Raw genomic sequence first — 57671 nt, forward strand, 5'->3', positions numbered from 1 at the left:
ACGGTCGGCATCGGCAACCGCGACGAATGGAAGCACGACCCTTACAAAGGCAAAGTCGCCGACGGCAAAGTCTGGGGCCGTGGCGCGGGAGACCAAGAGGGTGCCGTGCCGGCGATGGTTTACGCCGCCAAAATTCTTCGCGATCTTAAGGTCGACATGTCGGAGTTCTATTTGCTCCTGACGTTCACCGTGATGGAAGAAGATTGCGACGGCCTCTGTTGGCAGTACATCGTCAAAGAAGACAAGATTAAGCCCGACGTGGTGGTCGTCACCGATTCCACGAACTGCACGATCTTGCGCGGTCAGCGCGGGCGGATGGAAATCGGCGTCACGTGTGACGGCAAGTCGTGCCACGGTTCGATGCCGGAAAAAGGTGACAACGCGGTTTACAAGATTGCTAAAGTCGTTCGCGAGATCGAAGCACTCAACGAGCGACTCCCCAAAGATGATTTCCTTGGCAAGGGAACTATCACGGTCAGCTACATCGACTGCAAGACTCCCAGCCTCTGTGCAGTGCCAGGACAGGCTTATATACACCTCGACCGCCGACTAACGGTGGGCGACACCAAGCAATTGGCCGTCGCGCAAGTAAAAGACGCCGTGAAGCGTGCCGGGGTAAAAGCCAAGGTGGAAGTGTTGCGATATTCGCGGCCCAGCTATACCGGTTTGGAATACGAGACCGAGAAGTACTTTCCGACATGGTGCTTCCCCGAAGAGTCGCTTCAAATCCAAGCAGCGATCAAAGCGCATCAAGATGTGTTGGGCCGCGCACCGGTTGTGCACCGCTGGACATTCAGCACAAACGCCGTGTCGATTGCGGGGATGTACGACATCCCCTGTGTTGGCTTTGGTCCGGCACCGGAAAGCGTGGCTCACACGGTCAACGATTCTGTGCCGATCCAACACCTGATCGACTGTGCGGCATTCTATGCGGGCTTCGGCCAGGCTTATTGCGACCTGGCTGTCGGTCGTCCGAACGAAACTTCGATGACGTTTAAGCGTAAACCAGCTTAGTAAAAATATATTTGCCACAGAGGTCACAGAGGCCGCAGAGAATATGTTTCAATCATTTCTCTGTGTCCTTTGTGTTCTCTGTGGCTAATCCTACAAAGTGAACTGACAGTAAAGGATTGGAAATGGCGAATCTTAAAGGCCGCGACTATATCGAAACTCAGGACCTAACTCGCGAAGAGTTGGATCTGCTGCTGGATACCACCACGGAACTCAAAGCGAAGTTCCACCGAGGCGAACCAACCCAACTCTTGCCGCATCAAACGGCTTTCTTGCTGTTCTTTGATAAGTCCACACGCACTCGCAATGCCTTTGAAGCGGGGATGACCCAGCTTGGTGGGCACGCCCACTTCCTTGATGCCGATGTCACGCAAATCAGCCACGGCGAAACTCCGGCCGACACCGGCAAAATTCTGGCTTCAATGGGTCATGGCATTTGCATCCGCCACGACTTGGTGCTCGATCAGGGCAACAAGTACATGCGCGAAATGGCTGAAGCCTCGAACGTACCGATCATCAACATGCAATGCGACGTTGATCATCCGACGCAAACACTGGCCGACTTGCAAACGATGCGTGAATTGTTTGGCAACGATCTGAGCGGGAAGAAGATCGCCGTCAGCTGGGCGTTTGCTCCCTCCTATGCTAAGCCTTTGAGCGTGCCGCAGGGCTTGATCACCTTGATGACTCGCTTCGGTATGCACGTGACGCTTGCGCATCCGCCGGGATACAATCTGGTCGGTCGGACGCTGGAAGCCGCTAAGAAGAACGCAGCCGAATCGGGCGGCAAATTCGAGATCGTCGACGACATGGATGCCGCGTTTGAAGGGGCTGACATTGTTTATCCCAAGAGTTGGGGCGTTTATGATCTGATGCTTGAGCGGCAGAACGCCACGACGAAGGATGAAATCGCCGACAACCAAAAGGCATGCCTCGCGATGAACGCGAAGTACAAGAATTGGATCTGCGACGAAAACCGTATGAAACTCGCCAAAAAGACGGCCGTTTACATGCACTGCCTGCCGGCCGATCGCGGCTCGGAAGTCACGGATGCCGTGATCGATGGCCCACAATCGGTGGTGTTCCCCGAGGCGGAGAATCGTTTACACACGGCTAAGGCGATCATGTCGTGCACGATGCGCGAGCGGCCGTTCTAGTGCGGAAAGGTAAAACTCATGTCATTCCGAAGGAGCCTAAGCGACTGAGGAATCTGGTTTCTACCTGAGTAAGTATAGGATCCGTGTGACGACTGAAGCCAGATCCCACGGGTCGCAGAACTCACCTCGGGATGACAAGGTTGCAAAGGACTTGCATGAGTATCGCGCCGCAGAAGTTGGTGATTGCGCTGGGTGGAAATGCCATCAGCGTGCCTGGTGAGCAAGGGACCATCGAAGAGCAGTTCGAGCACACCCGGCAGACGGCTGTTTTCCTCGCCGATGCGATTCTTACTGGCTACCAACCGATCATCACGCACGGCAACGGCCCCCAAGTCGGCAATATCCTGCGGCGGGTGGAACTCGCTAAGCATGAGCTTTACACGATACCGCTCGAGGTTTGCGTGGCCGACACACAGGCCGGCATGGGCTATATGATTGGCCAGTGCTTGATGAACGAACTTGCCGGGCGCGGTCAACAAAGTCACGTGACCACAATTGTCACCAACGTGCGAGTGGATAAGGACGACCCAGCATTCCTAAAACCGAGCAAGCCCATCGGGCCGAAGCTCGAAAAAAGTGTCGCAGAAAAACAGCGCGACGCCGAAGGCTGGAAGATCAAAGAGATGCCAGACGGCAGTTATCGGCGAATCGTTTCTTCGCCGCGTCCCATGGAAATCATGGAGCTTTCGACCATCAGAAATCTGGCCGATGATGGCGAGCTGGTCATTTGCTGCGGGGGCGGGGGCATTCCCGTTTGCCGTGATGACCAAGGCAAATTCAGCGGCAGCGCGGCGGTCATCGACAAAGATTTGACGACTGCATTGTTGGCTCGTGAGCTCGGCGTCTCGACAATGATCATCCTCACGGGCGTTGAGCAAGTGTGCCTCAACTTCGGCAAGCCGGAAGAAAAGCAACTTTCAGAGATTTCCCTTGCAGAAGCTCAAGAATATCTCGCCGCCGGGCACTTTGGCTCGGGGTCAATGGGGCCCAAGGTGGAAGCCGCGGTCGATTTCGTGACTAACTCTCAAGCGCCCAACGCCGTGGCTTATATCGGGCATCTGGAAAAGCTCGGTGAAGTCTTAGCTGGTACAAGTGGAACGAAGTTTGTGAAGTAGCACTACGACTAGCTGGAGGACCACGTCCTCCGGGCTGGGTTAACCACTCTGACCCGGACCGCGTGGCGGTCCGGCTAGGGTGGTAGGCAGACTGGAAACGCAACTACATCCGCCCCCAGAGTTCGCGGGTCGTGGCCACCGCGGCGGCACGCAGCGATGTTTCATCGCACGACACGACTTGGCCATTGCGCAGACACCACCGGCCGTCGATCATCACGCTGTCGACGAATTCCGGCCCAAGCGTAAACAAGAAATGCCCGGCAAGGTTATCGCTCGTAAGCGGCGTCGCCGGTCGGTAGCTGGTAAGCACTAAATCCGCCGCGGCACCCACTTCCAATTTGCCCAGCGTCACGCCCAGACTTTTTGAAGCGAGCCGAGCTGATTCAGCGAGCAGGACCAGTGAACCACCAAAGGGCAGGGGAGCGTGAGCATCGTGACTTTTGAATTCCGCAAGCCGAGCTTCACGCCACATGTCGGCACCTATGCCGTCGGTGCCGAGCGTCACTGGCAAAGTGGCATTCGCTACTTTGGTGTAGCCGACGCCATTGTTCATATTGGAACTTGGGTTGTGCGCTAAGTGCAGCAACTCTTTGTACTCGGCGAGCCGCGCGTGATCTTCGGGCGATAGATGCGTGCCGTGACCAAGAATTGTGCCTGGAACCTCGAGCAATCCGACCCGCTCGAAACGGTCGATCAAACCACAGCCGAATTGCTCGCGCGTTATTTTCTCGTCGACGGGATCCTCGGCCACGTGGATATGCACGCCGACCTCCAATTCGCTGGCCATCTCGACGCAATTCGCTAGCGACAGCTCGTTGAGCGTAAAGCTGGCATGGGCTCCCACCAATGCGGCGAAATGTCCGTTGTTGCGTGACTGACACTGGCGAATGTAGCGTTCGCTTTCGACGAGTCCTTCGCTCCCTTCGGTGGGCCGATTGCGGTCGGTCACTTCGTAGCAAAGCACGCCCCGGCATCCAACGTCGGCGATGCCTTGCTCCAACGCGGTAAGGCTTCCTTCGATGCAATTGGGAGAAGCATGATGATCGATCAGCGTCGTCGTACCACATCGCAACGCCGTGAGCGCACCAACTTGGCCGCTCGCTTTGACACTTTCCAAATTGTGAGCGCGGTCGAGCCGCCACCAGATGAGTTCCAATATTTCGTGAAAATTCTGAGGCTGACGGGGTGGGGCAGGCATCCCCGCGGCAAGCGCCGAATACAAATGGGTGTGACCACAAACGAGGCCCGGCAGGAGGACGGCACCAGTGCAATCGACGATGTCGTCGCCAGGTTGCAGCGTAAGATTGGTGCCCACCGAAACAATGCGGCCATCGGCCTCACGCAGATCGCCCCGCTCGACCCGCGGGGGGTCTAACTGGACTAGTAGGCAATCACGAAATAAGGTCGGCATCGTCTTGACCAAGATTGAGTCTGAATTCCACGCGGATGGTGTGCCTATCCGTGAGTCTAAGACACTGCTGGGCAAGCCAGCAGTGGCACCCGGATTAGATCACAGTAACTCTAATACGCCTGTTTGCTTGTTGAACGCTTCAATCTGTCTGTCCCACTCGCCTGCGTGAGCAAAAGTCTGATCCCAGAAATCGGGGTTCCACAACTCACGAAGTTCGTCGGCTGTGCGGCCTTGCTGCTCGACCCAGGTGAAATACTTGAAGTTGTGCAGTGCCTTGCGGTCGGCGTAGGTGAGTTCACGCAGATAGTCGAGCGAAATACCGTCGAGGTAACGAGCCCGATCGTTGGACGCGAGTTCTGCGGAATAAGCACCGCGTTCCGAGGACAATTCTTCCAACCGGCTGGAATACAGTTCTGCAGCGTCGGTGAGACAGAGGAAGATGACGTCGCGGTTGGTCATGTCGTAGTACTTAGCTGCTTTGATCGCGGCGACCAGATTGCAGATGCCCGAGATGCCCACATTAGGAAGCTGCGCGAGAAATTCAGGGGGCAAGTCATCGCTCAGCACTTCGTGACCGTCGCGTTCGTTGAACAATCGGAAGAGCGACATGCATTGCTCGTCATCGATTGCAGCCACCATGTCGGTGTTGCGGACATTATGAATCCAAGGAACGTGCTTGTCGCCGATGCCTTCGATGCGATGTCCCCCGAAGCCAAATTGATAGAGCGTCGGGCATTGCTGGGCTTCGGTGGCAACCACGCGAATATCGGGATGCGTCTTACGCAGGCGATCACCGGCAGCAATAGTACCCGCGCTGCCCGTGGCTGAAACATAACCGGCGAGTCGATGGCCTGGCGCGACTTGCTGGAAGACGTCGAGAATTGCGGAGGCCGTGACATGATAGTGCCAACAGGCGTTGCCGAATTCTTCAAATTGATTGAAGATCACGCACTCGGGACGTGTTTTACGAATCTCCCAGCATTTGTCGTAAATCTCTTTGACGTTGGATTCGCAACCGGGGGTGGCAATTACTTCAGCGCCAATTTCTTTAAGCCATTCAAATCGTTCGCGGCTCATCTCTTCGGGTAGAATCGCCACGGCCGTGCAGCCCAGGAGTGCCGAGTCAAAGGCTCCGCCGCGGCAATAATTCCCCGTGCTGGGCCACACCGCTTTCTGCGACGTGGGATCAAATTGCCCGCTGACGAGTTTAGGGATCAAGCAACCATAGGCAGCGCCGACTTTATGCGCGCCCGTAGGAAAATATTTGCCCATCAGGCCGATGATGCGAGTTTCGACGCCGGTGAGTTCCGAGGGAAATTCGATCCAATTACCTTCGTTGAATAATCCACCTCGTTCGACCGGTTCGTTCTTCCAAGTGATACGAAACAAATTCACAGGATCGATATCCCACAAGCCAACTTGGCGGAGCCGATTTTTGATCTTGTCAGGAATCGAATCGGGGTTGCGCATCTGCGCGAACGTTGGGAGCAAAATTTTCCGCTCGCGAAAGCGCTCTATCGTGCGGGATAAGACTTGTTCGTTGATTTGCATTCACCTACTCCGAAGATAAACTCACCACAACGACAAGGACTAAGAGTTAACCACGAATCTAATGAATAGCACGAATAATTTTCTATTCGTATTATTCGTGGTTTCCTCTGCGTTACTCTGTGGCAAACTAATAAATTACTATTTTTCTATAACTTCCGCGATGGCTGCGAGGTTGGGTTGCACGCGAATTGGTTGCCCTCCCGCGCGGATTGAGCTGCGAATATCTTTGAGTCCGCTGCCGGTGACCATCGCCAGGACGGATTCGCCAGGCTTGATTGTTTTATCATTGAGCGCAGCCATCACGCCAGCTAGTGCTGCTGCGGCGGCGGGCTCGGCAAACACACCATGCTTGCCGCCCAAGCGAATCGCCTCGAGAATTTGCTCGTCGCTGACACATTTCACAACGCCATTACCATCCCGTAACGCGTTGACAGCTTTTTTCCAATTGCGGGGAACTTGCACGTCGATGCTGTCGGCCATCGTGGTGCCTTCTCCGGGAGCGGGGAGTTTGTCGTGGTCCATGGCGTAAGGAATGGGTGCCACACCGGCGGCTTGAACGCCCAGCAGGCGAGGCAAGCGGTCGATCACGCCCAAGGCATGCATTTCGGCGAAGCCTTTCCAAATACCAGCAATCGTGCAACCATCACCGATGCTCACGGCGACCCAATGGGGAACTTCGCCTAGCAGCGAAACCTGCTCGGCCGCTTCGAGGCCACCCGTTTTTTTACCTTCGACCAACACCGGATTGATCGCACAGTTGCGATTGTACCAACCAAATTTATCGCACGCCGCCGAGCAGAGTTGATAGGCTTCGTCGTAGGTTCCTTCCACAGCAAAGACGCGAGCCCCAAAAACCAAGAGCTGGGCGAGCTTGGGCTCGGGGGCCGTCGCGGGGACAAAGATATTGACTTGCATTCCGGCCAGGGCTGCGTGGCAAGCGAGACTCGTCGCGGCGTTGCCTGTCGAGGCACAGGCGATCGTGTTGGCGCCAACTTCCAAGGCATGGGCGACCCCCACGGAACTCGCACGATCTTTGAACGAAGCAGACGGATTGCGGCCTTCGTCCTTAAATAGCATTCGCTTGAGACCGAATTGTTTTGCCAAACGCTCAGCCGCGATCAGCGGAGTCCAGCCAACTTGCCACTCGTGTTTGATTGAAGTGGGCTTGAGCGGCAGCAGCTCGGCGTAACGCCAATGGTTGTGTGCTCGCGAAGCGAGTGGCTTGGCATACCAAGCTTTGCGAACCGCGTCGAGATCGAAGCGAAAATCAAGAATACCTTCAGCGGGCCCACACTTGCCGCACGTCATCCAAACTTGCGGCGCATCCGACGATGCCGTGCTGTAGGTCGTGCCACAGTTGACACAAACGAGTTCTTTGATCATCCCAATGTCCTTCTCTACTTATGCAAGTTTGCACTCTAACCCACTCGCCGTGGTGAAGCTAGTGGAACAACGTCAGCCAAGCTAGAATCATAAGGAGAGGCAGAACAATTGGTTGCGGAAATCACCTAGTACCCAGCGAGCGACGTGATATGGTCGATCTGTTTTGCACTCCCTTTGTCGAACTTGTGGATCGCATGCGTCTGGAGTTCGCGCAGCAGCAGGCCATGTTCGATCTGCCACGCCGCAAGTGGTATGTGCCGGCACCGGAAGATCCGCTCGATTTGTCGGTGAAGTTTCACGGGCAAACCGCGGGGAATCCCGTCGGCCCCGCTTCTGGCCCACAAACCCAAATGGCACAAAATCTCGTGCTGTCCTGGCTCGCGGGTTCGAGGATCCTTGAGCTTAAAACGGTGCAAGTGAACGATGCACTGCAAATCTCGCGGCCCTGCATCGATGCCGCCAATGTTGGTTACAACATCGAGTGGTCGCAAGAACTCAAGGTGCATGAATCACTCGACCAATACGTGCAAGGGGCCATGTTGATTCACATGCTTCGGCATGCGCCGCAGGAGTTTGGCAGTCCGTTCGGTGAAACCGATATGGCGGGAACTAGTGGTGAAACGGTGTTTGATTTGTCCGTGGGCTATGACCTCGCGGGGATCCAAACCGAAAAAGTCGTGGGCTTTATTCGCGGCATGATGGACGCGACAGAAAGCGTCGAACGACTTCGCGATCAACTGCCGCATCGTTTGCGAGCCTTCCGCGAGCTTGATTATCCCACGAAGCTCAGCCGCAGCATTACGCTGTCAACCTTCCACGGTTGCCCGGCGGATGAGATTGAGCGCATCTGCGAATTCTTGCTCACGGAAATCGGCGTCGACGTGATCGTGAAAATGAATCCGCCGATGCTGGGCAAGGAGCGGCTTGAACATTTGCTCTACGACGTGATGGGCTACACGGAACTTACCGTGAATCCTCACGCCTACACCAGCGGGCTGTTGTTCGATCAGTCGATCGCGATGTGCGAGCGATTGAGCCAACTGGCTGCTTCGCGGGGACTGGGGTTGGGGGCGAAGTTCTCCAATACGCTCGAAGTCACGAACCATCGCGACGTGTTTTCGCCCAGCGAAAAGGTGATGTATCTCTCGGGATTGCCTTTGCATGTGATCACGCTGACGCTGGCCAATGAGTTCCGCCAGCACATTGGCGCGGCGATGCCGATTTCCTTCTCGGCGGGGATCGACCGCAAGAACGTCGCTTCGACCGTCGCCTGTGGCTGTGTGCCGGTGACGACCTGCACGGACCTCTTGAAAACGGGTGGGTACGGGCGGCTGCCGCCGTATTTTGATGAACTCGGCAAAGCGATGAATGCCGTCGGCGCGAAGACGATTGATGATTACTTGCTCGATTGCCGAGGACAGCGCGTGGCGGCGGCTGGCGATCCTGTTCGTGCCGGCTTTCTCAACAATGCGATCATCGTCGAGGAAATCCAAAGCGACACTCGCTACTACGCCGCGCAGAATCGGGCCGTGCCGAAGAAAATTAATTCGCATCTCACGACGTTCGATTGCATCACCTGTGACAAATGCATTCCCGTTTGCCCCAACGATGCCAACTTTGCGTATCCCGTCGCAGCGGTGGATATCCTGTACCACGACGTGGAAGTACAGCCCGATGGCAGAGTTGTTGAAATCGGCGAACCCAAGCCGTTTCGCGTGGAGAAGACCGAGCAGATTGCCAACTTCGCCGACTACTGCAATCACTGCGGCAACTGCGACACGTTTTGCCCGGAGTACGACGGGCCGTATTTAATGAAGCCCAGCTTCTTCGGCAGCCGCGAGGCGTTTGAGGCGGGCGTACCTCATGACGGGTTCTTTTTGTCGGGCATGTCGGGATCGCTGAAGCTGGAGGCACGGATTGCCGGGATGCCGTTGAGTATTGCCGAAACCGCTGATGGGTATCTTTTTTCAGACGGCACGGTCACGCTAACAATAAACTCCAACGGCAGTGTGGAATCAACGCACCCGAAATCGCCGCATGTGGTCGACATGGGACGCTATCACGCCTTGGCAACGCTGCTGCGTGGCATCAGCGCGGCGGGGCGCATTCACGCGGTGAATACGCGGTTGTTGGCCGAAGCTTAATTGGCGGCCAGTGTGTTGCGGGCGTTGGCGGCGGCCATGTCGACGCGGCGGATGTTGGCCCAATCGTCTTTGTAGGTGATGGGCACAAACTTGCTCGTGCCATCGGCACCAAATTCCTTGGCGACCTTCGTACCGTCCCACTTGAATTCCAGCAGGGCGGTCTTGATCGCTTCTTGGATTTCCGGGGTCAAGTTATAGGCAAACCCGAACGCCGCGGGAGGAAATTGCTCCGATTCGTAGATCGTGCGGATGTCTTCTTTTTTGACGTCGCCCTTGGCGATCATGCGGGCGAGCACGTCGCTGGCGATGGGAGCAGCGTCGACATCTTCCTTGAGGACCGCATCGATCGAGCCCGCGTGGCCGTAGGTGTAACGCCATTCGTAGTCGCGTTCGGGTTCGAGCTTGAACTCTTCGCTCATGAGCAGCATCGCCGCCGCTTTGCAGCCGGAATTCGAACGTGGACGGGTGAAAGCGATCTTCTTGCCGCGCAAATCACTGAGCTTCTTAATCGGGCTGTCGGCTTTGACGACGAACTCCATCTTGTAACCGCTCGAGCCATCTTCCTTGCCGAACATGCATACGGGAATAAACCCGGCCGTGTTCACAGCCACCGGGACTTCACCGGTGCTGAGGGCGGTGATGTGCAGCCGACCATTGCGGAGCGCTTCGTTTTGCTCGCGGGCATCGGTGAGACGGAGATATGTCACAGGGATGCCGGTCTTCTCTTTGATGGCATCCATGACTTCCTGCCATTGCGCGGGCTCGTTGGTGGAGTCTTCGGACGTGATGAACGAAAAGACCAGTTCGGTTGGCTTGGCTTGCAAGGCCGCATTCTCGGGGGCATCAGCAAGGAGGTCGTTGTTCGAGTCTTTGTAGACGGGGTCCAACACGACGGTAGGACTCAGACTTGCAAAGAAATTGCTCATCGTGCGGTTGACGTATTGCTCTTGGGCTTGCTTTTCCCAAGTCGAGGCAACGTATGTGATCCAGCCGGCAGCCACTGCCACAATAGCCAAAAGCGCAATCACTGGCAGGCTTAATAGGCCTAGTTTTTTCCCCACGATAATCCCTCTTGCTATTTGCTTACTATCTACCAATTGATTCACCACTTGTTTTCAAAGGGAGAATTGGATCAGTCGTTTTGCAGATCGAAATCTACCCAGACCAACCGGTGATCGGAACTGGGAAAAGGGAACTCCCCTACGAGCTTGAACGTCGTGTCTGTATTTTGCGGCCAAAAGACACCGGAAGCAACTACTTTTAAATCTTTTGAAGGCAAAACGTAGTCAAGCCTCAGGTTTCCTGGTCCCTCCTTGTCCGCAGCATCCAAGGTATCGTGCCGCGGATCACCAACATGGGAAGCATTAACGCCACCCTGCAGCTTTGCCTGTTCTACGGCACCCTGACTCTCCGGTGGCGGGCCGGAAGCCAGCGCGGGGGAAGCCAATAATTTAGAAATCCCAGCCGTACCTTGCCCATCATTCGGATCACCATTGAGATCCCCCATAATGACAAAGCTCGCATCCGACTTAATGCCGCCATTTTGCCCAGCATCGTCATAGATGTAGCCTGCAGCACTTTTCCCGATGGAGTCGTCCCCGATGTAGTCGGCCCAAAAACGAATCTCATCGTGGTTGCGACAGCCATTGCGATCCTCTGGGCCATCAAAGGTGGGTGGCGTTGGATGACTCACCAGTATGTGTATCGTTCGCTCGCCGATAGCTATTGGCAGGTCCCAATGACTTTTTGAGGAAAGCGGGAATTGGCGCAACGTCTCCGGATTGTACCAATCTTGGGCTTCACGGGTTTCCAAGTCATCCGGTAGCAGCGCGCCGGGCATATCTTGCCAACGAAAATTCTGGAACGTGCGAATGTCATCGGTCTGAATCGGATACTTCGACAAAACCACCATGCCGTATTGACCCGGATATTGGCCGAAGCCCCAGCAGTCGCCGCCGTATTCCACCGAGCCAGCCTCAGTCCTGACTTGGCCATTGCGATCCAAGTCGTGTCCCGAGGCAACGCCGGTGTTGCATGGCGCAAAGTAGCGATAGCTGTATTCGATGGGCTCAGCCGGACCATCGGGAGACTGCGAAAAATTCTGTCCGACCGCAAGATATTTCTTTTGAAACGTTTCGATCAGCTTTCCAGCCTCATCGAAATCGACTTCATTGAGAAGCAATACGTCGGGGCGAACCCGCTGGATGATCTCGGCCTCGGTTCGAGCTTGGGTGTCGTCGCCTGCCGCCAATCTCTGGGCGACCTCGTCGGCACGTTGTCCGTAAAGCGAAGCATTGAAAGTTGCGAATCGGACGAATTTTTGCTCAGATTCCTGGCCCCAAGCGCCTTGCACGGCGGAGAAGCATAAGACTCCAATCATGCATTCCAAGCTCACGATCGCGTTTAAAATTCCCATTTTCATAGAATGTCCATTTCAAAAAAAATGCCGACCTTGCAGTTTGCAAGGTCGGCATCAATTCTACTGAGTTTTGCTTGAAAATAAATTTCAAACACGCACGCGACGGCTGCAAGGCACGAGGCCCAAAGCCATGGCAATCAGGAAAACCGAGGATGGCTCGGGAACGGAGCTAACAGCCGACAACAGGCCGCCATTGTAAGCGGTTTGCCAAGTGGCGAGATCAGCCGGGCTAAAGGGCGAGGGAGATGCCCCCCGCTGCCAAGCCAGAAAATCACGGCCATCAACATCGCCATCGCCATCGAAATCGCCTTCCACCCCTTCGGAGATGGTGAAGAAATCGACAGAATCGCCGAAGGCAGCTGTTAGAAACATGGTGACGCTTTCGTCGAGATCAAGAAACGATTGGACGACGCCTGTGTCGACGTTAATGGACCAAATATCCATGCCAAACTGAGGATCTTCATCGACATCTCCACCGCCACTACTAACTTCGGTGGAGCCAGGGTTGACGATATAGACATTGTTAGTAATTGGATCAAACGTGCTCCAGATTCCACGTTCTAGAAAAGAATTGTCACCGGTGGATCGCTGGAATCCAGCATCGCCATCCAACAAAAATTTGGGGCCAGGTGTGCCTAATACGATTTCGCCGCTGCCATTATCGTAAGTATCGATGGGAATACGGAAGACGCCCGGCTGCTGCTCTACGCCGATCGCAGGAATCGCGGAATCGCCGAATCCGGATTCGACAATGATCAAATCGCCGTTGGAATCGACGAAAATGTTATCGGCACGGCCATCATTGGAGGAAGTGCTGACTGATGGATCATTATCAAGAGCAAATGAACTGGCACCAAAGCCGGAAATAGGACGATAAACAGCAAGACCCAAGTCGCCCGCCGTATGATTGCTGGGTGTGCTGGCGTTCAGGTCAAGGAACATAATGTCGTCGCCACCGGTCGTGGGTGTGGAGTCGCTTTCGGTAACCCAAACACCACGCACCGTGCCGTTGGTGTAGTAGGCCGAGGATTCAGGCTCACTGTGCCCAATTGGCAGACCAGCGGCAAAGTCGGAGTTAACGAGACCGAGGCGAGTTGATTCCCAGGATTCCGTAGTTCCTAGATTATATCCGCCATCGTAGTAGTCATTACCCGTGTAATTACTTGCCAGACCGGGACTGGTGGAGACACGATTCAACAACCGGTAGGTGTGATCGGTTACTGCAGTATCCGTTGCGGTAGTCGCAATCGATTCGTCCATAAAGAAAAGTGTATCTTCATCTACGAAGTCGAGAGAAAACTCATAAAAGTTTCCACCATTGTTGCGCTTTACTTCGCCGATCTTTTCAATAGAACCTGCCAAGCCGAATGTATTAGCATGAAATGGCGAAAAAATTGTACTTGGCGCTGGGTTACCGATATCATTGAGACGGCCGTAAGTGACGTAGTCAAGATTGGAGCCATTAGCATACGGAGCTCCACCGCCACCACCAATACCAGAATCATCAACAGTCGGTGCTGAACCACCAACTGCTAATGGACCGCTAAGTGTACGAACATTCTTTCCTTGGAAGTTTGTTTGCCAATGTGTGAAAACTGTATTGAAGGGGATCTTATAAATATCTATGACGCCATTGGTGTCAGTTGTGCCCGTGCCGACATCGCCACTATCAAATGCCGTCACGTATACGTCACCCGTCGCAGGATCCACAGCAAGAGTGTCCGGATCTTCAAAATTGCCTGGAAAATCAAAACCTAAGAAAACACTGAAGAGCGGACCGGAATCGAAATCGTCGGCATCAAAATAGGTGACAGAACGCCGAGAATCGCTGGCGTTTTGGTTCTCATTTAATAAGACGAGAAAGCGGGATTGAGCATTTGCTGACACTGCTGCGATGCAGGTCAACAAGAATGTCAGGGTTGCTAAACTTAGGGGTCGTTTCATGTGCTTTGGTCTCCTCGAGAATTCTGAACGAAAATCTTATTGGATTGGTCGATCAACAATAGGTGCATCCGTGCTCCGCAGGGATAAGCGCGCACAGCTGAGAGATACAAAAATGCTAAAGGCGGGAAAACGATGAAAAGGCATCGTTTAAGCAGTAGTATATTATGGTATGCACGAATTGTATAAGATAATTGTTAATATTTTCTGAAGAACTAGGGAGTAGCCGCAATGTTTTTGCTTTCTGCCTCCCTATAAATTACACCAAGGCTTCATCTTTCCTGAGCAGCACAGGAGCATAAGTTCTTGCGGAATATAGTTTAAGACCGGCTTAATTCTGCTTTCACTTTGTGAAATTCGTGGTAAAAATGGTTTTGGGCGGAGGCCATAGTAGCTGCGACAGCGGTCGTGGTGAGTTATCTGTTAGACACACTGGAACCAACCCATGCGGAAACGAAACCTTTTATCTGGCTTCACCTTAGTCGAACTTTTGGTGGTCATCGCCATCATTGGCGTCTTGGTCGCCTTGCTCTTGCCAGCCATTCAGGCCGCCCGCGAAGCTGCTCGCCGCACCCAGTGTGTGAATAACGTCAAACAAATGGCCCTGGCAGCGGCCAACTATGAGAGTGCCAACGGCGTCTTCCCTCCTGGCCGTATCAAACCCGATTTCTTATTCCGGAGTGGCGGTGCTGACCAAGACATGTCCAACCAGGGTTCGAGTTATTCCAACGACGCGAATCCTAACACAATCTTTGGCAATTTTTCTGTACATATTTGGCTGCTTCCCTACATGGAGCAGCAGAATATCTACAACATGATCGATATTAGCCAAGGACAATTTAAACAGCTCACTGCTGCCAACCCTCACCGAGAAGCTTATCGAACTGCCAGTGGAATCTTTCTCTGCCCCAGTGATGGGATCTTCGAGGCTATTGTTTCTGAAAATAGCTACCGATCCAATTTTGGTGGGTCCTCGCAATATGGTGGCTTCTTCCAAAGTGATGTCAACATGGATCCATCGACTCTCTCTACGAAGGCTGATGCCGACGGAAGAACTTATCCAGGTGGCGGCAATGGAGCGTTTACCTACGGCGACAAAGGGCTGGGAGGTAAGGCCTATACGGACGGACTGTCTAAGACTGCTTTTTTCTCTGAACGATTGGGAGGCAGTGGAGACGATTCGCTACGATCAGAGCATCGTAATATTTACGGTGCAGGACGAGGGAATGATGGGAATATGTCTCCTGATGAGTTGATGGCCTTCTGCGAAAATTCAAGCTCGTTCAGTGGGAGTGTTTTGGCGATGGGTGGTCGTCTCGACCCCAATACCCAATGGTCGAACGGTTGGCCCTTTGCGGGCTACGATGCGAGCCAATACAACCATGTCGCCCCTCCGAATTGGAAGGGATTTGATTGCGGCCAGAACAGTTTTGTTCCCGATATGGCTTTCGAGCATGCGATCATATCGGCACGTAGCAATCATGCAGGTACCGTCGTGGTCGGCTTCGGAGATGGTCATACGGCGCTTGTCAATGACGATGTCGATTTGCGAGTATGGAGAGCCATCGGTTCGCGGGATGGTCAAGAAACATCGGACAGTGACTTTTAACGCATGATGCGAAATAGCAAGCTTGATATTACCTTGTGGCAGTTGGTCATTTTGGTGTTGTGTGGCTGTAGCAACTCGCCACCACAAAACACGGGAGACGTAAGTTCCCCTGCTGCGGCCTATGGTGAAGGGCTCGATCTTTTTGGCAAGAAGAATTACTCCCTTGCTAAAGATAAGCTCTTGGAAGCCACTAACGCGAAAACGCTTCGTAGCGATTTGCAAGAAGAAGCATTGGTGAAACTGGCGCTTAGCCAAGCGATGACAGGCGAAGCCAATACTGGTGTTGTGGTACTTGCTGAAGTCGAAAAACAGCCGTTTATTGAAAATCCTGGTCAGTTTTATATTGCTAAGTCATTCGTACTCGGGAAATCGGGAGATCGTGCTGGTGCGACTACAGCCATGGGCCAAGCGCGGCGCGTCAATCCTCGAATCCGCCCTTTTGTCCCCTGATTTTCTCAGTTTAAGGTGATACTTATTTGCTAACATAAATTTTGGTTCCAGTTGTGAACCCAAATTGTCTAAATATCATGTAATCAAACGGCCATGCCCGCGAAAGTGGGCATGGCCGTTTCTGCATACTGATTTTTGCTTACAGAACAGTAAGGTTGGTGCGATGACGAGAAGAGTTTTTGTGCGACTGGTGTGTATCGTGGTGTTTCTGATCGCGCTGAGCCGGCAAGCGACTTTCGCCCAGTACGAAGCGCCGACGACTTACTACAACTCCGCTACAGGGGCGGGCGCGACGCTCAAAACCCAGCTGCGCACGATCGTCACCACCATGACCGGGGTCAACTACGGCGATGCCCGATTTTCAGCACCCTATACCGACGCCGATCCGAATATCTCTGGGAATATCTTGTTGATTTACAATCGGGCTTCGATCGATGGGACTTGGAATAGCACCACGCTTCCGTGGAACCGAGAACACATTTGGCCTGAGTCGCGACTGGGTGCAAGTGCCAGCAACGGCACGGCCAACATCGCGTCGGATCAATTCAATTTGCGTCCTGCTAACGTCGCAATCAATTCGAATCGTGGCAATTCCCCATTTGGCAACGACACCGCAACGGGCGAATACGGCTATCGTGGATCACAGTGGTATCCGGGCGATGCAGATGCGGGAGACGTAGCCCGAGCACAATTTTACATGGCCACGCGGTACAGTCAGCTTTCGTTGGTGGATACTAGCCCGAGCGGTCTGCAAATGGGGGATCTTTCGGCGCTTGTTAATTTTCATTATCGCGACGTGCCCGACACGTTCGAGCAGCGACGCAATCATACGATTTATGGACTGGCAGGAGCATCTGGCTCGCCAGCGATTACGAATCCCTACCGGCAGCAGAATCGCAATCCGTATGTCGATCACCCGGAATTTGTATGGTCGGTGTTTGTCGATCAGCAGAATGATTCGCAACTGTACGTTGGCGGAGCGCCCAGTGCCGATGGAAGTTCAACGCACAGTTTGAATTTGGGAAGCGTGCTGGTCGGTGCCGCCGTCCCCGCCGCGCAGAATGTTTCGCTCAGTAAGAACGGTTTGGATGGCACCTATTTTGAAGTGACCACCAGCGGCGCGGCAACTTCTTCGATCTCAGGACGGTACAACGCCTTCCAAGTTTTGACCTCGGGAACTGATACCCGTGCGTTGACGGTTGGCCTCAACACTAACACGGCAACCGCGGGACTAAGGTCGGGGGCGGTCACGATCAACAATTTGGATATCACGACCGACGGCGGCGCCGGGCGGGGCAATAACGATGGGAATGACACGATTGATGTGTCGCTCAACGTGCTGTCGCATGCGAATCCTTCGTTTACGCTGGCGAACGATGAAAACTCTTTGAATCTCGACTTTGGCACGGTCACAATGGGCAGCGTGGTGCCTGCCTTTGAGTTTGAGATTGGCAATCTCATCGAGACCGCTGGTTTCACCGCGGGACTGGATTTAGATTCGATTGTTTCCGCTGGTGATGTCTCGGCACTGACGACGAGCCTCACGGCATTCAGTTCACTCGATGCGGGAAGCACGAATTCGTTCTTAGCCTCGATCGACACCTCGGCGGAAGGAACTTTCAGCGCGAGTTACACCTTGAATTTCTCGGACGAGGATTTGCCTGGTGCAGCTGGCCTGGGGGCGATGACGCTCACCTTGTCGGGCATCGTCGAAGCAGCCGCCGTGGAAACGGGCGATTTCGATGGCGACGGCGACATCGATGGCCGTGATTTTCTTGCCTGGCAGCGGGGCGAATCCTTCGATCCTTTCAGCAGCAGCGATCTGGAATTGTGGCAGGGGGAATATAATGCCCCACCCGTTGTTGCGTCCGTTGCCGTTCCAGAGCCAAGCAGCGTGCTGTGCCTGCTCGTTTTGGCGGGCCTCTCGGGAAGCTTGCGTCGTCGTTTGTCCTTGGCTCTTTAGGACTTAGAACGACGGGAAAATTTTGTTGTGACGCCCACGACCCGCCATTATTATTGGGGAGGTTTTTAGCCGTAGAGTTTTTCATCCATGATCGGGAGGTGGCTAGTGACTTCCAGGTTTCGACCTATCACTCTTCAGGGTTTTGCCACTTTCGCTTTTGCTGCATTTAGCGTTCTCTTTACGCATGAAGCCTTTGCCCAGCTTCGCATCACCGAGGTGATGTACAACCCCATTGACGACAGCGTTTGGGAATGGATTGAAGTTCGCAACTTCGGCAGCCAGGCGGTGAATCTCAACGGCATGCTTGCTCGCCGGTTAGGGGACCCCGATGTGGCGACCCCTTCACCCACAATCAGCGCCACGCTCGATCCCGACACGATTATCAATCCGGGAGAAACGGCGGTTATCTACGATGGTGAATTTTCGGACGACAACTCGGTCAATTTTAACGATGCCTATTTTCGGCAAGCTTGGGGCCTGGCGCCTGCGGTGAAACTCATCGGCGCGGATTCGCTCCCGTCTCTCACGAACACAGTAGATAGCCCTGGCCGTTCGATTGGTTTTTGGGCCACGGCATCGGAATGGCGTGCAGATCAAACCGACGACGAAACGGCTCGTTTTGACCATGCCGCATTCAGCTTGGATTTTTCATCGGCTAATTTTCCGCAAGCCGATGGGCAATCGATCGCCTGGTCGGGTAGTGGCAGCCATGGTGCGGGTTCGAACTGGTATTTGAGCAACTCAGGCATCAACGGCGCCGTGACGAGCAGCGCTGTTTCAATTCCGGGCGCGATCAATAGCGATGACGATATCGGCAACCCGGGAATCAAACCACCCGGCATATCAACTGTTTCGGGGCTGCAAGTGACGGAAGTGATGTTCGACCCGGCCAGCCCCGATGACGATTGGGAATGGATCGAGCTTTATAACAACAGTGGATCCGCAATTTCGTTGGCAGGCTACACGCTCGATGACGTTGCCAATCCGGTCGTCACTTCGGCCAACATCGCGGGTGGAAATGTTGCCGCGGGAGGGACCGCCATTTTGTTTAATGCCGACGATGTGACGGTAGTGGAATTCGCCGGAGCCTGGGGATCGGGGCTTAACTTGGTCCCCGTCACAAATTGGAGTCGGCTGACGCTGAACAACACGGGTGACACAATTACGTTAAAAAACTCATTTGGCGCAACAGTAATCACGCAAAACTTCATGCAGACGAGCGGTTTCCCGAACCCACCGGAAGGAGCCTCATTAAGCTTAAAAAATCTCAGTCTGAATGCGGCAACTGGTTCCAACTGGGCCGTGAGTACCGATGACGATTCGCTGGGCTCGTTCGCGGCGACTCTTGTCTCCGGCGGGGAGGGAGGTATTCCCTTACATCTGGGCGGGGATGTCGGTAGCCCGGGGAGTTTTCTTTCGGCAGGTGAGCCTTCAAATACCGGGGATTTCGACGGCGATGGGGATATCGATGGGCGCGACTTTTTGAGATGGCAGCGTGGCGGTTCTCCAAATCCCCACAGCAGCCAGGATTTGAACGATTGGCGTTCCCGTTTCGGGGTTGGACTTGTGGCGATCAAGGCAATTCCCGAGCCCGCGGGAATTACATGGGTTTTATTTGCCATTGTGGGCTTAACGCTTGCAAGATTTGCGTTTGGCAACCAACATAGAGGGAACCGCGTGCCATGAGTTTCAACCGGAGCTAGCCTAATGAAGATGACGACAAGTTGGTTCGGCCGTTTGTTGACGGTCGCATTCTTATGCTGCATTGCCATGGAGTGCGCGCGGGCCCAGTACAATGCCCCCGCTACGTACTACAATTCCGCGACTGGCACGGGTGCAACCCTTAAGACCCAATTGCAATCGATTGTCAGCAGCATGACGGGCATCAATTATGGCGATGCCCGTTACTCTGCAGCGATTACGGATCAGGATCCGAATAACTTGTCGAACATCCTCTTGATCTATAACCGAGCCTCGGTCTCGAATGTCTGGGACGGCGGCGCGACCTTCAATCGCGAGCATATTTGGCCTGTGTCCAGATTGGGCGTAAGTGCTCCTGGCAATAGCACGACAAATATCGCCACTGATCAATTCAATCTTCGACCAGCTAACCCAAGCATCAACTCTTCACGTAGCAATGATCCCTTCGGCATGGATACGACGACAGGCAATCATGGAGCCGTCGGTTCCTATTACTATCCCGGGGATGCCGATGCCGGTGACGTCGCCCGCGCACAGTTCTACATGGCTACGCGTTACAGCAACTTATCCTTAACCGATTCGTTCCCAGCTGGCACTCAAATGGGGGACTTATCATCGCTGGTGAACTACCATTTCCGCGACGTGCCGGATGATTTCGAGCGACGCCGCAATCATGCGATTTACGGCTTAGCCGGCGAAAACAGCCCGGCAATTGCCAATGCATATCGCCAACAAAACCGCAATCCTTACGTCGATCACCCTGAGTACGTTTGGTCGATTTTTGTCGATCAACAGAATGATTCGCAGGTCTATCTTGGCGGGTCGCCCAGCAGCGATGGCAGTTCGACGCTCGATCTGAATTTGGGATCGGTGCTGGTGGGTGCAGCGGTCCCTGCGGCTCAAAACGTAACGCTGAATAAGTCTGGTCTCGACGGTACTTATTATGAAGTCACGGCTTCAGGCACTGCCACTTCCTCGGTGAGCGGTCGCTACAACGCTTTTCCCGTGCTCACCTCGGGCACAAGCAGTAAAAACCTTTCCGTTGGTTTGAACACTAACACGGTGGCCGCTGGTCTGCGTTCAGGATCAGTAAGCATTAACAATCTCGACATCACGACCGAAGGTGGTGCCGGGCGCGGTGCGAACGACGGCAACGACACCATCAATGTTTCTTTGAACGTGTTGGATCACGCGAATCCCTCGTTCTCGCTGGCTGGCGACATCAATACTCTCAGCATCGATTTGGGAACAGTCTTTGTCGGCAGTTCGATGCCCAGCTTCCAATTCGATGTTGCCAACCTTGCTAACACATTAGGTTTTACGGCCGACTTGGAACTCGACGGCATTTTTGCCAGCGGTGACTCATCGGTTTTGATGACCGATCTGACGACCTTTGCGGGTGTCGCGGCGCTCGAAGCCGGTCTGAGCAACGTCTACACCGCGACCATGTCGACTGCGAGTATCGGGAGTTTTTCCGCTACTTATACCCTGGAATTCTCAGACGAGGATTTGGCGGGAGCTATCGGTCTGGGCGATCTGACTTTGAATCTTTTCGGCTCGGTGGTGATTCCTGAACCGACGGGTTTGCTTTTGATCAGTTTCGCATGCTCGATCGGCCTCGTAGCACGGCCACGCAAGGCTTCAATCCCAGGCTGTTAATACTAGGATTGAGATGGATGATCTTACGGATTTACGAGGACAAGATGTGGCTGTTTTAAAGCCATTTCCGGTCTACTTGCGTCTTCTACCTATAGTAGATGAAGAATCAGCAAATCTTCGGAAAAAACAGCAGACAACACTTGTCAGGGCTGATAGGATGGAAGAACTTAGATGCGACAAGGGAGGCCGTCGTGCTGTCTGCTTAAGTTTTTAATTTCAGGGGTCAGGCAGCCGCGGCGTTGGGCATTTTTCACGAAATTGTGACCCCGACTTTCAACAGGAGACGAGCTAATGAGTATCCGAAAATTTTCCTTCATCTTTAGCGCGGTAGCGCTCTGCGCGCTGACTGCCTCGATTGCTAACGCGGCAATCATTGCTGGTTGGGATCAAAACAGTAACGCCAACCCTCTTGCCCCTACGGGCTTCGGCTTTGAAGCTGCCGACTTTCCTCAAGCCAATGATCATGGCCCTGCAGCAGGTGGTTACACTCTTGCTGATTTTGATAGCACCGTCGATGGAAATGGCATTTACACCTTAGTTCAATCATTTGCTGGTTCGACCGTCAATGATCTTGCAGGCGCTGGTTCCGGTGGTTCTTTTTCGTTCGTTGGCCCGACAAATAATGGTGCCAAGTCTGTGTTCGCCGTACCAACCACTGGTTTCTATGACATCACTGTCTCATGGGCACAACGTGGCACTTCGACCGGTTACAATAGCCGAGTGTTTGAATACTCGACCGATGGTGGTTCAAGCTGGACTGACGTCGGTGCCTACGCTGGTTCCGCAGGAGCACTTGGATCGTCGTTTACGACCGTATCAATCGATCTGAGCAGTGTGCTTGATCTTCGCAATAACCCGGATGCGATGTTTCGTATTACTTACAGTGGAGCTTCGAGCAGCAGCGGCAACAATCGCTGGGACAACTTCTATGTCCAAGGCACCGAAATCCCCGAACCAGCTACACTTGGTTTGGCCTTCGTTTGCTTGGGTGGTTTGTTGATTCGTCGCAAGTAATCTTGCTTGCTTGAAAATTTGAAAACGACTAACGCCCAGGGATTGCCATCCCTGGGCGTTATTTTTTTATGCTCGTGAATCCCGCCAAGCATCGCGTTTTTGAATGAGTTGAGCCACCACGCTCACGGCGATCTCGCCCGGCTGATTCGTGCCCAGCGGCAAGCCGATCGGGCAATGAAACGCTTCGGCCTGCTCGGCTGAGAACCCCTCGGCGCGAAGCTCGCGCACTAGCACGCCGCGTTTTGCCTTGCTGCCGATCACACCCAGATAGGGAAACCTGCGGCCTTGGCGGAAAATTTCGGCCAGCACGGGGCGATCCGTCGCGTGGCCCATGGTCATGCAGAGCACAAAAGCATCGCTCGGTAGTGCTGCCACTTGAGCGGGCAGGTCCGCCGTGCAAATCTTGGTGAGCCGTTCGCGATCGGGAATTTTGGCAAGCCACTCCTCACGGGAATCGATGCACGTGGATTGGCAATCAAGCTGCCCCAGGCATTGCACAACGGCGTGAGCGACGTGCCCCGCACCGAAGATCACGACCCGCCAATCGCAATGGTTGTAGGCCTCAAAAAAGAGCTTCACAACGCCACCGCAGGTCATGCCGACGTCACGCTGCAAATTCCATTCGACCAATTGATGGGGCACGATTTCAATGACCGGTTGTGTAAGCATGCTTTGAGCGTGCTGAATGGCCTTGAATTCAACTTTGCCGCCGCCGACGGTCCCCGAATGCAATCCCGCCGCCGTCACCAACATCTTGCTGCCGGTGTCCTGCGGGGTACTGCCCACGGCATCGACCATGGTGACGCTCACGAACGGCGTACCGCTGGCTGCGAGTTCGGCGAGACGTTCGACGTAACCGTGAGGGGAAGACATGGAAGAATTACGGAATTCGGATTGCAGATTTCGGAATAAAACTGGCACAAAGCGAGTTGAATCAACTCAACCAACATTCGCGGGTTCGGTTTTTGACGTGAGTGTCGTCATCACTCGCAGGAGTTCCTCGCCCGTGGCCGGCAGCATCAAATCATTTTCGGCTTTGCCATTAATATAAGATAGGGCATTCTTTGCCGCGGCCCACACAGCCAAGGCCATCATCAATGGCGGCTCGCCCACGGCTTTGCTGCTCGCAACATTGTGTGTGTTATCGGCGTTGGGAAATAAATCAAGATTGAACACAGCTGGAATGTCAGTAATGGCCGGAATCTTGTACGTCGTTGGCGAATGTGAGAGCAGTTCCCCACGATCGTTGTAAACAAGGCACTCGTTCGTAACCCAACCCATGCCTTGGATATAACCACCGATGATTTGACCGCGATCGATGCCGGGATTAATGGATTCGCCGATGTCGATCAGCAGGTCCGACCGCAGCACACGCATCTCACCGGTCAAGCGGTCGATGACCACCTCGGCCACTGCCGCTCCTTGGGTGAAATAGAAAAAAGGCGTCCCGCGGCCCGTTTCGCGATTGAAGTCGATGCCGGGTGTAGCGAAAAATCCGCGTGCCCCCAGATCAACCCGGTCACGACGCGCATCATCACAAAGCTGCCCAAAGGGGACACGCACGCGCGACTGGCGGTCGTCGTAAACGTGCCCGTCTTCAAAGCAAATATGCTCCGGCGAAGCGACCAACCCCGATTCGCTATCTGCCAAATGTTCGGCGGCGAAGTTTCGTAAGCGTGCTTTGATTTCCTGACAGGCAATCACCGCCGCGGCACCGTTGAGATCGGTGCTGGCCGAGGCGGCGGTTGGCGACGTGTTGATGTTCTTCTCGGTGCTGGTCGCCATCACGATCACGCAGCTCGGGTCGATGGCAAATTCATCGGCGACGAGTTGTTTGATTTTGACGTTAACCCCTTGGCCCATTTCCGTGGCACCCGTGGAAACTTGCACGGTTCCATCGGTATAGATATTCACGAGGGCATTCCCCTGGTTAAGGAACTTCGTCGTGAACGAAATGCCAAATTTGATTCCCGTGAGGGCCAGGCCGCGAACTTGAAGTCGTGACTTCAAGTTGAATTCTTCGATTTCCGTCCGACGAGCTTTGTATGCTGATGTTTCCGCGAGCTTGGTGAAAATCTCGGGAAGATGATTTTTGTCGACGACTTGCCCATAAGGCGTGACGTTACGACTTTCCACGCCATAAACATTGGCCTGCCGCACTTCGAGGGAATCCATCCCCAAGTATTGGGCGATCGATTCGAGCACATTCTCTGTGACGGCCATCCCTTGAGGCCCACCAAAACCACGAAAAGCCGTATTGGAAGGCAAGTTTGTAAAGCAAATCTTGCCGGTGAACTCCGCATTTGGAAAATAATAACAGTTATCGGCGTGTAAGAGTGATCGTTCCATCACCGAAGGGGAGAGGTCGGTGGTTGCTCCGCCATTGGAGAAGAACTCATACCGCACGGCCAGCACTTGGCCCGCGTCGTTGAAACCAACTTCCCAGCGGGTGAGATATTCGTGCCGTTTACCCGTGACGCACATGTCGTCATCTTTGTTGTAGATGACTCGTGCCGAGCGGCCGGTCTTCTGCGCGACAAGCGCAGCCATAATCGCAGGGATCGATGCTTGAGATTCCTTGCCCCCGAAGGCTCCTCCCATGCGTTTACAGATACAAACCACTTGGTGTTGCCCCAATCCAAGAACCTCGGCGACAACGGCCTGAATCTCAGTGGGATTCTGTGTCGAGGAGTGAACGACAATCTGTCCCTGTTCACCGGGATAAGCAACCGCCGCTTGTGATTCGAGATAAAACTGTTCCTGGCCGCCGCTAGTGAACGTGCCGGACAAGCGATGCTGTGCGGCTGCAAGATTCTCATCAACTTTGCCTCGCGCGATGCGGCGAATAGGACCGAGGAAGCGGTTTTCGCGAATCGCTTGCTCGATGGTAAGAATGGCTGGCTTCGCTTCGCATTCAATTTTTATGGCGCGACGAGCCTGTGCGAGTGCCTCGGGAGTTTCCGCGGCCACCACAACCACCGGCTGGCCGACATACAAAACTTCGCCTTCAGCCAAAAACGGGTCGTCGGCAACGATCAGTCCAAAAATATTGTGCCCACCCACATCCGCGGCCGTGTAGCAACCAACCACCCCGGGAATTGCAAGTGCCTGTTTATAATCGACGCTCAGTAGTTTACCGCTGGCAATGGGACTGCCCACAAAGCCGACGTGCAGCTCCCCCGCGACTTGGGGTAAGTCGTCGATAAAGAGCGCACGTCCCGTGACATGGCTCGGTGCCGCGTCATGAGGCAATGATCGTCCAACGGATGGGGGCATGGCAGCTTCGATCCTCTAAACCAACACGGCGTCTGGTTGATTCTCTAAAAAGAATTTTACCAAAATGTTGCGCGTCAGTTGCCAGCGGTAATCGGCCGAACCTCGGACATCGCCGATTGGCGTGACCTCACCGACGGCAATTTCACCGGCTTCACGCATGGTGTCCTCAGTAAATTCTCGACCTACGAGAAATGTTTCGGTGGCTCGCGCGCGGAGGACAATTGGGCCGACAGCACCAAAAGCGATTGCGGCCTGCGCGATCTTGCTGCCTTCTATTCGCAATTTGATCGCCGCGGTAAACGAAGAGATATCCAAATCTTTGCGCCGCGAAATCTTATAAAGTCCGAGCAAATCAGTAGCCTCGGGTAGGGGCACGGTGATCTTGGTCAGCAGTTCTCCCGGTTGAAGATCGAACTTTTTATAGCCCTGATAAAAATTGTTGATATTCACCGTTCGCTTACCGGTAGTGGATGACAGCTCAAGCTCGGCCTCCATCACGTGCAAAAATGGCAACGAATCGGCAATCGGCGAAGCGTTGATGAGATTTCCACCCATCGTGCCGACGTTACGAATCTGAGGCGCACCAAATACGTTAAGCACACGATGAAACTCGGGCACAAGATCGCGATAAGCAGCTTCGACGGCAGTCCACGACGCGCGGGCACCGATCACTAACTTGCCATCAACAAGTTCGACATGAGCGAGCTCATCCAGGCGATTCAGATCGATCAATTGATCTGGCAGTTGCAGACCTTTATTCACACGAACACCAATATCGGTGGCGCCGGAAACGATCATCGCTTGAGGATTGTCAGCCAAACATTGAAGTGCCATCGCCAGCTGTTGGGGACAACGAATCGAGCGGTGCTGACCATCGCTGAGCACAAGATCATCGTGTTCGTGTTTCGCAAAATCGGCCAGCAGTGGGGCAGGGGGGTAGAGTTCCGCCAAGCGGTCTTGCTGTTCGTTGCCGACGGATAAACCGGCTTCAATAATCGCCGTGTAACCCGTGCAGCGGCAGAGATTACCCGTCAGCCCATACTTCAAACTTTCGGTGTGCATTCCGCAATCATTTTCGCTCATGCCGGTCATGGTCATGACAAAGCCGGGCGTGCAAAACCCGCACTGCGAACCATTGCAGTCGATCATCGCCTGCTGAATGCTGCTTAACTCACCTGACTTGGCCACGCCTTCGATTGTCACAATATGCGTGCAATCGAGTTGGAACAAAAACTGAATGCAGGAATCCACGGCGAGATATCGAAGGCCTTGCTCGGTCGGTCGGCCGACCAGCACCGTGCATGCTCCGCAATCCCCTTCGCTGCAGACGATTTTTGTGCCGATAAGTGCTAGCCGGCGGCGGAGAAAATCGGAGAGCGACAGTCTCGCCTCACTGCCGCGAATCTCACGTCGGATACCGTTGATATAGATTAACGCATAATCCCGCATGGGCTCGCTTTGTTTCGCAAGAGAGATCGTTTGACCTGCCGTTGGCGGAACGGCCGAGAAACTGCGTTTCTTCACAGTTTGTTAATCTCTAACTTAATTTCGGTGCGAATTCTAAGCCAGACCGTCTCGCCCGAATTATTGAGGCCAGACTGCGTAATTGCCGAAATCAGCGAAATTCCGGAGCGTGCGGGTTGGGCAGCACTCAACGCTCGGCAGGCTTGCGAGCCGTTTTGATTTCCTCGGCCGGGGAAATGGGTGAAAAGCGAATCGCTTGTCCGCCTCCGGCTGCCAGGTTGAGGGGCATAACCGTTTGCGCGTCGACTTCGCGTTGCTCGATCACATACTTGCTGGGCTCGGTCTTCCAATCAGCATCGTCGGCATCGCGATAGATCGTCGCCAGATACTTTTGATTGGGTTTCAAAAATGTGAGCCGGGCTTCTAAGGTGCGCGGTTCTTCGTCGGTGATGCTGCCCAAATACCAATCCTGGCCATCACGTTCTTTGCGAACGATCGTCACATAGTCACCGATCTTGCCATGCAACACTCGGGTCTCATCCCAATCGCAAGGGACATCGCGAACAAATTCAAACGCATCGGAGTGAGCGGCGTAATTCTCCGGCAGATCGGGAACCATTTGCAGCGGACTGTAGATCACCACGTAGAGAGCCAATTCTTTGGCCAGCGTTGAGTTCACCCGATTGGTGGGGCGGAACTCAGGATACTCAAGGTCGAAAATTCCCGGCGTGAAATCCATGGGCCCCGCCAACAAGCGCGTGAACGGCAATATCGTCGTATGGTCGGGGGGGTTACCACCGTCAGCGCTCCAGGCGTTGTATTCCTGACCGCGGGCTCCTTCGCCGGTCATCAGATTCGGGTAGGTGCGCTGCAATCCCGTCGGTTTGATCGGCTCATGAACATCGAGCATGATATGTCGCTTGGCGGCTTCGTCGACCACTTTCTGATAGTGACGAACCATGTGCTGGCCGTGATGGTATTCCATCGTCTCGCCATCTTTTTGATCAACACGCTTGATGAGCTTTTCGAGTTTGACGTAGCCGGTTTTGAGTGTGTTGATTCCGAGGCTTTCATAAAGCTTAAAGGCATCGGCCAGTTGATCCTCGTAATTAATGATGGAACCAGCTGTCTCATTGTGCCCGACCAGTGCGACACCCTTTTCCTTGGCATAGCGAGCAAGCTCATTCAACTCGAAGTCGGCGTAAGGCTTGGTGAAGCTAAACTTATCGCCGTTGGCAGTCCAATCGCCGTCCCAACCTTCGTTCCACCCTTCGGCGAGCACACCTGCAAAGCCATTTTCCGCCGCGAAGTCGATATAGCGTTTCACGTTCTCGGTGTTGGCACCGTGCTGAGGCCCAGAACCCCAAGTCGATTTGTTGAGGTGCATCTCCCACCAAACACCGGCGAACTTGCCGGGCTTGATCCAGCTCGTATCCTCAAGCTTGTTGGGCTCGTTGAGGTTGAGAATCATATAGGACGTGACGAGCTCGCCGGGATTGGCACCAACTTGGATCGTCCGCCAGGGCGAATGAAACGGCGTGGCCGCTTTCACTTTTGTGCCATCGGCCCAGGGAACCAAATTGGCTTTCAACTTAGCGCCGTCCGTTTGCTCCAAAGTCATGCTGGCAAAATTCACGAGCGCCGCTTCGTGAACGCTCAAGCAAACGCCGTCTTCACGCACGAATGTAACCGGTGTGTGCGCGGTGCCCATTTCGCTCACTTTGGTTTCATCATACAGATACTCGTACCGTTCAGGTTCGTAGGCAGGGATCCACCACGCGGCACTGTCTTCCGCCAGGTTGAACTCGGTGAGTTCATCGCTGATCACCAAATTTTTGAGATTGCGCTGCTGGGGCCATTCGTAACGAAAGCCAATACCATCATTAAATACGCGGAAGACGACAATCATCTCGCGTGCGAGGTTATCTTGTTGCCGTAGCTTGAGCCACAACTGGCAGTAGTTGTTACGAACCTTTTTGCGTTCGCCCCAAGGTTGCGTCCACGTATCGTCGTAGCAGGTGCAACGCGAAGCTACGACGCGAAAATTGCCGTCAAGCGCGGGTGCATCGGCTAACGTCACGCCCAGTCGTGAGGTGTTGACCAGCGTTGCCCCGTTTCGCGTAAGCGAATATGTCGGCATGCCATCTTCGAGCTTAAAATCGAGCTGCAATTGCCCATCGGGTGAAACGGCTTGATAGTCCCGGGCAAGCAGCCGCTGGGGAGCAAACAACAAACCAAGCAAACAAACGACAAGTGAAATTCGGGACATGGGGTGTCGATTCAATGGCGAAAGGTCGTTGTGCGCCAAGGCGTGCTGCCTCATTCACGCTAGCGCACAAGAAAAGTTATTAGATAGGCGAGATAAGATGTGTCAGTTGAACTAGTATTTCTGGCTGGCTTTGCCGGTGGATTCTCCTTCAAATAGCGAAGTTTCCTGGGGCTCCAGCAACAATTGTCCTGCGTATTGCTCTGCTCCAAAAATCCAGTCAAAGCAGTTCTCAAGCACGCCCGCGATGCTCGGCATGTTGAGTCCCGTGATCGAAGGGCAGAAAAACTCCGCGGGGGGTTCGATGTTAATCGAGCAAATGGAAATATCTTTGCCGACGCGGATGCTTCGTTCCCAGCAGGCGCGCATCATGCCGATCGCGGCGGGGCAAGTCGTGCCCACCATGGCCGTCGCGCGAGTTTCGTTCTCATCAAGCAAACGGGCCATCAAGTTGTACGAGACAATCGTCGGATCGGTGAACATCGGCGCCGGCTGATCCCACAATTGGCCTTGGACCTTTTTGCGTTTCGTCCATCGCTGCCAAATGTCGATGCGGCGTTCGATTTCTTCGTTTTGATTCTGGGTATTCACACAATCGATATGGCGATGGCCCAGTTCGTAGAGATGCTCGAGAACCATCTCGATGTTTTCTTCCGAAAACAAACGGATCGAGGGCAAACCCGTGCCAGCGTAATCACCGTCGAGAATGACGACTTTGTTCGTTTTGAAAATCTCGATCAAACGCGGGGGGATCTCGGCTCCCGATGGAATCACAAAGGCTCCGCGGGCTTGTTCCGCGGCTTCGACCACTGTGCTCTCATCCCAGTGAACGTACTGGGCAGGCCGCAAACGGACGCCACGTTTCTCGGCAAAGTCGGACACCAATCCGCGCAGTTGCGTTAAGTAATTCGAAGGGTACGCCGGATACAGCAGCACAACCTCGGCTGGCCGCGCTTGCATGGCATACGAAGGATGGATATCGAGAGCGCCCGACGGTTGGCGTATCAAGACTTTTTGATCGAGAAGCTTAAGCACAGCACGGCGAGCCGTCATATAACTGACGCCAGTTTCCTCGGCGATCTTTCGTTCGCCGGGAATGCTCGACAATAAGTAGTCGCCTTCACGGATGCGGCGTTCAATAACGGACATCACTTCCGTGTATTTGGCTTGAGACGGCATACTGCGGTTACCTGGTCCTGGTAAGCGGACACACCTCGACCGGGCGGAGCCTATGGCTACGTCATTTGGACCGATATGTACGCAATTCAATTCGTGTGGGGGACAAAATCCCTTTTCAGAAAAAATCAAGAACAATTGTGTTGACAGTCAATACCTATCAATATAGCATGAACGCTACAAGGTGCAACAACGCTATAACTTGTTTTTTCCTTTTCTGCTTGTTTCAGTCTTCTATTCTCGTTTCCGGCACCGCTTAGACATTAGCTATGAAGTTCGGCGCACTACATCCCTTATCGTGGATCTGGGTTTGCCTGATACTCCCCTGTATTGGGGCAGCTTCTGGCTCTGCGCAGGTTTCTGAAGAAAACATTGCCGGTAAGGAATTGGCGGAGCAATCGAGAAAGACTCTGCTCGTTCACTATATGCCCTGGTTCGAGAGCAAGGCGGTTCGTGGTGCCTGGGGCAAGCATTGGACAGGCAATCGAGGGCAATTCAGCCCTGATAAGCTCGACAAAGATGGCCTGCCCGAGCTGGCTTCGCACTATCATCCACTGCTTGGGCCCTATGATTCTTCTGACCCCGATCTCATCGAGTGCCATCTTCTTCAAATGAAACTTGCCGGCATCAACGGCGTCATTGTCGATTGGTACGGAATTTCGCAAGGTTCTGACTATCCCGCGATTCATCTGGCCACTTCAGCAGTCTTCGCAGGTGCCGCTAAGTATGGAATGCAGTTCGCCGTGTGCTATGAAGATCGCACGATCAAGCATTTGGTCGACAGCGGCGAACTAAAACAAGATCAGGTCGATGACCAACTGACAAAAACTTTCAAATGGCTGGATGATCATTGGTTCGCCGCACCTAATTATTTTCGTGTTGCGGATCAACCGTTGCTCTTGAACTTTGGGCCGATTTTCGTCACCTCGCCCGGTGATTGGCAGACAACATTCGCTTCACTCAAGAATCGACCACGCTTTTTTGCACTCAATCACCTGTGGAAAGATGTCCAAGCCGATGGCGGGTTCACTTGGGTCTATCCTCAAGTTTGGGCTGACACTCCTGCAGCACAGATTGCTGAACAACGCTTGGCCGCGGAGTACAACCGCGTCACACCGGTTGCCAATGAAACAATCGTTTCAGCGTTCCCCGGTTTCAACGATCGATATGACAAGGGCTATCCAGACATTGATCACCGAAACGGTGAAACTCTCCGAGAAACCTTGGCTGTTTGCATGGCGGGAGAATGGCCCGTCGTTCAACTCGTAACTTGGAACGATTTCGGCGAGGGGACAATGATCGAACCAAGCCATGAATTTGGTTATGAGTTCTTAGAAATCGTGCAATCTGTGCGTCGTAATGAACTTGGGCGACAGTTTCAGCAAACGGCTTCTGCGCTACGGCTTCCCGAAAAGCTGTACCGTTTGAGAAAGTCGGCGAACGCACGAGTAAAATCGATGGATGAGGCGGCTGAATTATTAGCCGACGGCGAAACGGACGCCGCGCGGCACCTTATCGAGCATATTTCGGCGACATCTTCTGCGAGCGACAAAGCGTCGTTTGAGAATGGTCACCGTTCATTCGTGCGACCTTCCTTCGAGGGCTCGCATTCTATTCAGTTGGCCTCTAACGCTGTTGGGGAGGGCAATCGTTATTAGAGGAAATCTTGGCACGCGTGTGCCAAGGCGCTTTTGATCACCATTTTTTCAGGGTACTTTTCTGGCTAATGAAGATTTTAAGGGAGAAACTTTCGATGAGACTGACACTGAATCGTTGCGGTTTGGCCGCCGCACTGAGCATGATGTTGCTCACGGCCACGGCACAGGCGGATGCCTTGATCACCGACTTCAATAACTTTGTTTCCGACGCACTGTATCCATCGTGGGCGTTGCCATCGAGCACCGTTGTATCGGGACCGAATGCTTACTCGATTACCGCCACGGGCTACGGCAGCAACTACAAGTACATTGGTTTTCCAGAAATCCACGGCGCTGGCAACAAATACATCGAGCTCACCGCCACATTAAGCGGCCCAGCAGCGGCTGATGGCCACTTGGGTCCAATCGTTGGCTTGATCGATGGCGACGGTACGCATGTCAACTTTGCTTGGTATGGCCAACTTTTGGGCAGCCACGTGTTGACCATGCCCGTTGATTCGCCGACCTGGGTCGCTGCCGCTGGTGGAACTCCTGGTCTTGATTTGAACACTTTGACCCACATGCACATGCAGCTTGATCCAGGTGGATTCGGCACACAAGGTCAATACACGATTGCCTGGGAGAACCTGCGTCTGTTCGTTCCCGAGCCGAGTTCGTTTGCTTTAATGGGTGGTTGCGCGATGCTATTGGGCTTGCGTCGCCGTAAGTAAGAGACGAATTGACTATGATCCAGATCGTGCACTGCCGGGGCAGTCGGCAGTGCACGATGTTACAAAACACATAACACCACGGGCGGGCAGGCCTATTTGCGGCCGGTTTTCGAATAGCTTTGCATCCCCGACTCGGACGTCATGGCTCTTCAAAACACAAAAGAGGGAAAGCGACTACGATGAAAAAGATATTCAATTTATTTGCGGCGGCCCTGGCGCTGAGTGCCGTGGTTGCCTGGAGCGGCAGTTCGCGGGCAGATGTTGTCATCACAACATTTGATGACACTTACTTTGAAGATGCGCTATACTCATCATGGATCTCCAGCTCGATCGAGTATGGCCCAGATAGCTATAGCGTCACAGCAACCGGATATGGGAGCAACTGGACGTACATCGGCGGGTACGGGATTGACGGCACGGGAAACACCCATGTGAAACTCGACGTGACGCTGGAAGGCCCGCCTGCTGCGGAAGCTCATTTAGGCCCAATCATTACCTTGGTCGATGCCGACGGCACACGAAACAATTATGCCTGGTTTGGTCAACTTCTAGGAAACAACATCCTAACCCTGCCCGTCACTTCACCGTCATGGGTTGAAGCTCCCGGTTCGACTCCCGGTTTAGACCTCGCCGCCATCGATCACATGCATTTGCAGATTGATCCAGGTGGATACGGCCAACAGGGCCCCTACACCGTGCATTGGAATGAGTTGAGCCTCGTGACTCTTAACACAACACCTGGCGATTTTGACGAAGACGGTGACGTCGACGGCCGAGATTTTCTAGCCTGGCAAGCCAATTCCAGCCTTGGTCTTTTGTCCGATTGGCAAACTGCCTACGGAGCAGCTTTGACTGGGTTCACATCGGTGCCTGAACCCGGCACATTCGGAATGATGATTCTCGCGAGTATCAGCGCCATTGGCCTGCGAAGAAATCGCGGCCTGAGTGCCTGATGGGGCAGCGTCGCACGCCGCCTTCCCCTCCCGGCGGCGTGCGGCACTCGTCGAGCAAGAAGTTAAAGAGCGAACAGATGATTTCAATTCAATTATTACGCGAACTGCGGAGCAGATTGACCGCGAAAATGGCGTGGCAGACGCCAAGGAGTCGATTCATGTCCTACTTCAACAACAAAATGGTGCCTTGTCGGCAAATCGTTAACAGCAACAAGTCGAGCCATCGGCAAGGCTTTACTCTCGTCGAGCTGTTGGTGGTGATCGCCATTATCGGTGTGTTGGTGGCATTGCTGCTACCGGCGATTCAAGCCGCTCGCGAAGCCGCTCGACGCAGTCAATGCTCGAACAATCTCAAGAATCTTGGCTTGGCCTGTTTGAATTTTCACGATGCCCACAAGTGCTTCCCACAAAGCATTCCTCAGTGGGATCAAGACAATTGGATCGCTGAGTGCGCCCCCGGGGCGACTGTGATCGCTGAGGCAAATGAACCTGTACCCTCGACTGGCTACAACGGCAAGGGATGGATCGTCGATATTTTGCCCCAGCTCGAACAGCAGGCGGCTCACGATCAAATCGTTAAGAATTATAAAATTACGAATCCTAACATAGCTTTCCGTGCCCGACAGACCACCGGATTTGGCATGGGAGTTTTGGCTATTCGCGATATCGTGGCCACGCAACTTCCGATCTTGAGCTGCCCGTCGGATGAATCGGCGAAGCCATCGGATGGAGAGCAATGGTATTGGAACTTTCCCGGCACGATCACTGCGACTACCAGCTACAAAGGCTGTGTAGGAGATACACTGCTATCGAATCAACCCGGAATGCGATGCAGCACCGACGTTGATGCACCTGCGAGTCCAACCAGTGGCTCGCCTGATACTCACAACACGCTTTCCAACAACGGGATATTCCAGCGCACGAGCATCTGGCGGCCACTCAATATGAAGTCCGTCAGCGATGGAACCAGCAACACGTTTATGATCGGCGAAAACGTCGTATTCATGGACTATCATTCGGCGGCCTATTTCTCTGACGGTGATTGGGCAACCGCGAGCATTCCAATCAACTATATGCCAATGAATATGCGTCCTGAAAACTTTAAAGATCTGGAAGCACCGGCGATCTCGAAAGCGGTGCGAGGATTCAAGAGTATGCATGCCGGTGGTGCTCAGTTCGTCATGGCGGATGGGTCGGTTCACTTTGTGCAAGAAACGATTGAAACGATCGCCTATCGCGGGTTGGCAACTCGCGAAGGTGGCGAAATTGCCGTATTGCACTAGGAACTGATTTTTGAAATTAGGAGGATGAGGCGTGAATAGGATTTATCGTTCAACACAGCTCGTAGGACTCTTGAGCTGTGCGACATTACTGCTTTGTGCGTTGGGGTGCGGTAATACCGGCGAAGCGACCGTCAGTGGATTGGTCACGCTCGATGGCAGTATTGTCCCAAATGCAAACATCTCGTTCATACCCTCAGGGGGTGGCACGCAAGCCTATGCGGTGAGCGATTCATCGGGCAACTATGAAGCTTATACCGGTCAACAGCCCGGACTTAAGCCCGGCGAATATCGAATCTCCTTAATAGCACGTGAAAAGCCTGCGATAGAAAAAACAGAATCTGGCGGGGCGCCTCCCCCTGGCCGTGCCCTTACGCCGAAGTGGTACGGGGCCCCCGATACCTCAGGGCTTTCCTTTCAAATACAGCCGGGGGCAAACGAAATCAACCTCGAACTCACTTCCCAGGCCCCTGCGGGCTGGCGCGAGCCGGGTCGAAAATAGATGGCTTGTTGATCCGACCAAAACTACGTGACAAGATCATCCGCGGATATAATGTATCAAGCGGACTCTTCTCTTTACTTTCTTTTGACCTGCCCTTGTTGGCTTCTTCTGAACGAATCATATCCATGAGCCAACGCTTCTCATTTCTGTCGTACTTACTTGGGATCGCCTTCACAACGTGTCTGGCAACCTGCTCTTTTGCTGCCACCGACGTTGTGAAGACCAACCCAATGAAGGTCTACATGCACTACATGCCGTGGTTTGAAACTCCGGCGACGATGGGTGGCAGTAACTGGGGCTGGCATTGGACGATGAACAACAAGAATCCCAACATCGTGGATTCCCAAGGCCGCCGCCAGATTGCCTCGCACTATTATCCACAAATTGGCACTTACGCTTCGCGCGATGCCGACGTGATTGAGTATCACACGCTGTTGATGAAATACAGCGGCGTGGATGGCTTAATGATCAATTGGTATGGCGTGCAGGGAACCAATGGCGATCTCAACGATTTGTTGACCAGTTCGAACGCCATCATCAATCAAACGCAAGATTTTGGCATGGACTACAACGTCGTGCTTGAAGATCGCTTTTCTGCCAACATCAATCAGGCCAAAGCCAACGTCGCGTATCTGCGTGACAATTATTTCAATGACCCAAATTACATTCGCATCAACGCCGACAACGATCCGCTGTTGATGGTGTTTGGCCCAATTACGTTTCAACAACCGGCGCAATGGACGGAAATCCTCGGCCAAGCCGGCGAGCCCGTCGATTTTCTCACGCTCTGGTACGAGCGTAACGACGCGGGCACCAACGCCGATGGCGAATACGCTTGGATCTACGAGGACGAACCTCTTGATAATTATCAAAGCCACATCAGCAACTTTTACAACTCCCGAACCCCCCTTCTCAATACTGCCGGTGGCGTGGCATTCCCTGGCTTTGATGATTACTACGACGAAGGGGGCGTGGGCGACATCATTCCGTTTGATATTCCGCACGACAATGGCCAAGTCCTGGCCAATACGCTGAATCTCGCGAATCAAAACGCCAACAAGATCGAGTTTCTTCAACTCGCCACGTGGAACGACATTGGCGAAGGAACAATGTTCGAGCCGACTGTCGAAACTGGCTACAGTTATTTATTGCAACTGCAAGAATTTACGGGCGTTATCTACGGTGAGTCGGAATTGGACTTGATCTTCCAACTCTACCGCGCTCGCAAAGAGTTTACGGGCAATAGCACGAAGCAAGCTCTGCTCGAACAAGCGTCACAACTGCTGAGTAATTTGGAAGTCGACGAAGCCCGTTCGATTATTGATTCCGTGTTGACACCAGGGGATTTCAACGGCGATGGCAACGTCGATGGCCGTGACTTTTTAGTCTGGCAACGGCAAGTCGGCCAAACAGGCTATTATCCGCTGCAACAAAAAGATGCTGATACCAACGCCGACGGCATTGTCGATTCAGCCGATCTAGCTTTGTGGCATGAGTATTACGGATATGCAAACCCGCTAAGCGGTCTAACCGCTGGCCTTGCCATCCCCGAACCGGTAAGCCTGACATATCTTTTGCTTGGTATGACTCTCTTGAGCCAAATCCGCTCACCGAAAGCCCGATGAGTGACTTCTCGGTTAACGAACGATCTAATCTAGGATTGATTCGCTACATTGCGTTGTACACAGCCGAGGCAATGAGACCACCGAGGATGGGTCCAATGACTGGAATCCAAGCGTAGGACCAATCGCTGTCGCGCTTGCGGGGGATCGGCAACAGAAAGTGCATGATGCGCGGGCACAAATCGCGGGCCGGGTTGATCGCATAGCCCGTGGTGCCACCTAGCGACAAACCAATGCCGAGCACTAACATGCCGACGGGCAGCGCGCCGAGGGCACCTAAACCAAGTATGGTTTTCTCTTCGCCCACCGAGGGTGGCTCGGCCATCAAGACGGCAAAGACCAAGACAAACGTGCCGATCATTTCGCTAAACAGATTCGCCCAGGTGCTGCGTATGGCGGGACCGGTGCAGAACGTCGCCAATTTCGCGTCAGCATCGTTGCTTGCTGCGTAGTGTGAAATGTAAGTCAGATAAACCAAAAAAGCGCCCAATAAGGCACCCGCCATTTGGGCAGTGATGTACCCACCAACGGAACCATCAAATTTCTCCGCTGCGGCCAGGGCAATCGTCACTGCGGGATTGAGATGGCCACCACTCGCCGCGGTAACACAAGACACCGCGACAAACACAGCCATCCCCCAGCCAAATGTGATAACAATCCAGCCGCTGCCGTGGCCTTTGGTTTCGCTCAGCACCACATTGGCAACAACTCCATTGCCCAGGAGAACGAGCAACATGGTACCGATAAATTCACCGACGAATGGCGACATACATGAACCTCTCACGTTTTACTACAAAAGATTAGTTCGACGCCCAACCTTTGGCCCGTTCCACGGCACGCCGCCACATCGCACGGCGTTCGGCAGCTTCATCGACAGTGATCTGGGGCTCAAAACTGCGATCGACGGCCCAATATTGTGCGATCGCCTCGCGCGACTGCCAAACTCCTGCTCCCATGCCTGCGAGATAGGCTGCCCCTAGCGCCGTGGTTTCCGTCACTTTGGGTCTAACAACCGATATCTGTCCAAGGTCGGCTTGAATCTGAAGCAATGTGTCGTTCACGCTCGCCCCGCCATCGACGCGCAGTTCGGCAAGTTTGTAACCGGCATCGTTCTGCATTCCTTGCAACAAATCAGCCACTTGAAATGCTATGCCTTCGAGCGCGGCGCGGGCAATGTGCCCCGCGGTTGTTCCACCGGTAATGCCAATGATTGTGCCTCGGGCATAAGGATCCCAATCGGGCGCACCCAATCCGGCAAACGCGGGCACAAAATATACTCCTCCACTGTCACTCACCGAATTGGCCAAAGGCCCCACGTCGCTCGACGATTTAATAATGCCCAACCCATCACGCAGCCAACCGACGGTGGCTCCGCCAATGAAAACTGAACCTTCTAGCGCGTATTCCGTTGTTTCACCCACCTTGCACGCAACAGTGGTCAGCAATTTGTGCTGTGATTTCACAAACTCTGTGCCGGTGTTCATGAGCATGAAGCAACCAGTTCCATACGTGTTCTTCGCCAAGCCGCGTTCAAAGCAACCTTGGCCGAACAATGCTGACTGCTGATCGCCAGCCATGCCCGTCAGCTTGATTCCCGCCAAAGGCAAGTGCGTGGCTACGCTGCCGTAATCTTCACTACTGGAACATATTTCCGGCAAAATTTCGCGAGGCACGCGGAAGAGTCGAAGCAGTTCGTCATCCCAGTCGCCTTTGTTGATGTTCATCAGCAAAGTACGCGAGGCATTCGATGCATCGGTAATGTGTCTCTCACCGCCCAGCAGATTCCAGGCCAGCCAAGAATCGATCGTACCGCAGGCCAGCTTGCCATCCTCAGCTGCCGCACGGGCACCCGGCACATGATCAAGCAGCCAGGCAATTTTGGTTCCGCTGAAATAGGGGTCGAGTAACAACCCCGTCTTATCGCGAATCGTGGGTTCGTGCCCAGCGGCGCGTAACTCGGCACAAACATCCGATGTCCGCCGATCCTGCCAGACGATGGCCTTATGCAAAGGATCACCCGTTTCGCGATCCCACAGCACCACGGTCTCGCGTTGATTGGTGATTCCAATCGCGGCTACATCGCTGGGCTTGAGCTTCAAAGCCGCTAAGGCTTCAATCGCTACGCCCAATTGCGTGGTCCAAATTTCCTCGGGATCGTGTTCGACCCAGCTGGGCTGGGGATAATACTGTTTGAACTCGCGTTGCCGAATCGCAAGGACATCGCCTTGTTCGTCAAACACGATTGCCCGCGACGAAGTGGTGCCCTGATCGAGGGCCAGCAAATAAGTCATGCGAAAACTCTGTCGAAAAGTCAAAACAAGAAGAGCGGATTGCTGCCCCCATAACGTAACGCATCGGCTACAATCACGCTAGCTATCGCTGTATGCTAGTAGCGAACGGCGTGCATCTTATCGCAAAGGACGACTTCGCATGAACCGCTCGGATACGATTGCCAAGCTCCAACAAAGCACCTTCGACATACTCGTAATCGGGGGTGGTATCGTGGGGGCGGGAATCGCGCGCGACGCGGCGCTGCGCGGCTTGCGGATCGCGCTCGTGGAACAAGCTGACTTCGCCGCGGGAACGAGCAGCCGCTCCAGCCGATTGCTGCACGGTGGTATCCGCTATCTGGCTCAAGGTCGTATTGGACTCGTGCGCGAAGCGAGCAAAGAAAAAACCATCATTGGCCACATTGCTCCGCATTTAGCTCAACCGTTGCCGTTTATCTTTCCCACTTGGCGGGGAACACCCTGGTCGTATTGGAAGCTATCTGTCGGTGTAAGGCTCTACGACTTGCTGTGTGGAATGAAAAACTTTGGGCGGTCAAGTTCACTGAACATCGCCGCGACGAAAAAACTTCTACCGGGACTTACAACCAGAAATCTTACCGGAGCGGTCCGCTACTTCGATGCACTCACCAATGACGCTCGTTTAGTGATCGATACCCTACGATCCGCTGAGAGGCATGATGCCCAGTTGATTAATCACGTGAAGTTTCTTGATGCCAAACCAGAAAACAATGGCTGGTTATGCACGGTTCGTGATCAATTGACCGCTCACGAATTCACTATTTGCGCGCGGGCCGTTGTGAATGCCGCCGGGCCGTGGTCGGACAAGCTGCCACACTCCAAGACCAAGTTGCGCCTCACCAAAGGAGTGCACTTGGTTGTCGATCATCAGCGGCTGCCGGTTCCCGAAGCCGTGGTCATGACCGAGGGCAATCGCGTGTTGTTTGCCATTCCCTGGGGCGAGCGAGTGATTCTCGGCACGACCGACACCGATTACGACGGCGATTTGCCGAACCCGCCGTGCGATGCTCGCGACATTGCCGAAGTCTTGGGAGTGGTTAACACAACTTTTCCCGAAGCAAACATCGCCCCCTCGGACGTGATCAGCACGTGGTCGGGGCTGCGGCCGTTGGTGGCCGATCCGAATGGTGATCCCTCGGACATCTCGCGCCGCCACAACATCGACATGAGCAATCCTGGCTGGTGGGACGTCACCGGTGGCAAACTGACAACCTATCGCTTAATGGCCGAAGAAACAGTCGACAAGATTGTCCGCCATTTCGGTCTTAAGTCTGGGCCGTGCTCAACGGCAGAGCTTTCCATTCAAGAGGGGAACAAAAGATTGAATGTCAGCGGCATTTTGCCCCCACCGATCAGTCAAGATGTGGTGCAAGAAATTTGCCGTACAGAATGGCCATACCATCTCGATGACGTAATGATCCGGCGCACGAGTTGGCATTATTACCACCGCGATCGCACGGCCATCGCCGAGAAAGTTGCCGATTGGATGGCCGGAGAACTTGGTTGGAGCGATGCCGAACGATCCGCGCAGCTGGAGCGTTACCGAAAGCACGCTTAATCGCTTAAAGCATGCCGAAGACGTCTTCGTTCCAACGGACAAAGCCTTCGATCGCTTCGTACTCAGCCAAGCCGAGCTCGTCGTAAACGCGAGCCGTTGCGCGATTGCGATCTTCTGCCCGTTGCCAGAACTCGCGTGGATCTGGGCCGGGGAATAAAGCACGGTCTTTTTGCGATTCGTGCTTGAAGATGGCGTTCCGTTTCCGCAACAACTCTTGCGGGCTGAGCGGCACGGCCATTTCGATTTGATGTGGATTCCATTCCTGCCAAGCACCGCGGTAGAGCCACACTTCACAGACCTTATACCATGGCTCATTTTCCACACGCTTACAGGCCTGCAACACCGCGCTCAAGCATGTGCGGTGCGTGCCGTGCGGGTCGGACAGGTCGCCCGCCGCATAGATTTGATGGGGCTGCAGCTTCTGCAACAAATCAACCGTGATTGCGATGTCTTCCTCACCGAGCGGCTTCTTGCGAACGCGTCCTGTTTCGTAGAACGGCATATCCATGAAATGGCATTGCTCGGCTGGCACACCGAAGACACGGGCGCCGGCTTTGGCTTCACCGCGACGAATCATCGACTTGATCGCTTGTACCGACGGGTTGTCGACTTGCCCCGGCTGCTTGTGTTTGAGCGACTGCTCCATTTCGGAGATGATCTTATCGGTCTGTTCGGATGGCAGGCCAAAGTATTTTGTGAATTCTTCGATGAAGTCGGCAAAGCAAATCACGTCGTCGTCAAACACGGCGATGTTGCCGGACGTTTGATAGGCGACGTGAACCTCGTGGCCTTGATCGACCAAGCGATTGAATGTGCCCCCCATCGAGATGACATCGTCATCGGGGTGGGGTGAGAACAACAGTACTCGCTTAGGGAAAATATCGTTGTGACGCTGGGGGCGATCACCCGGCAAGCGTGCGTGGGCTGGCTTGCCACCAGGCCAACCCGTGATCGTTCCCTGCAGGTAACGGAACACGGAGAGATTGATGTCGTAAGCCGAACCGTGGTTGGCCAGCAAATCTTGCATACCCTCTTCGTTGTAGTCCTCGGCAGTCAATTTCAGGATCGGCTTCTTCAATTTCTGCGCCAACCAAATTACGGCCTTGCGGGTTTGCTTTTCAGTCCAATTGCAATTCCCTAGCACCCATGGCGATTGATACCGCGTGAGCTTTTCCGCAGCCGCTTCGTCCATCACGATCTTGGCGTTGGGATGCTCCTGCAAGAAGCTCGCTGCGATTGACTTGGAAACTTCACCTTCAATCGCCTGAGCGATAATCGACGCCTTGCCTTCGCCGAAGGCCATCAGATAAATCTGTCGAGCTTCGAGAATCGTGCCGACACCCATGGTGATCGCACGTAGTGGAACGTGCTCCTCGCCGAAGAAATCGCTCGCGGCATCGCGACGGGTCACTTTGTCGAGCGTGATCAAACGCGTGCGGCTTTCGCGGCCGGAACCTGGTTCGTTGAAGCCGATATGGCCCGTGCGACCGACACCCAACAATTGAATGTCAATCCCGCCAACATCAACAATCGCTTGCTCATAGTTACGACAGTATTCCGCAACATTCTCCTGAGGTTGCACACCGTTAGGAATATGAACATTTTCGGGCAAGACATCGACGTGATCGAACAAATGCTCGCGCATGAAACGGACATAACTCTGCAGAGCTTCAGGCTGCATCGGGAAATATTCGTCGAGGTTGAACGTCACGACGTTGCGAAAACTGAGGCCCTCTGCGCGATGCAAACGCACAAGTTCTTCATAAACCGAAGTGGGCGTGCTGCCGGTGGCCAATCCCAAGACGCACATCTTGCCGGCCTCTGTCCGCTGACGAATCAAATCGGCGATTTGATGAGCTACGTAATGACTGGCGTCCTTCGCATTGCGAAACACGTTGCAGGAGATTTTTTCCGGGTGCGATTCGGAATGAAAGGGAGCGGCGTGCATGGCGTTTTGGGAGTTGTTTTCGTGAGTCTTCATGGCATCTAGGTCCCATCTCGGGAAGATAATCGAATACTCCTACTATCCACGGAATTGAGCTCAAAAGCTAGTGCAAGATCGTCTTGAGTTCCCAGATAGACACCAAAACAAATTGGGTATGGTGCAGCGCAGTGAACTGTCTACAATTGGCGCACCACTAGCTTGCGATTGCGCACGAAAATCTCATTTTCGACGCAAATGTGCTCATGGAACGTTTGCGGCACTTCCACTAAAATGCGGCTGAATTTGAAAACTCTTTCCAGTCGGAGGCATGCATGTTTCGTTGGCCCTTGGGCGTGTTTACGAGTCTCGATACGGGGCTAGGAATTCATTTCGATGTGTTGGATAAGCTCGCCATCCCCACCATCCATTTGCACGCCCCCAGCGAGGAAAAGCGCACCCCCGCCGAAGCCGCGCGTATGGCCGACGAACTGCGCCGATTGAATGTGGAAGTCACCTGTGTCTTTGCTGGCTTCGACGGCGAGAGTTACGCTGATATTCCCACGGTCGAACGCACGGTTGGGATTGTTCCCCTGGAAACCCGCCGCGATCGCTTGGCCGAGCTCAAAGAAATCGCCGATTTCACCGCCCAGATGGGCGTCAAATCCGTGGGCCTGCATCTAGGTTTCGTGCCTCACGAGACAGAGTCGCCGGAATACCTGGAGTTGCTCAATGTCACCCGCGATATCTGTGACTACTGTGCAGCGAAGGAGCTGGCCGTTCATTTGGAAACGGGGCAGGAATCGGCTGAACTGCTGGAAGAATTTTTGACCGATGTCGACCGGCCGAACTTGTTTGTGAATTTCGACCCCGCAAACATGATTCTGTACGGCTGCGGCGAGCCGATTCCAGCCCTCAAACGGTTAAGCCGCTTTGTCCGCAGTGTTCATTGCAAGGATGCCAAGTGGTCTGACCAGCCGGGCAAAACCTGGGGCCGGGAAATGCCCCTGGGCGAAGGGGATGTCAACTTTGCGGATTTCTTGGCAACGCTGTCCGAGATTCGCTACGCGGGGCCACTCACGATCGAACGCGAAATCCCTCAAGAACCAGAACGCCAAGAACAAGAAATTCGCCACGCGGTCGACTTATTAAATCGTCTGATGCAAGCCTAACGCTTTTCGAGGTTTTCATGTCTGTTGCAGCACGCCTGTCGGTGATGATGTTCCTCCAATTTTTTACGTGGGGGGCTTGGTTCGCCACACTTGGCCAATGCTTGGGCGAGAACGAACTGAAAGACTTTATCGGTGGAGCGTACGGCAGCGCGCCGATCGCCGCGATTATCTCACCATTGTTTTTAGGTTTGATCGCCGACCGCTTTTTTCCTTCGCAGGCGGTGATGGGCATGCTGATGTTGATCGGCGGCGTACTGTTATGGATGGCCCCCGGCTTTGCCGAAGCCGGCAATGGCGGGGCGTTGGTCTGGGTTATTCTGGGCCACCTGCTTTGCTATATGCCGACACTGGGCTTGGGCAACTCCATCGTCTTTTCCAATGTCGATGATCCCAACAAATTCCCACGGATTCGCGTCTGGGGAACCATCGGCTGGATCGTCGCCGGACTGTTTGTCGGCTTTCAAGGCTGGTCGAGCAGCTTCAATATCTTCCGTTTGGGAGCCATTTGCTCGGTCGCACTCGGGTTTTACTCCTTCACGCTCCCGCACACGCCGCCGCCAGCTAAAGACAAGCCGCTTAACATGCGCACGCTGTTGATGATGGATGCCTTCAAGCTGCTGGGGAATATGCCGTTCTTCATCTTCATTGTCTGTTCGACGCTGATCTGCATCCCGCTGGCCTATTACTATGGTTTCACCTCGAATCTGTTGGGGCAGATTGGTTTCGAACAACCGGCTGCCACGATGACTCTCGGTCAGATGAGCGAGATCTTCTTCATGATCTTGATCCCATTCTTCTTCCGTCGACTGGGCGTGAAAAACATGATCCTGGTAGGCATGGCTGCCTGGTCAGCGCGATATTTGCTGTTTGCCTTCGGCGCACCGCAGCAAGTTGTATCGATGATCCTCCTGGCCGTGCTGCTTCACGGTGTGTGCTACGACTTTTTCTTCGTCACCGGTTTTATGTACACCGATTCCAAAGCGCCCGCCGATGTGAAAGGGCAAGCTCAGTGCATGCTCGTGTTCTTCACACAAGGCGTGGGCATGTTCTTTGGCTATTGGATCGCCGGGGTCCGTTTCGCCACTTCGGTTCCGAACTACGACAAACTCAACGCCGCCATCCAAGCCGGAAAAACCGACACACAACTGACCTTTGGCCAATCACTCGAGCGAATGTTCTCTGTCAAATTGCCTGAGGGCATCGATCCTCAGCTCCTGTCACAAACGATGCTCGAATGGAAAGAGTTTTGGTTGCTGCCAGCCATGATGGCCGGTGCTATCTTTATAGTTTTCGCGTTCGCCTTCCATGAAAAGCGCGACGTCACTCCAGCAATTGATGAAGACTCTGTGTGAGTTCTTCAGGTTTGGCCGAACATTAAGTCGTACTGCGTTCAACGTTCCTGCGCGCTGAATGGCGAAACAGGAGCGCTGAAGCGACCAACGCCATCGCGAAGACCGAATTCAAAATAAAAACCGGCCCGATGCCTGGCGCAAATGGTGCATGGGGAGAGTTCGGATCCATAAGCGCTTCCTGCCAGCCGGCTTTCCAAATGACGAGTGCGATAACCGGCACGAGCAATTGAACCATTGCCATCGCAATCAGCGCGCGGGCCAGCCCCAGGGGCTCGAGTTTTGCGATCAGCGCGCCGACGATACCTGTCACAATCACACCCAAGTACAGCAAATTGATCGGCCCATCGCCGATGATCCCCACGGCGCCGTTGATCCACACCAAAAGAAATGTGGTTACGACCGCGATGCCGACGGCAACTCGATATGCAGTGCTGTCTGTCATTCTCATGGCCACTTCGTAAACAGCACCCACGCTCATCAACAGCGCACCCATAAAAACAAAATCAAACAGGGTCCAATTCACTTCCTCGGTGTACTGCATCGCGGTCAGCGGCACGAGCAGAAGAAGTCCCACCACCGAAGCCCACGCGGTCATCCGCCACCGGGTTCCGCGCCAACCGCCACCAAAATCCATACTTCCAATCGTTGTGTTGTTCTGCATGTTCATATTGATTTTCCTTTCATCGCGGGTGAAAACTTTGCAATGCAAAGTTACAAGATAAAAAAAGAGAGTGTACCTAAGCCGGACGCCAGACAGCCGCGGAAGCAGCCCCTTGTTTGCTGGCCTTTTGTTGTGCGTCGGAGACAACGCTTTCCAAAACACTGATGTATTCGCCGAACCGCGTGCGTCCCTCGGCGGTGAGACGATACATGGTTTGCTGACGAGAGCCTTGCTGGCCTTTCCAAATCTCCACCAAGCCGGCTTCGCTCAATACCGAAAGATGCCGACTGAGATTCCCATCGGTCAGATTGCAAAGCTCTTTGAGGTCGTTAAACAGCAAACCACCGCTATTCGCAGCAAGCGACGCCAAGATTCCTAAGCGTGCCTTTTCGTGCATCACGCGGTCAAGGCCCTCGTAAGAAAACCGACCCGCTTGTTCGCCTTTACTCTGACGTGCCATGTTGTCGCTCCAAAGTCCAATACAAAACCGCAGCCCCGAATAACTGCCCACCACCAAAGCACAAAGCCATTTGCCAGGGCGCAAAGGCATTCGCACCTTGGCCGTATATCAAGCAAATCGTTCCCGCACAAACGTAATACAAAGCCACCCACACCACCTGCCTGGGCAGCAATCGGTACGATGCAAAAATGCCGAGGCTGTAAACGAGCGACCACAAACCGGGGAGCATCCACGCCGAACTCAGTGCGTAGCGATAAATGCAAAGCGTGATGACGGCGCCTACGAGCAGACTCGGCAGGAATTGTTCGGTGGCGAGCAACGTCGCTTGCCGCGCAAGACGCGAATCAGCGAGCCGCACCCGCCGCCATAATTGAACCGCCGCAGCGATGAGGCAGATGCCGGCGACTGATATCCAAAGGATAAGAAAATCAGTGAGCTGGCTGTCCGGTTTGACAAAGTAGGGCTGCAACAGGGCCGTGGCCAAGGCTAAGTTCCCGAAAAGGCGACCGTCAGCGCACGATAGCCACGAAACAGCTCATTTTGAGCCATTTGCTGACGGATCTCGGTAATTTGGAAGAGTGCTTCGCGCAATTCCATGACGGTACCACAAGTGTGCTGCCAAAAACTTCACTTTGCATTACAAAGTATCAGCGCAAATGGGCAGTGTCAAGCGAATTTCCAGAAGCTCGGACGTTAGCAGATTGAATTGTGGCTACTTGTTGATAAGTTGCTGCGCGCCGTCAACGACCTTTTCCCAATCAAACGCGGGGCCGGGATCCTGCTTGTTGGCCTGCACATGGTAGTGCCCCAATACCCCCTCAAAATCTTGCCACTCCTTCTCCGTCAGAACATGTGGAATAAGTTTCCCATCTTTGTCCTTAGGATAGTCGCATTTGATCTTGGGGAAAATCTTGCTGAGGGTCGCCGTCAGCTTGATCAGCGAATCGTATTGCTGGGGTGTGAAATCGTATTGGTAATATTCTTTCCCTTGAATTTCACCTTTGATCAATTCATTACGAGCGGGATGACCCACAAATGGCACTTTGCGCAGGCCCAAATGCATGATGCCCCGCGGGGGTCGGAGTTCCACGATGCCGTTGTCATCGGTGTAATACCATTTCTTAAAGACTTCATCTTTGGGATCAGAATAGGCCCCCATGTTGGCGATTTCGATACCGATGGCACGCGAATTAGAAATCGTGGCATGCCATGCTCGTTCCTTAAGATCGAGTGTTTGGTAGATCGTGCCATCGACGTCGAGCATGAAGTGAACGCTCAAGCCACGGGAATCGTGAAGCACCTTGAAACAGACTTCGCTCGTGCCGCAAACGTCGTAGTGCATCACGAATTGATCGACCACGTCTTGGAGCATCGGCAAATCCCACCCACCGCCACGCACTTTTTCCAGTTCTTCGGCGGAGAGCTTGTCCTTGCGAATGCCGTAGCGATTGGGCGAATCGAGCTTGGCTTCTTCGAGAGTTTGCTTCCAATCGGCTTTTTCAATCGGGCCGAAACGCCGCTCCACGCGGTAGGCGTCGTATCCTTCGGGGTCCATCCACAACTTCACGGGAGCGGTCGTGTGGTACAACTGTCCGCAAACGACGATTTCGTCGCCCTTGCGTTCGAGCTTTTCGCCTGCACTTTGGGCCAATGCCGATTGTGCTATAAACGCGAGACCCAGCAACAAACCACCACGCAAGATAACCGTCGGCATGTCGATTCACCTCAAGAAGCAAAGAAAGCGGCTTTTACACCTTTATTCTATCAACGCATTGCCGGTCGGCGACGAAACTTTGCGCAAGCGACTCTCGCTAACACGAATTGCCCGCTCAGGGATTCCCGGCCAGTTGGAGTTAAGGAATAATCAGTGTTCCTCACCGCCGTTTAACCGTGAATCGCCATGAAGACCGTTTCTATGTTTGTTTGGGAAGATTATGCGGCCAGTCCGCTGCTGACTGTTCCGCCCGCTCAGTTGCGTGAAAAAGACGTCACACGAGTGCTCAAGGAACTTCAAGCCTTGCGGCCTGCTGGGATGAAGCTCGAAGAAATTGGCAAATCCTACGAAGGGCGGCCAATTCATTCGATCACGATGGGGCAGGGGCCGATTAAAATTTTCGCCTGGTCACAGATGCACGGCAACGAGCCAACCCACACGGCGGTGCTCATTGACTTGATCGACCTCTTGCAGCGACACCCTGATCACAAGGTGGCTAAGGATATTCTCAGCGAATGCACGCTAACACTCGTGCCGATGCTCAACCCCGACGGCGCGGAGCGCTACATCCGCCGCAACGCGCAAGATATCGACATTAATCGTGACGCCTTGCACTTAGCGACACCCGAGGGGCGCCTGCTCCGCAAAATGGTAGAGCAAGTCAAACCGCAGTTCGCATTCAATTTGCACAATCAACAGCCGGGCACGTCGGTCGACGGGTTTCACGTGGCGGCGGTTTCGCTCTTGGTTCCTCCGATCGATGAGCCCGACACGCAGACCGAATGGACCGAGCAAGCCCGACAAGTGGCCGTCGCTTTTCTCGATGCCGTGCGGCCGCATTGCGAGGGAATGATCTCGCGGTATGACGCCGACTTCATGCCACGCTGCTTTGGCGAGTGGGTGCAACAGCAAAAGATTGCCACGCTGACGGTTGAAGCAGGGGGGTGGTCGACAGTCGATACGACGCCGCTCGTTCAGGTACATTTCCTGGGCATGATCAACGCCTTCGCCGCGATCGCCAATGGCTGTTACACGACGGTTGATCCCAAGGATTACGATGCGTTGCCGCGATCAAGCGATCAATACATGTTCGACATCGTCGTGCGTGATGCCGAAGTTGTGCCAACCGGCGGGCACGGGCCGTTCAAAGCCGACCTCGGAATCAACTTCACCAAGCAGCAAGACCGCGTGCCCATCGAGCGCGGCGGTCGCATCGACGATTTTGGTGACTTGTGCGTGACCTCCGGCAAGCAAGTTTTGGAGTGCCAAGGTTTACCGTGTGTGCCGGGGCGTGTTATCTATCAGCCCAACATCACACCATTAAAACTGCCAACGGATGAACAAGCTCAAGAGTTTTTAGAGCAAGGCATCACCACAGTGATTGGCAGCGTGAACCTCAATGAGCCGGCGCAACTTGATGCGCTCGCAAAATTGTCTGCCAACGCAAATTGGCCGCTGAATGTCGGTTTTGTGGCGAAACTGCCAACGAATGCCGATTCCAGAGTGCGAGATCAGCTCCTCCGCGCAATTGCGGCGGGTGTTCTTGGTGTCGCAGGAAAAGAGTCGGATGGCTTGCAGGATATGTTGAATTGGTTTGGGTTGCCTTTACAGGAAGAAGCAAGCTTGCCAACGGATTACGCATCGCAGGATTCGCTAGGCAATTTGGTTGATGGTAATTTCAAATTCGCCAATGAGTTGGGGCTAACGAGTCGCAGTGATATCCGGCTAGCCGCAACCGCCGATTTGTTGTTCTTCGACTCGGGTACGAAAGAGTTTTCACCGGCGGCGATTAAGCACGTTATGCTCGGAGGCAAATTAGTCCTAAACGACCGCAAGTTTCTGCCGGGAGCCAGCGGTGAGCTCTTGCTTCGGCGGCGAGGTGGCGTGCAGTGAAAACTCTCGTTCCACCAGCCCTCTATCGCGGCGACACGATTGCGATTATCGCCCCGGCCAGCGTTCCGGATCCGGAAAAGATCGAGCGCGCGATTGGCCGCTACGAAGAGATGGGTTTTCGGGTTAAACTCTTCGGCGATATCTATCGTCGCTGGGGATATTTGGCGGGAGACGACGAAACCCGCATCGAAGAGCTGACAAACGCGGTGCTTGATCCTGAAGTGGCGGCGATCTTTCCCGCCCGGGGAGGAACCGGTGTCACGCGGCTCTTGGATTCGCTGGATTACAGCGTCTTTCGTAAGCATCCCAAGATTCTCGCCGGCTTCAGCGACATCACGGCCCTGCATTCGGCGCTGCAACAACAGGCGGGCTGGGTGACGTTTCATGCGCCGCATCCGATGGACGGCCTCGGTATGCCCGATGGTCTCACGCCATTGTCGTCGCGGACATTCTGGCGCGCATTGCTCGCCGAAAGTTACACCGATCGCAAAGCGTCGGGCTACGAAATTCCGCTTACCGACGACGAACGGCAAAACATTGTAACGTTTGCTTCCGGCAAGACCGAAGGCAAACTCGTGGGGGGGAACCTTTCGCTCGTGTGTGCGACGCTCGGCACGCCGTACGAGTTCGACATGACGGGCAACATCCTGCTCCTGGAAGAAGTGGCTGAAGCGCCATATCGAATCGACCGCTTCCTCTCACAACTCCGACTAGCGGGAAAGTTGGATCAGCTCGCGGGGGTCGTGTTGGGGCAATTCACTGATTGCGATCCGACCGCAGGAAAGCCAAGTTTGACGCTCGATGAGATTTTTGACGGTTATCTGGCGGACTTGGGTATTCCGATTCTTAAAAACTATCCCACGGGGCACACCTCGGACAACGCGACGTTGCCGTTGAATATCCCCGTCGAGCTAGATGCCGATGCCAAAACAATCAGAGTGCTGGAAAATCCGGTGCGGCTCACGCGCAAGGTGACCGCATGAAACTGCACCCCGCCGAACCGCCGCGTGTTGATCTGGCGCAACTTCCCACGCCGGTTGTGGAACTCAAACAACTTGCTCAGTCGCTTAGCGAATCTCGCATATTGATGAAACGTGACGATCTTACCGGTTTGGAACTCAGCGGCAACAAAATCCGTAAGTTGGAATACGTCGTTGCTGAAGCGATTGCCCAAGGGGCGGACACGCTGATCACCCATGGCGGCGTGCAATCGAATCATTGCCGGGCCACCGCGGCCTTGGCAGCTCGACTCGGCCTGCGGTTGCGTTTGATTCTTCGCTCGCCGGAATCGCAGCCCGAACGCGAGGGCAATCTGTTTCTCGACGAGCTCTTTGGCGCAGAGTGCAGTTTTCACTCTGCGGATGCATACAACAGCCAATTGAATGACTTGGTTGCCAAGACCCGGGCCGAAGAAGCCGCCGCGGGGCACAAGCCTTACTTCTTTCCGGTGGGGGCCAGCATTCCACTGGGATGCTGGGGCTACATTCGTTGCATCGCCGAACTCGTGGAACAACTGGGCCGCGAAACACCCATTGATATCTACTGTGCCACGTCGTCGGGAGGCACGCAGGCGGGCTTGATTCTCGGAAGGGCACTCTGCGATTGCTCGAATTGGTCGATTCGCGGCGTGCCGGTCAGCGATAGCTCCGAATACTTTCGCCAGAAGCTGCGCGAACTTATCACGGCAACGATCACTCAGTATGAATTGAATCTGAGCGAAGCCGACACGCCCATCGAATTGGTCGATGGGTTTATCGGCGATGGTTATGCGATTCCGACAACGGCGGGTGTCGAAGCGATTCGATTGCTGGGACGGACCGAAGGGATCGCCCTCGATCCCAGCTACACTTCCAAGGCGATGGCCGGCATGCTGGCCAATCGAAAAACACGCGATCCCGATCGAGTCACGGTCTTTATTCATACTGGTGGCATCTTTGGTTTGTTCGCACGACGCGACCTGTTTGCTTAACTCGTGAGAAAGATTTAGGAATTTCGTATGACGTTTGCCCCCCACTTCCCTGTTCGCGTTAATCAAATCGCTGGCCAGCCGATTCCGCAGCTGGCCCAAGAATTTGGCACGCCGGTGTATGTTTACGATGCCGCGGTGATTGTAGAACGAATCCGTGAGCTCGCCGCGTTCGACGTTGTACGCTACGCGCAAAAGGCGTGTTCCAATCTGGCGATTCTCGATCTTGTCCGCCGACACGGCGTGCTTGTCGACGCCGTGAGCGCGGGCGAAATTCGCCGGGCTTTGGCGGCGGGTTACAAGCCGGGTGGCGGGGAGCATCCCGAGATCATGTTCACGGCTGATATCTTCGACGCCGAAGCACTTGATCTCGTCGTGGAGCACGACATCCCGGTGAATTGCGGTTCGCCCGACATGATCGACCAACTCGGCGCGCAGGCTCCTGGTCGTGAAGTCACCTTGCGCATCAATCCGGGCTTTGGCCACGGGCACAGCCAAAAAACCAACACCGGCGGCGAAGGCTCGAAGCATGGCATTTGGCTCACGCAGATTCCCAACTGCATCGAACGCGCTGCGAAGGCCAACATCAAAATCACGGGGCTGCATATGCACATCGGCTCGGGCACCGACATGCAGCATTTGAGCAGCGTCTGTCAGGCTATGGAACAGACGGCGCTCGAAGTCGGCCCCACGCTGCACACGATCAGCGCGGGTGGCGGGCTCCCCACCCCTTACCGGCAAGGTGAGGAACGGGTCGATGTTGCTGCCTACTTCACGCTCTGGGATGCCACGCGGCAGCGTTTGGCCGAAGCGTTCGGTCACCCGATGTCGCTGGAGCTTGAACCGGGGCGGTATCTCGTCGCGGAAAGTGGCAACTTGATTGCCGAAATCCGCGCGGTCAAACAAATGGGGAGCAAAACTTACTACTTGGTCGATGCCGGTTTCAATAACCTCGCGCGGCCGATTCTCTATGGTGCGTATCATCCGATTGCCATTTGTCCTCGTGATGGAAGCGCCGCTTCGCCCGATCTCCAGCCCGTTGTGGTTGGCGGACCGCTCTGCGAATCGGGCGATATTTTTACCCAGGAAGCCGGCGGCTTCGTCAGCACGCGCGATCTGCCAGTGGCGGCGGTGGGCGATTATCTGGTCATCGGCTGCGCGGGGGCTTACAGCTTTGTGATGGGCAGCAACTACAACAGCAAACCGCTGGCCGCCGAAGTGCTCATCGACGGCGGCAAAGCCCATCTGGTGCGCAAGCGGCAAACCTTCGACGATCTCATCGCCGGGGAAATGATTCCGCGCTAACGACGAGCATCTCCGCACGGACTTCTGCTTTGCGAGGTTTGCCAGGTTTGCGGAGTCGCCAGTGTGGCCAAGCAGAAGCAAACGAACTTTGTCATCTTTTTCAACTTCATCAACTTTATCATGCCTTGAGTATGATCAAGTTCGGTTGGGTCCGTGGTTGGTGTAGGCCGGAACAAGCCCCGCGCAGTTCCGGCAAAGAAGCGCAATTGATAATGCCTTGCCGGAACTGCGCACCGCTTGTTCCGGCCTACAAAAACTTCTTTTCAGGTTGGCGAGGTTTGCCTGGTTTGCGGCCTCCCTGAGCATGCAAACCTGAGTTTTCGCGCGTGCGCTGGGGTCCCAACTTTCGTGACGAAACTTCTGGGTTTTGTCACTTAGCGATGTCACAAGTGCTGAACGTTCAAGCCCTTGCGACATTCGTACGTGCCAAAACCGGTCGACTTTTGGTCAAAACGTACGGAAACTGCGTTCCAAAATTACGTTCCACAAATCCAGTTTTCAAAGAGCATGCCTACAGTTGGGCGAACACCATTATAGCGATTGCGAAGCGCTTCGCCACAACGATTCTTGGCCGGGGGGAAGATATTAAAGCACAGAGGTCGCAGAGAACACGGAGGAAAGGCAACCACGAATCGGACGAATAGCACGAATAAGTCGGGTAGCACCGACACTTTGTCCGCAAAATCTTATCCATCCGCGTTGGTTAAGCCGGACACGTGTCGGTGTGCGCAGCACAAGGTGCTTTCGACGCACATCACCTCTTGCCGTAAACGACACCGCCGTGGCGGTTCCTGCATTATGTTCTCGAATTCATAACGCTCTCAGGACAAAGTGTCAGTACTACCCAGCTATTTTGACATTGCTGAATTCGAACTTTTCAATCAAGCTTTCGCCCTAACGGCATTAAAAAATAAGCTGTCAGATCAGCGGTTGCTTGTTCATTTTTAATTTCAACGGAGTATAGAACTGATGAAAGCAGGAACAGAAAGACGAAAGGTATTCTTGGGGCGTTCGCTTTTGAGAAGGATTGTTATTGTTGCAATTGTATTAACTCTGAAAACAACGTCCGTTGCTGCAGTTCTCTTTGACAACGGACCCCTCTCGGACACTCCAAATGGTCGTTACAACTGCATCGTCGCGAATGTCCCTAGAAATCAGGCTAGAATGTTCGATGATTTCGTGTTGGATCATACAGTCATCATAAGAGGCTTCAACTGGAAACAACATGACTATTTTGACACGAGATACATTAGCACTGAAGTCACAATCTACTCAGATATCCCCTCTGATGATTCATTGTTGCATTCGCAGACTTTAATTGCGTCTCGTCTCCGTAATTTTACAACCGTTCCTTTCTGGGGGTTATCTGGTTACGACTATTCAGTAAGTAATTTGTTCCTGAAACTTGACCCTGGGCACTACTGGCTTGGTCTTAACGCAATCACGACGGCAGATTATGCGTATGGAATAACTTCCTGGGACAGCTCGACTGGTAATGACTCCACCTTGCGAGGACGCTATCAGACAGCATATCTCCACCCTGGCTCTTTGCCCGGGATCTTTTATGCTGAGGAGGATTCCGTGTTTCAAGTCATTGGGAATATCGTTCCCGAGTTGTCCACGTTCTCCCTTACGGCGTGTTCTCTGTTATCTCTGACTATGTTCAGAGTACGACATTTGCGAATAGAAGACGCACCCGCTCCGCGTTGCCGACCAACGCTGCGCGTCGGTGCCCGTACTCGTCGCGGCTAACGTTGGATATTTAAATAGGTTAAACGGGCGAGCGGCGTCGCGCCGCGTGAATAGGCTGTAGATAGCGAATCTCGCCTTTTGTCAGGGCAAGCGCCGGGTCGGCATGGCGCTTGCAGCAATTGTTATCGATTAGTTGCTATCTCTTGGCAGCGGATGAAAGCACCTTTTGCTAAATAGCTGACATCATCAGGCCGGATTGCGAGAATTTATGACGCTGGTTCCTTGGTTTGTGGCAGTGGGTGCGATTTTTATCGCAATTGCACTGCTCTCGTCGTTTCTCCATCGGTCCCCCTTGAGCACAGCGATTATCTGCCTGGGATTCGGCGTCTTGCTCGGCCCCGGGGGTGCGGGCCTTATTCGGCTCGACTTTGTTAAAGACGACGAGCTCCTAGAGATCGTCACAGAAATCGCCGTCATCATTTCGTTGTTTACCGCAGGATTGCAGCTGCGATTGCCATTGGATCGCAGCGAATGGCGCATCTCGGTCAGGCTCGCTACCGTGGGCATGATGCTCACCGTTGCCGTACTAACGTTACTAGGCGTGCAGGGACTTGGATTGCCACTCGGTGCAGCCATCATTCTCGGCGCCGTACTGGCGCCGACCGATCCCGTGTTGGCTTCCGATATTCAAGTGAGGAATTCGACTGATTCGGACAGGCTCAGGTTTATCTTGACGGGCGAAGCCGGCTTCAACGACGGCACGGCATTTCCATTCATCATGTTGGGGTTAGGCCTGCTCGGCGTACATGAGATCGGTGCAATGGGATGGCGATGGTGGGCCGTCGATCTCGTCTGGGCAATCAGTTTTGGACTCGCCGTGGGGGCGGTCTTTGGCACGATCATCGCACGAATGGTCCTTTACCTGCGTAAACATCACGAAGAAGCCGTCGGCCTCGACAACTTTCTGGCGGTTGGGCTGATTTGCCTCTCTTATGGCGTGGCGCTCTGGTGTCACGCATATGGCTTTCTCGCCGTCTTTGCTGCCGGTGTTGCCCTCCGTCGCGTCGAACGATTGTCGCAGGCCGCTCCTCCCACCGATGAACTACGACAAGCGGCAGGGAGCCCTGACACCGAGCATTTGGCAACTGACAGCGACTCTGGTCCGGCTTACATGGCCGAGGCCGTGCTCAATTTTAATGCCCAGCTCGAACGATTTGCTGAAGTGATACTCGTTATTCTTGCCGGAGCGTTGCTGACCGCCGAAATGTTTTCAGCTCGCATCTTTGGGTGGGCGATGTTGTTGATCTTCGTTGTACGTCCTCTCGCGATCTACGTAACTCTTATCAAAAGCAACCTCCCCAACCTCGAACGCGCTTATATAGCATGGTTTGGCATCCGCGGCATTGGCTCGATGTACTATTTGAGCTACGCGCTCGCACACGGCCTTTCCGGCGAATCTGTTGAGGACATTGTTCACCTCACGCTCGTAACCGTGACCGTGTCCATTATCCTGCATGGAGCATCATCAACGCCGCTCATGCGGTACTATTCGCGCATGAGTTGAGGCCGGCATTCACATATTTGTGGAGATCGAACTGAGAAACTAAGACTTCGCCTTCTTTATTCAATTCACATCGTGCGAATCACATCGTGCGAACTTGCTTCTCGTCCAGAATCGGCTCTCCGACGTCCTTGACGAACTCGCGCGGTAGTCGAACGGTGAAGGTCGTGCCCGCTTCCTGGGTGGAAGTCACATCGATAGTGCCACCGTGTGAGTGGGCGACCTGGCGCGCGATGTATAAGCCGAGGCCGATGCTGCCGGGACGGTTTTGCTTGGGATGCTCTGCGCTTGAGCCTCTCACGAGCGGGTCGAAAATGCTCGGTATCTCTTCAGGTGGAATCACGGAGCCGTCGTTATGGATGGCGATCGTGACGCTGGGACCTTCGCCTTTGGCCGTCAACTCTACGAGCGCGCTTTGGGTACTGTGCTGGATGGCGTTACCCATGAGGTTGGAAATGGCTTGCCGCAGGCGGTCGCTGTCCCACTGGCCTGTCAGATCGCCTGTGGATTGAAAATGCATGTCCCGCTTGGGGTGGGGCCGTGCGGAATTCGTTGAACAGTTCTTTGCAGAGGCTCTCAAGATCCATGGGAGCAACATTGACCGGCATTCCGGCGCCCAGGCGGGTGCGGGTGTAATCGAGCAGATCTCCAATCATCCGCGCCATGACATCG

General features: G+C 54.1%; 44 protein-coding genes (2 of these 44 cut by a window edge). 24 read left to right on the top strand and 20 right to left on the bottom strand.

Annotation, left to right across the window (positions count from 1 at the left end; all coding sequences use genetic code 11):
- From AC6T8Q_RS13300 to AC6T8Q_RS13310, 3 genes are all read left to right on the top strand, one after another.
- Window positions 1–1014: the 3' portion of a YgeY family selenium metabolism-linked hydrolase gene (locus tag AC6T8Q_RS13300; protein WP_500679534.1), read on the top strand. 249 nt of this gene lie to the left of the window's left edge; the window shows 1014 of its 1263 coding nt (coding positions 250–1263); the start codon falls outside the window, past its left edge; it ends in the stop codon at window positions 1012–1014.
- A gap of 122 nt (window positions 1015–1136) precedes the next feature.
- A complete protein-coding gene (locus tag AC6T8Q_RS13305) occupies window positions 1137–2168 on the top strand; it encodes an ornithine carbamoyltransferase (protein ID WP_496922761.1) in 1032 nt (343 codons plus the stop codon).
- 155 nt (window positions 2169–2323) lie between these two features.
- Window positions 2324–3283 (top strand): carbamate kinase, encoded by a 960-nt coding sequence (locus AC6T8Q_RS13310; protein ID WP_500679535.1) that lies wholly within the window; start codon window positions 2324–2326, stop codon window positions 3281–3283.
- A 103-nt stretch (window positions 3284–3386) separates the two neighbouring features.
- On the opposite strand, the gene AC6T8Q_RS13315 is transcribed toward AC6T8Q_RS13310, so the two are convergent.
- The 3 genes from AC6T8Q_RS13315 to thrC all read right to left on the bottom strand — a co-directional run bounded on the left by AC6T8Q_RS13315 (window position 3387) and on the right by thrC (window position 7628).
- Window positions 3387–4694, bottom strand: a complete 1308-nt coding sequence (locus tag AC6T8Q_RS13315; protein ID WP_500679536.1) for an amidohydrolase family protein — start codon at window positions 4692–4694, stop codon at window positions 3387–3389.
- A gap of 99 nt (window positions 4695–4793) precedes the next feature.
- Window positions 4794–6245: a pyridoxal-phosphate dependent enzyme gene (locus AC6T8Q_RS13320; RefSeq protein ID WP_500679537.1), complete on the bottom strand. Its 1452-nt coding sequence runs from the start codon at window positions 6243–6245 to the stop codon at window positions 4794–4796.
- A gap of 138 nt (window positions 6246–6383) precedes the next feature.
- Window positions 6384–7628, bottom strand: coding sequence for a threonine synthase (thrC, locus tag AC6T8Q_RS13325; RefSeq protein ID WP_500679538.1), 1245 nt, complete (start codon window positions 7626–7628; stop codon window positions 6384–6386).
- 149 nt (window positions 7629–7777) lie between these two features.
- On the opposite strand from thrC, the gene AC6T8Q_RS13330 reads away from it, so the two are divergent.
- Window positions 7778–9772 carry a hypothetical protein gene (locus tag AC6T8Q_RS13330; RefSeq protein ID WP_500679539.1) on the top strand — a complete coding sequence of 665 codons (1995 nt, stop codon included), beginning with the start codon at window positions 7778–7780 and terminating at the stop codon, window positions 9770–9772.
- Here the strand turns inward: AC6T8Q_RS13330 and phnD are convergent.
- From phnD to AC6T8Q_RS13345, 3 genes are all read right to left on the bottom strand, one after another.
- The gene (gene phnD, locus AC6T8Q_RS13335; protein ID WP_500679540.1) at window positions 9769–10833 is read right to left on the bottom strand and encodes a phosphate/phosphite/phosphonate ABC transporter substrate-binding protein; all 1065 of its coding nucleotides are present in this window, start codon (window positions 10831–10833) and stop codon (window positions 9769–9771) included. The genes AC6T8Q_RS13330 and phnD overlap by 4 nt on opposite strands.
- Window positions 10834–10904: 71 nt before the next feature.
- Entirely contained in the window at window positions 10905–12194 is a 1290-nt protein-coding gene (locus AC6T8Q_RS13340) for an endonuclease/exonuclease/phosphatase family protein (protein ID WP_500679541.1), read from the bottom strand.
- Window positions 12195–12278: 84 nt separating this feature from the next.
- Entirely contained in the window at window positions 12279–14099 is a 1821-nt protein-coding gene (locus AC6T8Q_RS13345) for a hypothetical protein (protein WP_500679542.1), read from the bottom strand.
- A 478-nt stretch (window positions 14100–14577) separates the two neighbouring features.
- Between AC6T8Q_RS13345 and AC6T8Q_RS13350 the strand changes: the two genes are divergently transcribed.
- The 6 genes from AC6T8Q_RS13350 to AC6T8Q_RS13375 all read left to right on the top strand — a co-directional run bounded on the left by AC6T8Q_RS13350 (window position 14578) and on the right by AC6T8Q_RS13375 (window position 22528).
- The gene (locus tag AC6T8Q_RS13350; RefSeq protein WP_500679543.1) at window positions 14578–15741 is read left to right on the top strand and encodes a DUF1559 family PulG-like putative transporter; all 1164 of its coding nucleotides are present in this window, start codon (window positions 14578–14580) and stop codon (window positions 15739–15741) included.
- Window positions 15742–15744: 3 nt separating this feature from the next.
- Window positions 15745–16191 (top strand): hypothetical protein, encoded by a 447-nt coding sequence (locus AC6T8Q_RS13355; RefSeq protein ID WP_500679544.1) that lies wholly within the window; start codon window positions 15745–15747, stop codon window positions 16189–16191.
- A 163-nt stretch (window positions 16192–16354) separates the two neighbouring features.
- On the top strand, window positions 16355–18154 hold the full coding sequence (locus AC6T8Q_RS13360; protein ID WP_500679545.1) for an endonuclease: 1800 nt from the start codon (window positions 16355–16357) through the stop codon (window positions 18152–18154).
- A gap of 105 nt (window positions 18155–18259) precedes the next feature.
- The gene (locus AC6T8Q_RS13365) at window positions 18260–19840 is read left to right on the top strand and encodes a lamin tail domain-containing protein (RefSeq protein ID WP_500679546.1); all 1581 of its coding nucleotides are present in this window, start codon (window positions 18260–18262) and stop codon (window positions 19838–19840) included.
- Between the two features lie 21 nt (window positions 19841–19861).
- Complete coding sequence (locus AC6T8Q_RS13370) at window positions 19862–21514, top strand: endonuclease (protein WP_500679547.1); 1653 nt, start codon at window positions 19862–19864, stop codon at window positions 21512–21514.
- 291 nt (window positions 21515–21805) lie between these two features.
- Complete coding sequence (locus AC6T8Q_RS13375) at window positions 21806–22528, top strand: hypothetical protein (protein ID WP_500679548.1); 723 nt, start codon at window positions 21806–21808, stop codon at window positions 22526–22528.
- A gap of 66 nt (window positions 22529–22594) precedes the next feature.
- Here the strand turns inward: AC6T8Q_RS13375 and xdhC are convergent, their stop codons facing one another.
- The 5 genes from xdhC to AC6T8Q_RS13400 all read right to left on the bottom strand — a co-directional run bounded on the left by xdhC (window position 22595) and on the right by AC6T8Q_RS13400 (window position 30713).
- Entirely contained in the window at window positions 22595–23401 is an 807-nt protein-coding gene (xdhC, locus tag AC6T8Q_RS13380; RefSeq protein WP_500679549.1) for a xanthine dehydrogenase accessory protein XdhC, read from the bottom strand.
- Between the two features lie 66 nt (window positions 23402–23467).
- Window positions 23468–25804 (bottom strand): xanthine dehydrogenase molybdopterin binding subunit, encoded by a 2337-nt coding sequence (gene xdhB / locus AC6T8Q_RS13385; protein WP_500679550.1) that lies wholly within the window; start codon window positions 25802–25804, stop codon window positions 23468–23470.
- A gap of 15 nt (window positions 25805–25819) precedes the next feature.
- Complete coding sequence (locus AC6T8Q_RS13390) at window positions 25820–27328, bottom strand: xanthine dehydrogenase small subunit (protein ID WP_500679551.1); 1509 nt, start codon at window positions 27326–27328, stop codon at window positions 25820–25822.
- A gap of 127 nt (window positions 27329–27455) precedes the next feature.
- Entirely contained in the window at window positions 27456–29537 is a 2082-nt protein-coding gene (locus AC6T8Q_RS13395; RefSeq protein WP_500679552.1) for a glycoside hydrolase family 97 protein, read from the bottom strand.
- A gap of 111 nt (window positions 29538–29648) precedes the next feature.
- The gene (locus AC6T8Q_RS13400; protein WP_500679553.1) at window positions 29649–30713 is read right to left on the bottom strand and encodes a substrate-binding domain-containing protein; all 1065 of its coding nucleotides are present in this window, start codon (window positions 30711–30713) and stop codon (window positions 29649–29651) included.
- A gap of 266 nt (window positions 30714–30979) precedes the next feature.
- On the opposite strand from AC6T8Q_RS13400, the gene AC6T8Q_RS13405 reads away from it, so the two are divergent.
- The 6 genes from AC6T8Q_RS13405 (at window position 30980) to AC6T8Q_RS13430 (ending at window position 37438) form a co-directional block, all read left to right on the top strand.
- On the top strand, window positions 30980–32368 hold the full coding sequence (locus tag AC6T8Q_RS13405; RefSeq protein ID WP_500679554.1) for a glycoside hydrolase family 99 protein: 1389 nt from the start codon (window positions 30980–30982) through the stop codon (window positions 32366–32368).
- A gap of 95 nt (window positions 32369–32463) precedes the next feature.
- Window positions 32464–33078 (top strand): PEP-CTERM sorting domain-containing protein, encoded by a 615-nt coding sequence (locus AC6T8Q_RS13410; RefSeq protein WP_500679555.1) that lies wholly within the window; start codon window positions 32464–32466, stop codon window positions 33076–33078.
- A 179-nt stretch (window positions 33079–33257) separates the two neighbouring features.
- Window positions 33258–34031, top strand: coding sequence for a PEP-CTERM sorting domain-containing protein (locus tag AC6T8Q_RS13415; RefSeq protein ID WP_500679556.1), 774 nt, complete (start codon window positions 33258–33260; stop codon window positions 34029–34031).
- A 158-nt stretch (window positions 34032–34189) separates the two neighbouring features.
- Window positions 34190–35314, top strand: coding sequence for a DUF1559 family PulG-like putative transporter (locus tag AC6T8Q_RS13420; RefSeq protein ID WP_500679557.1), 1125 nt, complete (start codon window positions 34190–34192; stop codon window positions 35312–35314).
- A gap of 31 nt (window positions 35315–35345) precedes the next feature.
- On the top strand, window positions 35346–35813 hold the full coding sequence (locus tag AC6T8Q_RS13425; protein WP_500679558.1) for a carboxypeptidase-like regulatory domain-containing protein: 468 nt from the start codon (window positions 35346–35348) through the stop codon (window positions 35811–35813).
- Between the two features lie 125 nt (window positions 35814–35938).
- On the top strand, window positions 35939–37438 hold the full coding sequence (locus AC6T8Q_RS13430; protein WP_500679559.1) for a glycoside hydrolase family 99-like domain-containing protein: 1500 nt from the start codon (window positions 35939–35941) through the stop codon (window positions 37436–37438).
- A gap of 43 nt (window positions 37439–37481) precedes the next feature.
- Here AC6T8Q_RS13430 and AC6T8Q_RS13435 read toward each other — a convergent pair whose 3' ends face one another.
- The gene (locus AC6T8Q_RS13435; protein WP_500679560.1) at window positions 37482–38204 is read right to left on the bottom strand and encodes an MIP/aquaporin family protein; all 723 of its coding nucleotides are present in this window, start codon (window positions 38202–38204) and stop codon (window positions 37482–37484) included.
- A gap of 31 nt (window positions 38205–38235) precedes the next feature.
- Window positions 38236–39726: a glycerol kinase GlpK gene (gene glpK, locus AC6T8Q_RS13440; protein WP_500679561.1), complete on the bottom strand. Its 1491-nt coding sequence runs from the start codon at window positions 39724–39726 to the stop codon at window positions 38236–38238.
- 139 nt (window positions 39727–39865) lie between these two features.
- On the opposite strand from glpK, the gene AC6T8Q_RS13445 reads away from it, so the two are divergent.
- On the top strand, window positions 39866–41302 hold the full coding sequence (locus AC6T8Q_RS13445) for a glycerol-3-phosphate dehydrogenase/oxidase (protein ID WP_500679562.1): 1437 nt from the start codon (window positions 39866–39868) through the stop codon (window positions 41300–41302).
- 4 nt (window positions 41303–41306) lie between these two features.
- Here the strand turns inward: AC6T8Q_RS13445 and nagB are convergent, their stop codons facing one another.
- Complete coding sequence (nagB, locus tag AC6T8Q_RS13450) at window positions 41307–43283, bottom strand: glucosamine-6-phosphate deaminase (RefSeq protein WP_500679563.1); 1977 nt, start codon at window positions 43281–43283, stop codon at window positions 41307–41309.
- Between the two features lie 275 nt (window positions 43284–43558).
- On the opposite strand from nagB, the gene AC6T8Q_RS13455 reads away from it, so the two are divergent.
- Together AC6T8Q_RS13455 and AC6T8Q_RS13460 are read left to right on the top strand one after the other, a co-directional pair.
- The gene (locus tag AC6T8Q_RS13455; RefSeq protein WP_500679564.1) at window positions 43559–44395 is read left to right on the top strand and encodes a sugar phosphate isomerase/epimerase family protein; all 837 of its coding nucleotides are present in this window, start codon (window positions 43559–43561) and stop codon (window positions 44393–44395) included.
- Between the two features lie 17 nt (window positions 44396–44412).
- Complete coding sequence (locus AC6T8Q_RS13460) at window positions 44413–45747, top strand: MFS transporter (protein WP_500679565.1); 1335 nt, start codon at window positions 44413–44415, stop codon at window positions 45745–45747.
- A 22-nt stretch (window positions 45748–45769) separates the two neighbouring features.
- On the opposite strand, the gene AC6T8Q_RS13465 is transcribed toward AC6T8Q_RS13460, so the two are convergent.
- From AC6T8Q_RS13465 to AC6T8Q_RS13480, 4 genes are all read right to left on the bottom strand, one after another.
- Window positions 45770–46414 carry a hypothetical protein gene (locus AC6T8Q_RS13465; RefSeq protein WP_500679566.1) on the bottom strand — a complete coding sequence of 215 codons (645 nt, stop codon included), beginning with the start codon at window positions 46412–46414 and terminating at the stop codon, window positions 45770–45772.
- Window positions 46415–46484: 70 nt separating this feature from the next.
- The gene (locus tag AC6T8Q_RS13470; RefSeq protein WP_500679567.1) at window positions 46485–46868 is read right to left on the bottom strand and encodes a transcriptional regulator; all 384 of its coding nucleotides are present in this window, start codon (window positions 46866–46868) and stop codon (window positions 46485–46487) included.
- The gene (locus tag AC6T8Q_RS13475; RefSeq protein WP_500679568.1) at window positions 46852–47352 is read right to left on the bottom strand and encodes a hypothetical protein; all 501 of its coding nucleotides are present in this window, start codon (window positions 47350–47352) and stop codon (window positions 46852–46854) included. The genes AC6T8Q_RS13470 and AC6T8Q_RS13475 overlap by 17 nt, the downstream gene beginning before the upstream one ends.
- 228 nt (window positions 47353–47580) lie before the next feature.
- A complete protein-coding gene (locus tag AC6T8Q_RS13480; RefSeq protein ID WP_500679569.1) occupies window positions 47581–48582 on the bottom strand; it encodes an N-acetylmuramoyl-L-alanine amidase in 1002 nt (333 codons plus the stop codon).
- A 186-nt stretch (window positions 48583–48768) separates the two neighbouring features.
- Between AC6T8Q_RS13480 and AC6T8Q_RS13485 the strand changes: the two genes are divergently transcribed.
- The 5 genes from AC6T8Q_RS13485 (at window position 48769) to AC6T8Q_RS13505 (ending at window position 57002) form a co-directional block, all read left to right on the top strand.
- A complete protein-coding gene (locus tag AC6T8Q_RS13485) occupies window positions 48769–50475 on the top strand; it encodes a M14 family zinc carboxypeptidase (RefSeq protein WP_500679570.1) in 1707 nt (568 codons plus the stop codon).
- The gene (locus AC6T8Q_RS13490) at window positions 50472–51458 is read left to right on the top strand and encodes a S66 peptidase family protein (RefSeq protein ID WP_500679571.1); all 987 of its coding nucleotides are present in this window, start codon (window positions 50472–50474) and stop codon (window positions 51456–51458) included. The genes AC6T8Q_RS13485 and AC6T8Q_RS13490 overlap by 4 nt, the downstream gene beginning before the upstream one ends.
- The gene (locus tag AC6T8Q_RS13495; RefSeq protein ID WP_500679572.1) at window positions 51455–52444 is read left to right on the top strand and encodes a D-cysteine desulfhydrase family protein; all 990 of its coding nucleotides are present in this window, start codon (window positions 51455–51457) and stop codon (window positions 52442–52444) included. The genes AC6T8Q_RS13490 and AC6T8Q_RS13495 overlap by 4 nt, the downstream gene beginning before the upstream one ends.
- 27 nt (window positions 52445–52471) lie before the next feature.
- A complete protein-coding gene (lysA, locus tag AC6T8Q_RS13500) occupies window positions 52472–53746 on the top strand; it encodes a diaminopimelate decarboxylase (RefSeq protein WP_500679573.1) in 1275 nt (424 codons plus the stop codon).
- Between the two features lie 1960 nt (window positions 53747–55706).
- The gene (locus tag AC6T8Q_RS13505; RefSeq protein ID WP_500679574.1) at window positions 55707–57002 is read left to right on the top strand and encodes a cation:proton antiporter; all 1296 of its coding nucleotides are present in this window, start codon (window positions 55707–55709) and stop codon (window positions 57000–57002) included.
- Between the two features lie 79 nt (window positions 57003–57081).
- Here the strand turns inward: AC6T8Q_RS13505 and AC6T8Q_RS13510 are convergent, their stop codons facing one another.
- A complete protein-coding gene (locus AC6T8Q_RS13510) occupies window positions 57082–57444 on the bottom strand; it encodes a sensor histidine kinase (RefSeq protein ID WP_500679575.1) in 363 nt (120 codons plus the stop codon).
- Window positions 57437–57671, bottom strand: the 3' end of a protein-coding gene (locus AC6T8Q_RS13515; protein ID WP_500679576.1) for a sensor histidine kinase. 599 nt of this gene lie beyond the right edge of the window; 235 of the gene's 834 nt are visible here — the last part of the coding sequence; its start codon lies off the right edge, out of view; the stop codon is at window positions 57437–57439. Before AC6T8Q_RS13515 ends, AC6T8Q_RS13510 begins: the two co-directional genes overlap by 8 nt.

The sequence above is a fragment of the Bythopirellula sp. genome (assembly GCF_041737835.1).
Taxonomy (GTDB): Bacteria; Planctomycetota; Planctomycetia; order Pirellulales; family Lacipirellulaceae; genus Bythopirellula.

Excerpts from the sequence above, each read along its gene's own strand:
- AC6T8Q_RS13395 (WP_500679552.1), bottom strand. The coding sequence starts at position 29,537 with ATGTCCCGAATTTCACTTGTCGTTTGTTTGCTTGGTTTGTTGTTTGCT.
- AC6T8Q_RS13455 (WP_500679564.1), top strand. The coding sequence starts at position 43,559 with ATGTTTCGTTGGCCCTTGGGCGTGTTTACGAGTCTCGATACGGGGCTA.
- AC6T8Q_RS13320 (WP_500679537.1), bottom strand. The coding sequence starts at position 6,245 with ATGCAAATCAACGAACAAGTCTTATCCCGCACGATAGAGCGCTTTCGC.
- AC6T8Q_RS13405 (WP_500679554.1), top strand. The coding sequence starts at position 30,980 with ATGAAGTTCGGCGCACTACATCCCTTATCGTGGATCTGGGTTTGCCTG.
- glpK (WP_500679561.1), bottom strand. The coding sequence starts at position 39,726 with ATGACTTATTTGCTGGCCCTCGATCAGGGCACCACTTCGTCGCGGGCA.
- AC6T8Q_RS13340 (WP_500679541.1), bottom strand. The coding sequence starts at position 12,194 with ATGAAAATGGGAATTTTAAACGCGATCGTGAGCTTGGAATGCATGATT.
- AC6T8Q_RS13480 (WP_500679569.1), bottom strand. The coding sequence starts at position 48,582 with ATGCCGACGGTTATCTTGCGTGGTGGTTTGTTGCTGGGTCTCGCGTTT.
- AC6T8Q_RS13305 (WP_496922761.1), top strand. The coding sequence starts at position 1,137 with ATGGCGAATCTTAAAGGCCGCGACTATATCGAAACTCAGGACCTAACT.
- AC6T8Q_RS13330 (WP_500679539.1), top strand. The coding sequence starts at position 7,778 with ATGGTCGATCTGTTTTGCACTCCCTTTGTCGAACTTGTGGATCGCATG.
- nagB (WP_500679563.1), bottom strand. The coding sequence starts at position 43,283 with ATGAAGACTCACGAAAACAACTCCCAAAACGCCATGCACGCCGCTCCC.
- AC6T8Q_RS13465 (WP_500679566.1), bottom strand. The coding sequence starts at position 46,414 with ATGAACATGCAGAACAACACAACGATTGGAAGTATGGATTTTGGTGGC.
- AC6T8Q_RS13430 (WP_500679559.1), top strand. The coding sequence starts at position 35,939 with ATGAGCCAACGCTTCTCATTTCTGTCGTACTTACTTGGGATCGCCTTC.
- AC6T8Q_RS13495 (WP_500679572.1), top strand. The coding sequence starts at position 51,455 with ATGAAACTGCACCCCGCCGAACCGCCGCGTGTTGATCTGGCGCAACTT.
- AC6T8Q_RS13370 (WP_500679547.1), top strand. The coding sequence starts at position 19,862 with ATGAAGATGACGACAAGTTGGTTCGGCCGTTTGTTGACGGTCGCATTC.
- AC6T8Q_RS13485 (WP_500679570.1), top strand. The coding sequence starts at position 48,769 with ATGAAGACCGTTTCTATGTTTGTTTGGGAAGATTATGCGGCCAGTCCG.
- AC6T8Q_RS13435 (WP_500679560.1), bottom strand. The coding sequence starts at position 38,204 with ATGTCGCCATTCGTCGGTGAATTTATCGGTACCATGTTGCTCGTTCTC.
- AC6T8Q_RS13470 (WP_500679567.1), bottom strand. The coding sequence starts at position 46,868 with ATGGCACGTCAGAGTAAAGGCGAACAAGCGGGTCGGTTTTCTTACGAG.
- AC6T8Q_RS13375 (WP_500679548.1), top strand. The coding sequence starts at position 21,806 with ATGAGTATCCGAAAATTTTCCTTCATCTTTAGCGCGGTAGCGCTCTGC.
- AC6T8Q_RS13400 (WP_500679553.1), bottom strand. The coding sequence starts at position 30,713 with ATGCCGTCTCAAGCCAAATACACGGAAGTGATGTCCGTTATTGAACGC.
- AC6T8Q_RS13505 (WP_500679574.1), top strand. The coding sequence starts at position 55,707 with ATGACGCTGGTTCCTTGGTTTGTGGCAGTGGGTGCGATTTTTATCGCA.
- xdhB (WP_500679550.1), bottom strand. The coding sequence starts at position 25,804 with ATGCCCCCATCCGTTGGACGATCATTGCCTCATGACGCGGCACCGAGC.
- AC6T8Q_RS13355 (WP_500679544.1), top strand. The coding sequence starts at position 15,745 with ATGATGCGAAATAGCAAGCTTGATATTACCTTGTGGCAGTTGGTCATT.
- lysA (WP_500679573.1), top strand. The coding sequence starts at position 52,472 with ATGACGTTTGCCCCCCACTTCCCTGTTCGCGTTAATCAAATCGCTGGC.
- AC6T8Q_RS13360 (WP_500679545.1), top strand. The coding sequence starts at position 16,355 with ATGACGAGAAGAGTTTTTGTGCGACTGGTGTGTATCGTGGTGTTTCTG.
- thrC (WP_500679538.1), bottom strand. The coding sequence starts at position 7,628 with ATGATCAAAGAACTCGTTTGTGTCAACTGTGGCACGACCTACAGCACG.
- AC6T8Q_RS13315 (WP_500679536.1), bottom strand. The coding sequence starts at position 4,694 with ATGCCGACCTTATTTCGTGATTGCCTACTAGTCCAGTTAGACCCCCCG.
- AC6T8Q_RS13510 (WP_500679575.1), bottom strand. The coding sequence starts at position 57,444 with ATGGGTAACGCCATCCAGCACAGTACCCAAAGCGCGCTCGTAGAGTTG.
- AC6T8Q_RS13350 (WP_500679543.1), top strand. The coding sequence starts at position 14,578 with ATGCGGAAACGAAACCTTTTATCTGGCTTCACCTTAGTCGAACTTTTG.
- AC6T8Q_RS13460 (WP_500679565.1), top strand. The coding sequence starts at position 44,413 with ATGTCTGTTGCAGCACGCCTGTCGGTGATGATGTTCCTCCAATTTTTT.
- AC6T8Q_RS13415 (WP_500679556.1), top strand. The coding sequence starts at position 33,258 with ATGAAAAAGATATTCAATTTATTTGCGGCGGCCCTGGCGCTGAGTGCC.
- AC6T8Q_RS13310 (WP_500679535.1), top strand. The coding sequence starts at position 2,324 with ATGAGTATCGCGCCGCAGAAGTTGGTGATTGCGCTGGGTGGAAATGCC.
- AC6T8Q_RS13420 (WP_500679557.1), top strand. The coding sequence starts at position 34,190 with ATGTCCTACTTCAACAACAAAATGGTGCCTTGTCGGCAAATCGTTAAC.
- xdhC (WP_500679549.1), bottom strand. The coding sequence starts at position 23,401 with ATGTCTTCCCCTCACGGTTACGTCGAACGTCTCGCCGAACTCGCAGCC.
- AC6T8Q_RS13410 (WP_500679555.1), top strand. The coding sequence starts at position 32,464 with ATGAGACTGACACTGAATCGTTGCGGTTTGGCCGCCGCACTGAGCATG.
- AC6T8Q_RS13445 (WP_500679562.1), top strand. The coding sequence starts at position 39,866 with ATGAACCGCTCGGATACGATTGCCAAGCTCCAACAAAGCACCTTCGAC.